This is a genomic window from Actinomadura sp. NPDC049753, from assembly GCF_040674655.1.
Lineage (GTDB): Bacteria > Actinomycetota > Actinomycetes > Streptosporangiales > Streptosporangiaceae > Spirillospora > Spirillospora verrucosospora.
This window is the reverse complement of record NZ_JBFARL010000037.1, coordinates 1-50,270: the sequence shown is the minus strand read 5'-3', so window position 1 is coordinate 50,270 and position 50,270 is coordinate 1. Positions and strand designations below refer to the sequence as shown.

The window sequence follows — 50,270 nt, the reverse complement described above, 5'->3', positions numbered from 1 at the left end:
GACAGGAACTGGTGCAGCCGGAACGCGAACAGGGGCCGTTCGGTCACCGAGTGCTGGGCCTCCGAGCCGGCCTCCAGAGTGCGGCGGATCGCCTGCGCGCACACATCCTCCGGGACTCCGGAATCCCCGGCGAGGTCGGCGGCGGCCTCCTCGATTCTCGCGGGCGTCTGGCGGACGAGGCGTCCCGTGGGGTCCTCGGCGAGGCCGAACCGGGTCTCGATCCAGCGGGCCAGCGGATCCTTCACCAGGTCGTCGTAAGCGCGGGGGGCGGCGGACGCCCGCAGCCGCTGCGCCGGCACGGTGTCCGGGGGCTCCTCGGTGGCGCGCACCAGCGTCTCGCCGATGACGTCGTCCTTGTCGACCTCGGTCCCGAAGAGTGTGGTGGCGACGCGGGCCACCTCCTTCTTCTGGTCCTCGAAGGTTCCCTCGCTCGACATCGTCGCCGACGTGCCGATGCACTGCAGGTTCTCGGCCTGGCACGCCTCGCGCACCCGCCGGATGAGCAGGGCAACGTCCGCGCCCTGGCGGCCCCGGTAGGTGTGCAGCTCGTCGAAGACCAGGAACTCCAGGCCCTTCGCCATCCGGATCAGCGAACCGCGGTCCCTCGGCCGGGTGAGCATCAGCTCCAGCATCACGTAGTTGGTGAGAAGGATGTCCGGCGGATTGTCGCGGATCTCCCTGCGGCGCTCGTCGTCCTCCTGCCCGGTGTAGCGGGCGAAGGTGACCGGCTCACGGCCCACGCCGTAACCGTCCCGCAGGTACTTCTCCAACTCGTTGAGCTGGCTGTTGACCAGGGCGTTCATCGGATACACGATGATCGCCCGGACGCGCTTGCCGGGCGTGGTCTCACGCTCGCGGAGCACCCGGTCGACGATGGGCACGATGTAGGACAGCGACTTTCCGGAGCCGGTGCCCGTCGTCAGGACGTAGGACCGCCTGCGGTTGGCGGCTTTGATCGCCTCGAGCTGGTGCTGGTGCAGGGTGAGCGGACGCCCGTCGCACTTGGTGCCCCCTCGGGTCTTGCCCGCCTGGAAGATGCGGGCGCACTCCTCGTGGAGGAGCTTGCCGGCGCCGCTCAACTCCGAAACGGTGCCGCCGGACGCGAAGAACGGATTCAGCGACACCCACGGGTCCGGCCACTGGGACTTCTCGTCCAGGGTGCTCTCGACGTATGCGGCGATGCGGCCGTCACGGATGACCGTCCCGCCCTCGGTGAACTCCCGGTAGTTCTCGATGAGCTGCCGGTGCAGCCCGAACACGTCCATCACCGAACCCACTGCGGGGCGCGGCTTCTCCGTCGCGGGGGCCGGTTCGGGCGCGGGTGCCCGCCCGGTCGATGCGAGGTAGCGGACCGGGTCGTAGCCCGCCCAGTCCTCGACCGCAGCCTCGCCCTCGGCGAGCGGAAGGAGCGCCTCGCGGACCGCCACGGCGTCGGCCGGCCGGTCCTCCGGCTGCTTGCTGAGGAGCCGCTCGACCAGCCGGGCCATGTCCTCGGGGACGTCCGAACGCAGCAGCCGCAGTGGAGCCGGCGCCTCCGTCCGGTGCTTGTCCCCCAGCTCGTGCGCGTTCTCGCTCACGAACGGCGGGACCCCCACCAGCAGCTCGTACAGCATGCAGCCGAGCGCGTACAGGTCGGCGGCCTGCGTCACCGCCGCGTCGAGGAACTGCTCAGGGGCCATGTAGCGGGCGGTGCCCACCGTGACCCCCGTACTCGTCACCCTGCCGGCCTCGCCGTCGTCGATGATCCGGCCCATGCCGAAGTCGAGGACCTTGACCTGGCCTCCGGGGAGCAGCATCACATTCGCGGGCTTGAGGTCTCGGTGGACGATGTCGGCGCGATGCGCGACCGACAGGCCGTCAGCGATCTGTGCGCCGAGAGCAGCGGCCCAGGCCACCGGAAGCTGGGCGTGCTCCCCAGTGAGCACCTGCAAGGTGTGGCCCTTGAGCAGCTCCATTGCGATGAACGGCAGGCCATCGCCCTGGTCGAGGCCGCCCGCGATGATTCGAGGCAGGTTCGGGTGCTCGTTGAGGCGCTGCATGATGACGACTTCACGCTCGAACCGCTGAATGGCCTTCATATCGGCCCGCGAGTCGATGACCGCACCCGTCCGGCTGCGCAGGATTACCTTTACCGCGACCTCGCGGTCCCGGTCGGCGCCGTCCGCCTGAAGATCGATGGCGCGGTGGACCTCGCCCATGTTGCCCTTGCCGAGAGCGCCTGTCACGCGGAACCGGTTCGCGATGCGATCGGCAGTCACAGCCACACCCTCATCCCCCCGGGCGTCTCTATGGAGACGGGCCTCGGACATTTGTTGGCCACCACACGCCTATTAACGTGCAGACCGTTGTTAAACGGATCGTAGGGGCCCGCATGTCCGGGAAGTTCCGGGTTTCCCCGTTACTCGGCTTCATAAGGAAGCAGCGCACCGCTGCCGAGGGTGGCGGCCCAAAGGTCCGCCGTCTCGTTTGCGCAGGCAGCGGCCTTTCGTGCGCTGATTCGGAGTTCGTGGATCCTCCGGAACGCGTGACCATAAGCGGTCTGCTCCTCAAGTGTGAGCAGCGGGACACGTAGCCGAGGCGGCACGAGCTGGTATGTGGAGGAGCCGGTGGTCGCCTGGTTGACGTTGTCGGGTGCGCTGGCGAACCCGGCGAGGAACCACGGATCGAGACGTGCCGGGTCGGGCCGGAGCAGGAACACGCCGCTGCCGAGCAGGCATCCGGCGTCGTCGTCTCCGGCCACCCGTGTCGCGACGCCTTGGGGACCGACGACCTGGGTGACCAGGACGTCTCCCGCCTCGATGACGAACGGGTCGGCCAGGGGCGTCTCGTGTGCATCGCCGCTGGCCCGCGTGCCGTCGAGCAGGTCACGGGCCCGGAGCACGGGACGGGCCGCGAGGTCTGTGGGCGGGGTGTCGGCCGAGGAGGCCCGCACTCCCCGATGGACGGCGAGCGCGCCACCGCGGGCGAGGTCGGCGATCGTGGCGCTGCGCCAGGTGCGGCTCGCTTCCCCGGCCGAGGCCAGCGGCCCGATCTCGCTCGCCTCGGCCAGCGCGCCCACGTCCGCCTTGAGGCGCTCGGCGAGCCTGAGGACGTCGCGCAGGGCGGCTTCCGGAGTGACCAGCGGTGCCGTGCGGACGTGCCGTGCCGGTGAGAGATCGACGAGGTCGTCCAGGAGGTCGATCGTCGCCACTGCGCGGGCGGTCCCCGGGATCTCGGTGAACTTGGTCGGCGCGATGAACGCCTCCCACGTGCTGAGGATCGTCTTGCGGAGTTTGCCCGTGTCCGGTGCCTTGCCTTGGATGGACGGCTCCTCCGGGGTGGCGGCCTCGTCGGAGGCATCCATCAGCAGGACCTGGTCCGGGCCGGAGCGGCCGGCTTCGGGGCGTCGCAGTATCCACAGGTGAAGCCCGATGTGGTGCGGTACGGCGAGGCCCGGCGGGAGCGCGATGATCCCGCACAGTGCCCCCTGCCGCAGCAGTTCGACCCGGATGCGGCGGCCCGACGAGCGTGACGCGGTCGCCGGCGGGAGCAGCAGCACGGCGCGGCCGCCCTCGGCCAGATGCGCCAATGCGTGCTGGACCCAGGCGAGTTCCGGTTCCGAGCGCGGTGGCACGCCGTAGGCCCATCGCGTGTCGAGCGCGAGTTCGTCGTGCCCCCAGTCGCGGTCGCCGTAGGGCGGGTTGCACACCACGGCGTCCACAAGCAGGTCGGGGAAGGCGTCGTTGCGCAGGCTGTCCCCGGTCCTGACGGCCACGGAAGCCTTGGGCACCGTCTCGGCCAGCCGGGTCTTCGCTTGGGCCGCTGTGACAGGGCGGTACTCCTGGCCGTTCACGCTCGCGCCGGGCTTGAGGGCGGCCGCGGCCGCGGCGAGGAGGCGCCCGCCCCCGCAGGCCGGGTCGAGAACGTTGCGGACACGCTGGCCTTCGGACGTCGCCAGCCCGGCCATCAGGTCGGCGAGCGCCTCCGACGTCGGATGCGTCCCGCGGATGCCGACCGGTCCTTCGGTCTGATCGTCGAGGACGTCGAAGACGGCAAGCGGGCCTTCCTCGTGCGCCACCTTCGCCGCCGAGCGCAGGAGCTGCGCGGGGACCTCCGCAAGGCCCGATTGACCGGCTCCGGTCGACGAGAGCGTTTCCGCGTACAGCGCGATCAGTGCGTTGTCGTCCAGGGCCGCGGCTTCAGCGCGCTTCTTGGTGTCCAGCCCGGCCAAGTGCGCCGTGAACAGGGCCACGGCCTCGGCCTCGCGCGGCGCGCGGCCGTGCAGGTGCGCCCGCAGATCGTCCCTGGACGAGCGCGCGGGAAGGCGGCCCCGCGCGTCGAGCCACGCCTCGATCTGCGCCCGGTCGTAGCTGGGGCTGGCCTCCGTCCCCCCGCTGGGTTGCGGAAAGTCGGGGTGGCGCCGGCGCCAGTTGCTCACGGTCGCCCGTGTCACCCCGGCGAGCCGGGAGATCTCGGCGGCGGTCAGTTGCTCGCTCTGCGATGCCATCAGAACTTCCTCGTCAGCTTTCGGGAGCAGCGCCACTGTACACCATCCAATGATGCAAAGCTGTTTGACAGTGCTTTCACGCCATGCTCTCATGGTCATGCTTTCAACGGCTCGGCGCTAGGAGCGAGGATGACGAGTTGGGTGGCGATCGACTTCGAGACGGCGAACGCCCGGCGGGCAAGCCCGTGCTCGGTCGGACTGGTCAAGGTGAAGGGAGGGCGGATCGTCGAGGAGTGGTCATCGCTGATCAGACCCCCGGACGGGCACGACCACTTCGACGCCTTCAACGTGGGAATCCACGGCATCACGGCGGACCGCGTCAGAGACGCCCCCGGCTGGCCGGAGACACTGGAGCACATCGTCCGGTTCGCCGGCGAAACCCCCTTCGTGGCGCACAACGCGGCCTTCGACATCGGCGTCCTCGCCGACACGAGCCAGGCGAGCGGCCTCCGCGTCCCGGACCTCCGGTTCGCCTGCACGCTCGTGGTCGCAAGACGGACCTGGACCGGCCTCCTCGCCTACAAGCTCCCGGTACTCGCCGACGCCCTGGGCATCGAACTGCCGCACCACCACGACGCCGACGACGACGCGCGGGCGGCGGCTCAGGTAATGCTCGCAGCGCTGAGACGGCAGGGAACGGCCACCCTTGACGACCTACTCGCCGTCCACAGGATTCAGATGGGCTCCTACCGCGGCGGCGTCCGCCAGGGGTGCAGGTACCGGGGCGCCGCGCGGCGCGAGCCGTACCCGGACGCCGAGCCCAACGCCGACCCGGACAACCCGTTCTACGGGCTCACCGTCTGCTTCACCGGATCACTGCCGGACATGACGAGGACGGCGGCCGCCGAACGGATCGCCGCCTTCGGAGCCTGGACCGCCCCCCATGTCACCAAGTTCGTCGACCTGCTGGTGGTCGGCGGCGTCGAGCCTCGCCAGCTCGCCCCCGGGGCGAAGAAGACCGGCAAGCTCGCCAAGGCCGAGCGGCTCCGCGATGCCGGTCACGACATCACGGTCATCGACGCGGAGGAGTTCCACGAGCTCCTCGCGGTCGCCGAGGGCTGACCAGCTATGCGGAGGTCCGCCGCGGCCCCGCCCCCCAAGACGCGCCGCCGTCCGCTTGACCAGCCCTACCCCCAGCGGGCGGCGGCGCCCCTCCATCACGAAACCCATCCCAGGGCGCCATGCAGAACGCGTCCGGACACAAAGGAGCACCCCATGCGAAAGCTCATCATCAGCCTCGTCGCTGTCACCGTCCTCACCGCCGGCTGCAACCTCGAAGAGGACCCGGTCGCCGTCCAGTCGGCCGACCCGGGCAAGTCGGCGGGCAAGAGCGGCGCGGCGTCCAAGGGCAAGGCCTTCCCGATCAAGCTCACCGCCAAGCGGGCGCGCGCGAGCAAGAGCGTCCTGAGCGACGGCGGTGCCCTGTCCTGCGTCAAGGTCACCGTCACCAACCAGACCAAGAAGCAGCTCGAAGTCAACCCGCTCTACTTCTCGATCACCGACACCAAGAACACCAAGCACGACAGCAGCTCAGCCCTCGGCGAGTACGAGGGCCAGATCGACACCACCGAGCTCGCCCCCGGCGAGAAGGCCACCGGCCTGATCTGCGCGAAGGGAAACTTCCGCCCCAAGATCGTCGCCATGACCAACCCGCTCTTCTCCGAGGCTGCGCGAGCCCAAGTCGCCTGATCAGGGACGGGGCCAAAGGAAAAGGCGGTTCGTGATGCGAGACGCCGCTTCTTGACCCAACCCGGTCACCACATGGCGCTGTTTCGCCTCTTTAAGCAGATAAGTCGCAACACGCGGCTACCGTTTCGCAGGTCACTGGAGTTCCAGGGCCATCCCCGCATCGGTCGCCGACCCCACCTGAAAAGGGAGAGCATGAAGATCCTGCATGCCGCCGATCTTCACATCGACAGTCCACTGCGGGGCCTGTCCCGCTACGAGGGAGCTCCGGAGGACGACCTGAGGCTGGCGACTCGGAGAGCCCTCGACAACCTCGTCCGGCTCGCGACCGACCTGTCAGTGGACGCCGTGCTGCTGGCCGGCGACGTGTACGACGGGGAGTGGAAGGACTACCAGACCGGCCTCTACTTCAGTCGGCAGATGGCACTCCTCGGGCAGGCCGGCATCCCCGTCTACATGGTCTCCGGCAATCACGACGCGCAGAACCGCACGATGCGCACGCTCAAGCTCCCCGACAATGTGCACGTCTTCGCGACAGGGAAGCCCGAGACCGTCCGGAACGAACAGGCGGGGCTTGCAGTTCACGGCCAAGGCTTCGCCCGATGGGACCTGAGCGACAACCTCGCCGCCGGATATCCAGCGCGTGACGGTGGCCTGTTCAACGTCGGCTTGCTGCACACTGGGCTCGACGGCAGCTATTCCGATCACAAGCGGTACGCGCCCTGCAGTGTCGCAGACCTCGAAGCGAGGGACTACGACTACTGGGCGCTCGGCCACGTCCACAAGCAGCAGATCGTCCGGGACGAGCCGTGGATCGTCTATCCCGGAAACATCCAGGGACGGCACGCCCGCGAGACGGGACCGAAGGGCTGCATCGTCGTCACCGTGGACAGCGATCTCCTGGTCGAATCGGTCGAGCATCATGACCTGGACACCGCCCGCTGGGAGAGCCTTGACGTCGACGTCACGGGCCGCGACGACATCGACCAGGTGCTCAGCCTCGTCGCGCAGCGCTTCCAGGAGATTCCGGAGGAGAGGCTGACCGCCGTCCGCGTCACCCTTACCGGTGCGACGTCCGCGCACACCGCACTGTGGCGGGACCGCGAACGGATCCTCAACGAGCTTCGGGCGGCGGCCGGCCACCACCCGAACCTGTGGCTGGAGAAGGTCAAGGTACGCACGTCCAGCGAGGACGGCGGCGATTGCGGCGGGGGTGCCTCCGGGATCCTGACCGACCTCCACCGCGCCCTCACCGTGCTTGGCACCAACCCGGACGGTCTCATGGCCAAGCTCGCCGACCACCCGCTCATCGGAAGGATTCCGCCCGAGCTCAGGGGCCCGGAGGGTATCGCCCCGAACGATCCGGCGTGGATCGGCAGCCTGGCCGATGACGCCTACCAGGTCGTGGAGTCCCTGCTACAGGAAGCGCGGTGACCGGAATGCGCATCGAACGCCTCGACCTCATCGCCTACGGTGCTTTCGACGGCCACAGCCTGGACGGGCTGGGCCAAGCGGGCGTCCACCTGGTCTACGGCCCCAACGAAGCCGGCAAATCCACGGCACTGAGCGCCCTCGACCAGCTGCTGTACGGCATCCACCACAACTCCCGGTACGCCTTCCGGCACAGCAACCGGACGCGGCTGGGGGCCCGGCTCTCGGCGGCCGACGGGGTGGCCCTGGAGATCGTCCGCCGGAAGAGGCGCAAGGACGACCTCGTGGACGGCGACGGGGATCCGCTCAGCGAGGAGGCACTCGCCCCCTTCCTCGGTGGCGTCGACCGCAAGACGTTCATCACCGAGTTCGCCCTCAACAGCAACGAACTCCGCAAAGGCGGGGAACTGCTCGCCTCCGGTGAGGGCGACACGGCCCAACTGCTCGCCGCCGCTCGGTCGGGCATGCGCCTCAAAGCCGTCCTGGACAAGATAAAGGCCCGGCAACGCGAGCTGTTCCTGCCGACGGGGAGGAAGCCCGCGATCAATGCTTCGCTGGACCGGCTGAAGGACGTCCGGCAGCGGTCCCGCGCGGCGACCCTCCGCCCCGAACAGTACCGGGACGCCGAACAGTCCGCGGCCGAGGCGGAGCGGCGCCTCACCAAGACCGAGGCGGAGTTGCGGGCCGCGCGGCGGCAGCGGGAAGCCAAGCATCGACTCAAGGAGATCCTGCCCGCGCTGGCTCAGTGCCGCGATCTCGAAAAGCAGGTCGAGGAGATCAGCGCCCAAGGGCCGGCGGCCCCCGACGACATCCGCGCGGAACTCCCCGAGCTGCTCAAGCGGCGAAGCGAGCACATCGCGGTGCGTTCGACGAACGCCGGACACCTCGAGCGAGCCGAGCGGCAGCTCTCCGAAATAGGACAGGACGACTCCCTCATCCCGCACGCCGCCGCGATCGGACGGCTGGCCAGGGACATCACGGCGATCCTCGACGAACTGGACCGGCAGAACTCGGCGGCCGACGAGGTCTCCAGCAAGTGCGTCGAGGCCGAATCGCGGCTGCGTACCGTCCACGCGCAGGCGACCCTCGCCGACGAAGAGCTCTACCGGATCCCGGAAACCCTTCGCGGGGAGGGACAGAGGCTCCGGGACCAGGGCCGCACCCTCCGCGAAGGCCTCGATCACGCGCGGGACGCGGTGAAGCGATGCCAGGACAAGCACGAGCGACTCGGCAAGGAACTCAGCGCCCTCCCAGCAGGCGAGGACGTCTCGCAGTTGCAGAACGCGTACGCGTCCATCCCCGCCGGCCTGCCAGAGAAGCTGACCGACACCGAGGCCGACGAGAAGAAGCTGGACCACCGGTTCCGGCAGGCACGGAACCGGCTCGAACTGCCCGAGCTGCCGCCCGACGGCGTCCTCGACCTCCGGCTGCCTGACCAGGAGCAGGTCACCGGAGCCGTGCGGGCCTTTCAGGACCTCGCGGAGCGTTTCCGCGACCGTGCCGGAGAACTCGACGGCGCGCAGCAGCAGCTGGCGAAGTGCCGGCGCGCCCTCCAACGCCTCGTGACCGACGACGCGCCGCCGACACACGACGAACTTCACGCGCGGCGCGCTGAGCGTGACGACCTCATTGCGGGATTCCCCGACGATCCGAGTGGCTTGGTCTCGCTCAGATATGCCGTCCGGCGAGCAGACGACACCGCCGACCTGATGCTGCGGCATGCGGAGAGCGTCAACAAGCGGGCCGACCTCTCGCGCGAGATCACCGACCTGGAGGCCGCCATCCCCGGTCATCAGGCGGCCGTGGAGGAGGTGCTCGCCGAGCAGGCGCTGGAGCGCCGGCACTGGGAATCGCTGTGGGAGAGGTACCCGGCCCCGACACCCGGCATCGAAAAGGCGTCGAAGGTCTTGGACGACTTCGGCCGGCTCCAGACCAACGCGCGGGAACTACAGGACGCCCGCATCGAGGTGGAAGGTCGCCGTGAACGCCTCTACGCTCACACGGCCAGGCTCCAGTACCTGCTGCGCCTCGGCGAGGACTCGCCGGCCGTCGACGGGACGGCCCAGGCGGCCGCGATGTTCGCGGAGACGATGGAGACGGCACGGAGGCGCCTTCAGGAGCATGAGCAGACCGCCCAGGAAAGGGCAGCTGCAGAGCGCGAGCTGGCGAGCGCGGAAACCGACCTCGAAGAAGCGGAATCCGCGAAGGCCGATGCCGAGAAGGCTCTGACCGTCCACGACGGGCAATGGCAGCGGTTCCTGAGCGGGGCGGGTCTCGCCGCCGACCGGGACTTCGACGCCGCTCTCACCGATCTGGAAACCCTGTTCCACGTGACGGCGGAGGTCGATGCGGCGGAGACGACGGAGCACAAGCTCCGCCAGGGCGAGCAGCGGATCTCCGAGTTCGAGGATCTGGTGAAGGGCACGCTCGTTGCCTGCGGCCGGAGCGTTCCGGCATCCGCCACCGGCTGGCAGCAGGCCATCGAGACGCTGGAACACGACCTGCAGAGGCAACGGGACGGCGCGCAGCAACGCAAGAACCTGCTCGAACAAAAGGCCGACTTCGCCGAGCGGGTAGACGAAGCCAAGGCCGAACTGAGCGGGCTGGAAAGCCGCTTGCAGGACTTCTCCGCACGCCTCGATCTGGCTTCGATCGCCGAGCTGGAGGCCGCCGCCCAGCGCGCCGCCGCCTTGCGAGAGAAGTCCACCGCCCTCGCGAACATCCGGCAGACCCTTCCCGAAGGGCAGGAACTGGTCGTGCTCCGCGAACAGGCGGAGGAGACGTCCGCGGAGGAACTCGCCGACGAACTGGCCGAACTCGACCGTGAGATCGAAGAACTGGAGACGGCCAACGCCACCTGGCTCGAACAGCGCTTGGAGAGACGGCAGGTACTCGACGGCCTCGACGGGGGCGGCGACGCCGCCCGCGCCGAGGCCGACATCGCCCAGATCTGCGCCGAACTGGGCGAGGACGCCGAAGAGTTCCTGCGCCTGGAGGCCGCAAAGATCGCCATCTATGCCTGCATGGAGGAGTATCGGACCAATGACCAGGAACCCGTGCTCGCGCTGGCCTCCGACATGTTCGCCCAGCTGACTCGCGGGTCCTACACAGGGCTTGAAATGTCCGACGAGGAGCCTCCGAGCATCCGCGCCAAGTCGTCCTCGGGACCCCTGCTGGCGCCCGCCGCACTCAGTGAGGGGACGCGCGACCAGCTCTACCTGGCACTGCGCCTGGCCACGCTCGAACGCCATGCCGCAGCCGGCAACGCCCTCCCGATCGCCGTCGACGACATCTTCATGACATTCGACGAGCGGCGCACGGAGGCGGCCCTGCGAGTCCTGGACGGCCTGGCTGACCGGTTTCAGGTCATCATCTTCACGCACCACGAGCACGTCATCCGCAGTGCTGCCAAGGAACTGCCTGAGGGGCGGTGCCACGTACACCAGCTGCCCAATTAGCCCGAACGACACGAGAGGGACGGCACGCCGTGCCGTCGTCTTCCGCCAGCGAACGCTGGTCTCCCCGACGCGCCGCGTAAGGAGAAACGCATGCAGGACCCTTCGGGTTCGATGGATGACTCCGAGTCCGATGAGAACGGCCAGAGCGATACCGCCATCTCACCGGACGCGGACGAATCGACACCCGACTCGGACAGCGAGTCGACAGCGGCATCGACGGTCCTGGCGGAGGTGCTACCAGGGGTTGTCTTCGCCTTCGGTGAAGTCTCTGAGAAGCTCAAGCTCGACCTGAGGCTCGATCCGATCGACTTCAGGCTAGTGCCGGTCACCGACCACGAGAAGATCTCCGCATTCCTCGCCTCGACCGGAAACGCGGCGAACGTGGGCGGCAACCTCGCGAACGCATTCGCCAGTGTCGAGGGGGTCTACCGGCTCAGCGATGCGACACAGGCCATTCTGAAGGCCGGCGGAACGCTTGCCGTCAAGGATGGCGCGAACATCGGGGCGGTGTTCCTCAACGGCAAGGTCGTTCACCAGGCTCGCCTTATCCCGGTGACCAAGCTCAGCGCGGCGCAGAAGATGGCCGCCATCGGGCCGGCGCTGGCCATGGCCGCCCTTCAGTTGCAGCTGAGTGAGGTCGCGGGCCTCGTCAGGACCAACGTCGCGCTGACGAGCCAGGTGCTCACGACCGTGAACCACGAGCAGTGGTCCGCGCTGACGGGGCTCGTCGAAGCCGTCGATGCCGCATTCGGCGAGGCCCAAGAACTCGAATCGGTCACGCCGCACGTGTGGGAGACCGTCGCGACCAAGAGAGCAGAGCTGCTCAAGGCTCGTGACCAGTACCGACAGAACGTCGAAGGGCATGTCCGGAAGATCAGACAACTTGCCCCACACGGGCGCCGCGAGTACCTCGAAACGAACGCCGAGGCCATCGTCTTCGACGCCTATGCCCTCCGGTCCTCCCTCGAGGCATGGACCAAGTATCAGGTGCTCCGCGCCGCGAAGGTGAGCGCCGCCGGACGCGAGGACGAGGCGGGCCTCGTCGAAGTCATCGAGCGCGACACCCGTGCGGACCGCGACTCTGCTCTTACCAAGATGAGGAGCCTTGTCTGCTCGCTGACGCGGGAACTGCGAGTCATCACCGAGCTGCCCGGCCGCGCGACGATGCCGCTGACCCGGAACCGGAGGGACTCGAAGGCCGCCCGCCTGACCTGCGCTCAACTTCTCAAGGCGATCGAGCCTCTTGCCGATGCTCTCCACCCACCAGTCCCGCCGCTTGGGGCTCCGGACGTCCTATGCGAACCAGCGTCGCTGGAGACCGCTCCGTACCTTCGCACCTTGCGATGGTTCCTCGAGGACGGCGAGGCCCTTCGTGCCCTCGCCTTCCCCGAGCAGCTCGATGTCCTCGGTTCTTTCGGTGCGACCTCGGGCGGAGCGAGAGAGATGGTGGCGGCTGCGAAGGGCATGGCGGCGGCAGCGATCGACAAGGCGGCGAAGAACCTGGTCGCCGTCACGGATCGCCGCATCATCATGGCGAGGACCAATGCTTTCCGTAAGCAGGGCCAGATCGGGCAGGAGATCCCGATCAGCCAGGTGCGATACGTCCGATCGGCCGCACAGGACGGAAACGGGCGCTCGGCGATCGACGTCATCACGCCCGATGAGAACATTCGGTTGATCTTCTCGGCCGACATCGAGAACGCACAGGTCGACGCGCTAGCGGCCGTGCTCGCCGAGTCAATGACGATCCCGGACGCGGAGCGCTACGAGCTCCAACGGCGCCGCCACGCCGCCCTCGAAGCGGGCGAACAGAGCGAGAGCACTGGGACAAGGGCCACTGAACCGAATGAATCCGAGGCCGAGACCGGCGACTCCGAGTAAGGCGCGAGTCGGAGAAGTGGGGCCGCGACCGACGCACGCACTGGACCAGGCCGCGTGCGTCGGTCGGCGCGGTTCCAGGTGAGAGCCACGGACCGCTCTCCTGACGGCCTACGAACGGGCAATTTCGACTCCTGGAGCATGGGGGTTGCCGGGGTGTGATCGGCGAGCGGACTGACCACCGACGGTGCGGCTTGCGGTGACGTCTCCGAGGACGGCGCCTCGGGATACATCTCCAAAGGGACAAAAGTGGCCATATTTGAGGAAGCAGAACCAACTAGAAGCTGAGCGACCGTGGTGCATACTGCCTGTACGTGGCGGAATTGGACGGGGCGATGATCGTGGCGGTGCGCCAGGCCTGGGAGCTGGTTCGACACTTCTGTTGTGATGAGAGAACTGCGAAATATGGCCCTTATGTCCCACTGACTCCGGGCGAGGAACCGCAGCCCCACGTCCTGCTCGACGACCGCCTGTACAGCTTCGCGCTGATGGAGGGCGACGACCCCGATCTCACTGGAAAGCCTGTCAACGTCGAGGTCTACCTCGGGCTCTCCAAGCTGGGCGGGCTGCTGTGGGACCAAGAGATCCGGGCGCTGCTGCGCCTCTCGGGCCTCGACCACCCCGCCCTCCCGCAGCTGCGGGCCGGCGGCTACCAGGACGCGGAGACCGTGGCGAAGGCCGGGATGTCCGGCCCGGGCGTCGACGGTGCCGCGTTCGTGGTCACCGAGGGCGCCGACCGCACGCTCGCCCAGGTCGGCCCCGAACACTATGGCAAGGACCCGCTGGAGGCCCTGCTGCAATTCGAGCATTTGGCGGACGGCCTGGCCGTCCTGCACGACCTCGGGCTCTCGCACCGGAACCTGTGGCCGGGGGCCGTCGACCACGTGCGCGACGAAGCCGGCGGCCATCGGCTGCGGTTGGCCCGGTTCGAGCTAAGCGCCTTCGTGTCGAATCTGCTCACCGGCACGGCCGTCGACTCGGTGGCCGCCCGGGACGACGTCCGCCGACTCATCCTGGGGCAGGGGGCCGGGCCGCTGCCGTACCTGCCGCCAGAACGCTTGCGTTTTCTGCTGCCGCTGGACGACGAGACGCAGGCAGCCACCGAGAGCGCCAGAGCGGACGTCTACGGACTGGCCGCGATCGTCGGCGAATGGTTCCTCGGGCCGTTCCCCGCCGACCTGGTGCCTCGAGCGATCCCCGAAGAGGCGGACGGTCCGGGGACCGTCCGCGCGGTGCGGGACCGGTTGGACGCACTCGGCGAGCACCTGCGCGGTGCCTTGCTCAAGGCCGATCTGCCCACCGGGTTGCGCACGCTGCTGCGGCGCATGCTTGACAGGAATCCGGACGACCGTCCCACGGCCCAGGAGGTCGTCAACGAACTCAGCGAGACTCACGAGACCAACGTGGTGGAGCTCGGCGAGGCTGTCGAGGACCGGCCCTATCTCGTGGCGTTCATGCCGGACAAGTGCGACGAGACCATCGGCAGATGGGGCTGGCTCGAGTTCGACGCCGACACCCCCGACGGCATCCGGGAGACCGCGGCGCTACTGACCCAGGACCTGCGACATGCCCAGGTGCTGTATTCCAAGGAAGGCGCCGAACCGTACGTCGACGGCGGTGAGGCGGAGGCCAAGCGCCAGGCCACGACCGCGGTTCTCGGGGAGCGGGCCGTCTGGTTCTGCCAGATCTTCCGCCGCGGCCTCGCGTATGGCCGCGGTGAGCAGCTCCCCGACGTGCTGCTCATCAAGTACGTGGCCCGGCGTGATGCGCACAAGCTGCAGACCAGGCTCGACGACCTCAGGGCCGGCTCCCGCGCACGGCACCTGCCCGAGGTCAAGGTCTTCGATTACCGGCTGGCGGAAGGGCGGCTCGACGCGCTGCGCCGGGGGCGCCCCTCCTGGGTCCACTTCCTGGAGGCGGTCGCCCCGGTGAGCCGGGCCTCGGAACGGGAGCTCGACTACCAGAGAGCGATCGACTGGCTCCTGCAGTACCAGGGCGTCGAGCTGCAGGCGCGCCGCTACCCCTACAAGCTGGATCCGGACTACGTGAGCGCCGACGGCAGCGTGCTTGTCTACTGGGACCAGGCCCGCGACAAGGACCGAATCTACAAGCAGGCCCTGTTCACCAAGTACGCCCGCTACCCGGACCTGCGGCCGGACTTCGGCGACTTCTTCGGACGGCTGGAGAGCGAGGAGGGCGGCAGCGCCGACGTCGAGCTCTATCCGGGCGACACCGACCGCAAGAGCCCGGACGTCCAGGGAATCGCGGCGGAGGTGGTGCGCCGCGACGGGCGCGATCGCATCATCCTGCGCCGCCGGCCGGACCAGCCGAAGATCCCAGCCGCCGGCTGGATACGGCCGGTCGACGACATCGGCTCCGAATCGGTCCTCGCCCGCCAGGCCGACGCCCGCTGGGAGCTGTTCGCGCTGAAGCCGCTCACCCGGCAGCTGCGCAGGCCCTCTGGGGTCCGCACATTGCCGCACCGGTGGGCGAGGGCGGGGGACCGCCTGCTGGAGGGCGGCAAGAAGGCCGTCCAGAACATCCTCACCCATGAGCCGTTCTTCGCTCTGCAGGGCCCGCCCGGTACCGGCAAGACCACGGTGACGTCGCGGGCCATCGCCGCCTACCTGCGGGAGTGGCCGACCCACCGCGTCCTGGTGTCCGCCCAGTCCAACTTCACCCTCGACAACCTCGCCGCCCGCATCCTCAAGGACATCGGCGCCCGCGACGACAACGGCCCGACCGACCGGCTCGCCGACGTGCCGATCGCGCTGCGCATCGTCTCTCAGCGCGGCAACCCGGACCAGGCGATCAGGCCCTGGCTGCGGGACGATCTCGTCGTCCGGAGGTTCCGCCAGATGCGCACGCATGTGGACAAGATGTTCGCCGCCGGTGTGGACGACGAGCTCCGCCCGGTCCTCACCTACTGGCGCGCGCTGCTCAACGAGGAGGGGCGCGAGTCGATCCTGCCGGAGCTGGCCGACCGCCTGCAGCGCGGCGCGAACATCGTCTTCGCGACCTGCGCCACCGCGACCGTCCGGAACATCGGTGCGACGGGCGGAGACGTCTCCTTCGACTGGGTGGTGGTCGAAGAAGCGGCCAAGGCGTGGCCGACCGAGCTGGCCATTCCCCTGGTGCGCGGCACACGGTGGACGCTCATCGGGGACCACCATCAGCTGCCCGCCCACCGCCGAGACGAGGTCGTCCGGTTCCTTGAGGCCTGCGTCGGCGATCCCAACGCCGGGATCTCCATTGTCGGAGACAAGAAGCAGACCTACATCGACGCGTTCGACCTGTTCCGGAACCTCTTCGACACGGCGCCGCACCCGGGGGCCGCGGAGCGGCCGACGGCGATGCTCTCCACCCAGTTTCGGATGCGCAGACCCATCGCCGAGGTCATCAGCCGCGTCTTCTATCCCCGCGAGCGCGGCTCTGACGAGCCACTGCCCGACGACGGGCTGCCGCCGGGCGGGCTGGCGACCCACCACGACGAGGAGCCGTCACCGCTGCGGGCACCGCACTGGTTGCGGGAGCGCGCCCTCGTCTGGGTGGACACCGAGAGCCTGCCGTATTGCGAGGAGCGCCCCTACTGGAAGAACGAGGGAGAGGCGGAGCTCGTCAACGCCATCGTGTCGGCGATGGACCCGCGCCCCATGCCTGGCCGGGACGGGTACAGCGCCGAGCCGCTCGCCGTGCTGACCCCATACCGGCAGCAGGCGGATGTGCTCCGCCGCTACGGCGCGCTCACCGACCACGTTCAGACGATCCACGCGTTCCAGGGCCGCGAGGCCGACATCGTGGTCGTGTCGCTGGTCCGCAACAAGACGCGCGGCGGGGGCGGCGCCGCCGAGAGCTACGGCCATCTGAGCCGCCGAGACCTGGTCAACGTGATGTTCTCCCGGGCCCGCCGACTGCTGGTGATCGTCGGCGATTACGAGCACTTCGCCCGGTACGAGGACGGCGACGACGTCTTCTGGCAGCAGGTCTGCCAGGCCGTTGACCACTACGGCCACATCTACAACGCCTCTCAGGTGCTTCCGGCGGAGGGGCTGTGAGCGGCGTCGTCACCGTTTACGTCCCGTGCGACGTCGTGACCATCGTGGTCCGCATGGGCTACGGCGATTCCCTGTCGGCGATGGAGGAGCTGACGCTGCGCGCGGTGCACGCCGGGCTCTCCGAGCCCGACCAACTCGCGGAGCGGCTCGGGCTCGGCATCCGGCTCGTCCACGACCTCGTCTATGACCTGTGGCGGCAGGGTCACCTCGCTATCAACACCGAAACCACTCCCCTCACACTCGCGGTCTCCGACAAGGTGGCCCGCTGCCTGGACGCGGACCGGACGGAGGAGCTGCGCGGCGCCGAGAGCGTCTTCGAGCCTCGCGAGCTGATGATCGACAAGCTGACCATGCGGGTGCTGCCCGCCATGGGGCGGTTGAAGCCGTCCCGGGCCAGGCTCGCGGTACCGGTCGAGAGCCGGAAGGTGAGCCTCGCGGACGTCCCGCAGAGCGCGGTGATGAAAGCGCTGCACGACTCGCTGCACAAGGAACAGAAGGCCCAGCCCGTGGTGGTCGACCGTACGCGCGGACCCGTCGTCGGGCACCGGGCCCGCCGCGCGCTGTCCTACCGGCTGCCGCCGCCCGACCTCCGCAAACCTGCTGGCCGCCGCTGGATCGAACTGAAGGTCGCACCGCACTGGGACGAGGAGCTCCAACACCTGAGCGTGACCGTCATTGACGACCGGCTGTCCGCCGAGCTGCGCCAGGAGGCGTCCGAGCGGCTGACGCAGCTGATCGCCGACTCCCCGACCTCCGCCCTCGCCACCGAGCTGCGCGAACACGCCCAGGGCACGATGGTCGACCCGCCGTCGCCGGCATCCGCACTGCAACGCCTCGAACGCCGGATCAGCGGCGCCGCCGACATCCCGGCAGGCCAGCGCCGCAACTGGCATCTGGAGCTAGCCGGCGACGCCCGGCAGCTCGAAGGGCTGCTTCAAGCGCAAGTCCAGCGGGAGACCCCGGCTCACATCATCGCCGGGGAGGAGCAGGAACGCCTGTTGCCGCTGCTCATCGGCCGGGCCGAGACTCAGCTTGTGATCGTGTCGCCCTGGATCCGGTACCGGGCGCTGAAGCCCCTCCTGGATCCGCTGGCAGACCGGATCCGGCGCGGTGTCCGCGTCGTGTTCGCCTGGGGCGTCAACCCCGACACCGAGTTCAGCGAGGCATTCGACGACCAGACACGCAACGCGCTGGAGGACCTCGCCCGCGCGGCTCCGGGCGAGCACGTCCAGCAGGTCCTCCTACCGATGACGAGCGCGCGCACGCATGCCAAGCTCCTGGTGGTCGACGACCATACGGCCCTGGTGACCAGCCGCAACCTGCTGTCGTCCACGGGCTCGCTCTCCGAGCTCGGGGTCGTCCTGGAGGCCGGGGAAGGCGGATCTCCGGTCATCACCGACCTGCTGGGCTGGGTCCGCGCCGCAATCCCGTCGTACGAGCAAAGCCGCAGAGTCTATGTCCGCCCTGCCGAGTTCGCCGCCGCCCGCAACGTGTCCGGCGCGGCACGGCCGGGTGAGGCCGGCCCGGGCCCAGATGCGTCCGGCTACACATCCGTGTCGGAGGGCGCGCGGCCAGACGCCCCGCCGAGCGCCGCCGACATCGAAGCCCCCCGCGAGGACGTCACGGACGCCGCCGTCGAGGTCACTTCGCTGCGGCTCTGGACCAAGGCGTGGAGCGACCACGTCCAACGGAGCCGCGCTTTCCTGGAGAGCCGCACCTTGCCCTCCGTCCGCACGGTCACGGACGCGGCGCACCGCGGGCTCCTGCGCACCGCCCTCGTCAAGGCGGCGCGACGGGTGGTCATCGCCTCCCACGGGCTGTCCGCCGACGCCGTCGACACCGGGCTCATCGGCGCGCTGCGGTCCTGCCTGGACCGCGGAGTCGAGGTGACTCTCGTGTACGGCGACGGACGGCGGCTCACCGGGACGGACCGCCCCAGATGGGAGATCGCCAACGCGCATCTGGAGAACCTGAGGCGGGAGTATCCGGGGACGCTGAGACTGATCAGCGGCGGCAACCACGCGAAGGTCCTCGTCTGGGACGATGAGGCGCTCGTCGGGAGCTTCAACTACCTGTCGTTCGAGGGCCGGTACGGGCGGCAGCGGCTGGCGTCGGAGCTCAGCGTGCGGCTGACCGGCGAGGACATCGCCGACGCGGTGGCTGGCGCGGTAGGGGCGGCTCCGCTGGTGCGGAGCACGCAGAGCCCGCCGCGGCCCGCGGCGCCCGCCTCCGCGGGTGTGGCCTTCAACGCCGCGCAGCAGTTGCTCAAGTCCCACCAGGACGGTGACGCGGACGCAGCTGTGCTCGTCCGGAGCGTCCTCGCCAGCGCCGAAGACCCCTGGCAGGTCCTCGAAGCTCTCGGCGAGGAGCCCGATGCACCGCCCGCGCTCGTCACGCTGGTTGCGGCGCGCTGCCTCACCGACCACGCCGGCTCCGGGGAGCCGAGCATCCGCTGGCGCCGGTGGCTGATCGACCGCCTCTGGCGGAACGGGGACTTCGTGGAGGCCGCGGTGCTCCGGCAGACGCTCCCCGATCCGCGCCTGCGGCCGCGTCCCGCGCTCGCCATGCTCGCCGCGGCCCGCCACACGCCCGCCTTCGTCCCGGCCCTGGAAGACCTGGCCATGGACGACCCGGACGCCGGGGAATGCGTGGTCGGCGTCATCGCCGCCGCCGGTGCGGTCATTCTGGAAGGGAGCTCCTCCGCCGCCGATGTTCTGGACATTCTCGAGCCAGAGGTCAAGGACATGGGCATCTGGAAGGAACTCGTGGCGCGCACCGCAGAGTACCGGGCGGTGCCCGGAAGCCAGCCGATCACCCGGTCGACGCTCCGCGCCGCCCTGCAGGAATCCGAGCTCGACCAGGAGCGGGGGGACGCATGGGCGACCCTGGAGCGCCTCGTCGAACACGCGCAGTCGACCACGTTCGAAAACACCATCAGCACCCGGACGCACCGCGCCCTGTTCGACAGCGCGTCCGGAGTGTTCGCCGTGCTGGCGAAGCGCGTTCGGGAGCGCTCTCCCGAGGTGCTGCGCGCCTGGTCAGCAGAGCTGCCGACCAGGAACATGGCGCAGCTGGTCCAGAATGTCGGGGCGTCGGTGGCGCCCGGGAAGCCGCCGATGCACGGCAGCCACCTCAAACGGTACGTGAAACGGCTCGACCCGATCCTCGGCCAGGTCGACACCGTCCTGCGGCTGTGCCGGGACGGCAAGGAGCCGGGTGCGGGCGCGGCGCTGCCCGAGGAAGCGCTGAAGCTGTCGCAGTGGCTCGTGGACTCCTGGTCCTCCTTCACCGAGCGCGTCGGCGAATTGCCCGCACCGGAGGGGCGGCTCGCTCGCGCGTTCCTCGACGACCTGGAAGAGCTCGCCCGATGGGGGACGACCCGATGACGACCGAGCCGCTGATGGAGATCCTGGCGGGCTGGCCCGGACGCTGGCGCTACCCGGAGCTCGCCACGGCCCTGGCCGGCGGGCACCCGCTGGACGGGCTCGGCGCCGCGATGCGCGTGCTCTCCGGGCTCGCCGATCCGGTGACGGCGGCCGGCGGCATCGAACGGCTGATCGCTGTGGGCGAGTTCCAGCTCGTCGATGAGGTCCTCACCGGCGAGGACGCGTCCGCAGGTGGAGAGATCACCCCCGAGGGACTGCGCAAGCTGCACGAGAAGCTGGCGGAGGCCAGGCGAGCGGCCCGCGCGGACATCGAACTCCGGCAGGCGACGCTCGCCGAACGGGCTCGCCGTGCCGAGGTCCGCCCAGCTCCGTTGCCCGATCTCATGGAACTGGCCCAGTCCCGCCTCGCCGACGCGCAGGAGTTGCTCGACGGTGAGCTCGAGTGGATCGTCGCGGAGGAAGAGAGGGTCGCCGAGGAACTGACCGGAAGGCTGAGCACCGCGGCCGCGAGCGAAGCGCACCGCAGCGCCGTCCAGGCATGCATCGACGCCGGCGAGTTCCCTACCGCCCGGCGGCTCCTCGAAGCGGGGCGGGTCGACATGGACAGCGGCGGACCCTCCTCCGTGCCCCGCCCCCCGCACTGGGACTCCTCGTTGGGCACCACCCTGGAGGAGATCCTGCTTCGCTACACGCCGGATTCCGCGCAGCCGCAACGCTCGAACCATGCCCGGTTCATCGATGTCGGAGACTCTGGGCAGGAGGTCGTGGAGGCGCTGCGCCACCTGTCCGCCCATATGGACGAGCCCAACGTCGGTACGTTCGCCACGGTCCTCGGCCGGATGCTGGGCGAGGACGTCCGCCCACTGGTCGCCACCCACGATGGTGGTTTCCAGACGACGCTGCTCGGCCTTGACGACGCCCGGCTTCCGGGTCTGCAGGTGACCCGCCGCACCGGCATCCCTCTCTGGGTCGCCGAAGCGGACGCCCCGCCGCCCGCAGACCTGTCGCGGCCCCTCGTGTGGTTCGTCCCCGCGGCCCTGCGCACGGAGGCGCACCGTCCGCCCGGAACGGCCGTGCTCACCGCGCCGGACCTGCTGTGCCTGCTGGCCCGCCCCCCGCAGGGCGCTCAGTCCGGACCGGCGAGCCGCCGCGTCAATCTGCTGCGTGCGATCGTTCCGCAACTGATCGCCCCTCCGACCGGACTCGCCGGCATCACCGACGCCTCCCTCGGCATAGATCTGAACTCGGGCGCGTCGCCGCGCGAGACCCTCGCGTGGTTGCTCGATCTGTGCGGCGTCGCCGCCGACGCCGTCGTCGTCGACACCCTGGAGTACGAGACGGGCGCGCATCCGCTCGCCGCCTGGGTGCTCCTGGACCGGCTGCTGTCGGAGCCGCCCGCCGACCGCCGCCTCACGCCGGCCGAACTCGACGCCGTCCGGAGCAACGAGACACGCGGTCTTATCCGGGGCAGGGTCACCGCGAGGCTCGGCGCCCCGGAACGCGCGGTTCTCGGCATCGCCTACACACTGCACCGGGATGCATCGTTCAGCGCCGCCGACGTGCTCACTGACGTGTCGCTCATGGGGCTCGACGAGGAGGAGACCGACCAAGCCGTCCAGCACCTTGCCCCGGAGACCGTCCTGCCGCGCCTGGCGGGCGAAGCACTCCTCAGAGAACACCCGGACGGCTACGCGACTCTAGGCTCCGGCCTCGGGGAGGTGATCGCCGAGGGCGCCGAGAACATGGCGGGCCGAGCGCTGCGGGAGCTCGTCGCGCAAGCCGACGACGCCGAGGCCGCCATGATGGCGATGCTCGCAGGTCAGGCCCTCGTCCAGGTCGGCCACCGCAGCGACAACATCGTCATGGGCACCCAGGAGCTCCTAGACGCGCTCGCGGACGAGCCGGATCCCGACGCGCGCGCCCGGCTCCTCGCACGTATTCGCGAGAACGTCGCCCGGCTCAGCGGCGGCCAGTACCGCAGGGCGTTCGAGGAGCTCCAGCGTCCGCCGGAGGAGTGCGACCTCACCGACCTCGTCCGCAAGCTGGGCCGCAGAGTGGAGTGGCAGGAGGGCATCGAGATCTCGCTCCGTGGCGACGGCGCGGGCGGGGCTGCCGTCCACGCCGTCCGCGCGCTGCTCGAACTCGCCCTGGAGAACCTGCTCGTCAACGCGGTCCAGGCGATGCGGAAGGCTGAGATCCCGGCGGAACGGCAGGAGGTCAGCCTTTCGGTGCGCGGCACGGAACGGGACGGCCCCGAGGACCGCCCCGGACCGTGGAACATCGTGGACATCGAGGACGCCGGGCCGGGCCTGACGCGAGAGGACCGGGCAAGGCTCCTGCGTGGCGACACCTTCTCCAAGCACGGCAGCGGCGGGACGGGGGTCAGGGAGGCGCGGGAGATCGTCCGCAGGTTCGGGGGCGCGATCGAGATCCTGCCGGGCTCGGAGCTGCTCGGCGGCGCGCACCTGCGGGTCTGGCTACCGCGAACCGCTACCGACCCGGCACGCACAAGGTCCTGACGCGGGCCGCGGTCGAGGGCCGCCGGCTCAGCCCCGGCCCCAGGTGTCGACGAATGCCCGTACGGCCTGCTCGGCCTCGTGCAACGGACTCGAAGCCAACGTCCGTCGCACGGCGTCCGCCGACCGTTCGCATTCCCTCACCCGCTTCTCGCCGTCCCTGGTCCGGATGCGTCGCAGACGCCGGTCCGCGTGGAAATACGCCGACTCCAGCCAGGTTGACAGCCGCGCGCACACGTCCTCCTCCTCGTCGGAGGTGAGCGCCTTGGCGATAGCGCGGATGGCCGACAGGTTCAGCCGCCGCCCCTTCTGCTTGTTGACGATCCTGACAAGCCGGTAGCGGTTGCGGTGCAGCGGTGGTTGCAGGTCCAGGTCGTCCCACGGCGGCGCCACCGTCATCAGCGCGGTCGGAATCTCGGTGTTGTCCCGGAGCCACTCGACGATGTCGAACCCCTGCTCGTCGTTCAGCGCCTCCGTCAGATGCAGGTCGACCAGCGCGCCGTGGCAGCGCAGAATCCGGTCGCGGTCGCTCTTCAGCAGCCGGTGCCAGTCGTCTAGACCGCCGACCGGCAGGCAGTCGTAGCCGTCCGCCTCCAGGCAGCCGACGATCTGGTCCAGCACGTCGTCCTCGACGACGAGCAGGCGCTTGCGTTCGCGCCTGGCCAGCCGGTCGCGCAGCGGCGCGCACTCCGGATCCGACGGGAACAGCCCGACGAACTCCTCCAGCCCCGCCATGCCCTCCAGACCCGCCGACTCGATCCGAGCGACCAAGGTCGCGCGCGCCTGGAAGACAGCCTTCCAGCGGTTCCGGCGCGCCCGCGGATGGGCGGCCCGCGGGTCTTCACGCCAGTAGCCGATCAGCTTCGCGACCTGCGCCTCGGTGGGCTCGGCCGGCAGCGCGCGGACGCCGTCGACGAACTCCGCCGCGTCCACGCGCACCCGGTCTACCTCGAGCGCGTATCCATCGGTGACCAGGGAACCGAAACGCGGAATGGGCAGCTCCAGTTTGTGCAGAGTCTCGAAATGCTTGTGCAGTGCACTCTTGGACGCGATGGCCCGGCCGCCGTTCGGATGGACCACCGCGTCCAGCAGTTCCGGGGTCTTCATTCCCTTGCGCCCGGCGAGCGCGAGACAGGTCAGCACGGCCGCGGGCAGCGGGGACAGCGGCGGCAGCAGTTCCCCGTCCTTCCTGACCACGAGAGCTCCCAGGACATCGATCGTCCACAAAGGCCTCGTCCGCTCCATAAACCAACGATAACCGGGCCACTGAGATTTCTCTGAGTAATGCGCCGCCATAGCCCCAAAACTCAGCGGCCGCACGCGCGGCGCCGGGGATTCCCCCGGGCATCTTCGTGGCTAGGCGAGACGAGAACGTCTCCAGTTGCAGAAAGGCCACACCACCATGCACGAGGTCCGCCTCACCCGCGACGAGCAGCCCATCCCCAACCGCGTCGTGGTCATCATGCCGTTCGGCAAGAAGGTCCTGGAGGACGAGACGACCTTCGACTTCGACTGGTACTACGAGGACGTCGTCCGGACGACGATCCAGGAGGCGGGGTTCGTCCCCGTCCGCGCCGACGGCGTCTACGGCCCGGCCTCCGTCCAGGGGGTCGTGTGGCGCGCCATCCAGCAGGCCGAGCTGGTCGTCGTCGACTTCTCCGGCCGCAACCCCAACGTCGCCATGGAGTACATGGCGGCGCGGCTCATCGGCAAGCGCATGATCTACCTCGCGCAGCACCCCGACGACATCCCCAGCGACGTGCGCGGACTGCGCTACATCCCGTACGCCTACGGGTACGCCGAGATGGCCGCCATGCAGAAGGAACTGCGGGTCCAGCTCGAGGCCGTCCGCAAGGAACCCGCCCAGGAAATGGCCCTGATCCCGATGGCAACCGGTGGCACCGTCCCCACCCGCGCCCGGGTCGTGTCGGTCAGCCGTGAGTTCGCGGTCGTCCGGGCCGAGGACGGCCGCCCCGGCGTCCTCGGCTCCGAGGACGTCGACTGGGGCCGGATCATCCCCGACATGACCCGGCACTACTCGGTCGGCGACCAGGTCGACGGGGCGTTCGAGATGCTGCCGACCGGCGGGATGAAGTACACGCTGCTCGCCGGTCGGCCGAACCCGTGGAACGAACTGGCCGCCGAGCACCCCGTCGGGCACGCCTTCACCGGCACCGTGCACAGCGTCCGCGACCCCGGGGTGTTCGTCCGCGTCCACGGCCCCATCAACGGCCTGATCCCGCGCGGCAGCCTGCCGGCGGGCGCCTTCCTCGCCCCCGGCGACGAGGTGGAGGTGACCACGGTCGACATCGACCCCCGGCGCCGCCGTGTGACCCTCAACCTGATCCGGAGCACCGCGGCCCGGCCGGCGACGGGGCCGCGGGTCGGCGACCGGCTGGAAGGGGAGGTCCACCGGATCCGCCCCGAGGGCGAGGGCGGCTTCGTCCTGCTGAGGGTGGAGGGCCGCCACCGCCCCGTCTTCCTGCACTGCACGCAGATGACCCCCGACCTGCGCCAGGACCTCAACTCGGGCGGGATCGAGATCGGCGAGGTCATCGACCTGGAGGTCACGCGCGTCGACGACGTCGGCGACAAGGTGTACGTCCGCGACATCCCGGAGGACGCCACCGAGAGCTCAGTGGCGTGCGTGCCCGAGCAGCCCCCGCTGGCGGAAGCCGCCTGACCACACCGGGGAGGGGCCGCGGCCACCGCTGTGGCCCCTCCCCGGGCCTCCCTTTCCCCGAAGGAGAGCCCTGTGCCAACCGACCGCGACACCATCGTCGAGCTCTACAAACTGGCCATCGAGACCGCCGACCGGACCTCCGCCCGCCGCGCGACCGCCAACGCCTTCTTCCTCACCGTCCAGACCGCGCTCGCGGGCTTGGCCGCGGCGCTCCCCGCGGAGAGCGCCTTCGCCGGGACCGCCGTCTACCTGGCGGCCCTCACCCTTTGCGTGACCTGGTGGATCCAGCTGGGCACCTACCGCGCGCTCAACCGTGCCCGGTTCGCCGCTATCAGCGAGCTGGAGGCCGACTTGCCGGTCGCCCTCTTCACCGACGAGTGGGCCGGCCGCCCCCGCGCCTACATAGAACTCGGCGTCGTCGAACGGACGATCCCCTACGTCTTCGCCGCCATCCACACCCTGACGTTCGCCTCGATGCTCAACGCCTGACCGTCGCCGCGCCTGTCCGGTACGCACCCCGTACCGGACAGGCGACGGCGCGGGTCGTCGGCGGGGTCTAGTATTTGTCGGCCTACTGATGTCGCCAAGCCGCAGCGCATACCCTATCCAGGTCGCAAGGTCGGGCACATTATTGATCGTGAGCAATGAGTATGGCGGGGAACCGTCCAGTGGCGTGACATCCTCGAACGCGTGGTCTGGTGCGAAAAGAAGGAGCCGACCATCGTCCCGATGCGCCAGTGTGAGGTTCCCGTTGGCCTCTACGGCGACGGCGTAGTACTCAACTGGGTTGATGGAGACCTTCAGGCCATCGCCTTCCCAGAGCCACGCGTAGTCGGCCAGGACGTCTGAGACTCGTACACGTGTCGCCTGGTCCGTGAGCACTTGGTTCTGGTTGCACCACCAGGTGCTGGGTTCACCGAATCTCTCGACGATTCCGCCGCAGAGCTTCCAGAAGCTCATGTGCGCCTTCGGAAAAGACCCGCCGGCCACATCCTGGGGCGGGTGGCAGAGCCATCCCCGTCGACCGTCCGGTGGTCCCCACGCCAGCAACTCGTACGCCGTGTCTCCGACGAGGATCGGGGTGAGAGTCGTCGAGTCGAGCAGTGCGGACAGTTCAGGCAGGTCTTCGGCTGATCCGCGGGTCCACGGCTGCGTCTCGCCCACTAAGACGTTCTCGCCGGGTTGGAGGTGAAACCTCCTGGAGGAACAGCTCCCAGTCGCTCATGCTCCGATGATGGCAGGCCCGCTCTTGCCCACACCGACCAGGAAGCCCGCGAGGTCGCTCATCGGCTCCTTGGGACGCCGGACGGGTCTCAGGTGAGCAACTTCAGCCTGCTGCCTCCTTGTAAGCATTGGTGAGGATCTCCAAGAGGTCGTCGGAGACCTCGTGGGTGACGTTGCCCTGCTTCAGCGTGGCCTGTAGAGCCGTTTCAACGAGTGGGATCGAATGGGGTGCCCGTCGCTCGAACACGCCCCGCCAGAACTGCAGGTAGACCGATTTGGTGTCCTTATAGATGGTCACCAGGCCCGCATCGCCAGGTAGGCGAGGGAGCAGCGTGGTGATCCCTGCCTTTCCCTGGTAGGTGGCCAGGTCTACCAGCCGGTCTCGCTGCAGTGCCTCTGCCCACCGGGTGAGCCTTTCGAGCAGCTCCCGTTTGTCGGCTGACGCGTCCGCGATGACCGCGCGGAACTCCTCGGAGCCTAAAACCGTACGCTGTCGCTCGGTCACCTCGGCCGTGGACAGCTCCCGGTCCCGCCGTGCGGGTTCAACGCGCTGGGGCACGAGGACCTGTCCGCCGTTCACGTCGTAGACCGAGACGGTGACGAGGTCGATGACGATCCCTTGGGTCACCGATTCCAGATAGCCGACGATCTGCGCCAACTCATCCGGAACGCTGTCGAGGACGACGACCAGTCGGAAACTGCCTTCCGCCAGGCTTTGCGCGAGCCCTTCGGCGAACGCCTGCGGATCAACGGAGTGCTCCTGATCATCTGCCTCGACAGCGCTCACTACCGTTTTGAATCCGCGCTTGTTCAGGTGGGACGCCAGGACCTGCGACTCAAGTTGGCCCGCATCAAGACCCTGGAGGTATGCCGCGTATGAGAGAACCTGAGCCACCACCGCGCGGCGAGCCTCGGAGTTCCCGGCCAGCTTCACCTCCACGATCACCATCTGCCCGGAGGGCTCCACGGCCACAAGATCGGCATATCCGCCGCCCAGCCGTACTTCGCGCCCCAGCACCGTGATCCGCGGAGAGCCGGCCAGCGGCAGAATCTGTGGAGTCTGCTCGACGAGGTCGTGCAACGCTGCCTCAGCTGGATAGCCGCTCGGTGTGAGAAGGCGCCACTTTCCGCTTTGATCGGTGCTCCAGATAGCCGTCACAACCTGAACATAACGCCCGAAGGTGCGACCAGCCCAGCTTTTCCAACAGCCGCAGGCGACGTTGACGATCGCCGCACTGATCGGCACACGGTCGCAAATCGTTATCCCAGAGTGGGCACACCGAATCGGATCTCAGCCCTGTGTGCCGTACCGCCCCGACCGGCGGGCTGTACGCATCCGCCTCTCGGCTTGTTGTTTTTCAGTGACAGGGTGACACGCCGATGCTTAAAGTAGTCAACCCGCGGGCGATGAGAGAAGCTGGGCGCCAACGCTTGCCCTGCGCTCCGCTGGCGCAGGGCGCAGGGCAAGAAATGGAAAACGCAAGCGTTATCGGCTGCGGACCGGGCGCGGTCCGCAATGGGGGCGAGATCGAGCGCGATCCCAGGTCAGGAGGCTGATGGTCGAAGAGGGGTGCGGCGAGCCCTCGTCGGGCATGGCGAGGCGACGCAACCGCCGAGCTCATGGCGAGACGAGGCGGCGGGTGTTGTACGTCCTGTTGTCGGAGGACGAGCACGCGGCGGTGTCGAGGGCGGCCGAGCGTGAGCGACTGGCGACCGCGGCCTGGGCGGCGCTGACGCTGCTGGCAGCGGCGAGCGGGACGCCGCGAGCAGAGCACAACGAGATGCGCGAGGTACTGCAGGCCGTCATGCAGGCGCGTGGTCAAGCGCAGCGGATCGGCGTCAATCTCAACCAGGCGGTCGCCGCGCTGAATTCGGGGGAGGTGTCGTCGACGATCCAGTGGTACGCCCGTGCCGCCGCGCAGACGGTCCGCAAGCTGGACGACCTGGCCGAGGAGTTGAGAAGGCGGGTGCCGTGATCGTGAAGGCATTGGCCCCGAGCGTTGCGTCGTGATCGGGAAGGTCTTGCGGGGCGTCCGGGTCGAGGGGTTGCTGCGCTACCTCTACGGCCCGGGCACCAACGGCGAGCATCACAACCCGCACATCGTGGCGGGCTTCGAGGACGCGGCCGATCTGGAGCCGGGGGTAGGGCCTGATGGTCGCCGCGACTTTCGTCATTTGGAGGGCCTGCTGACACAGCCGCTGGCGTTGCTCGGTGAACGGAACTACCGCAAGCCCGTCTGGCACTGCGCGGTGCGGGCCGCGCCTGAGGACCCGGTTCTTACCCATGGGCAGTGGGCGCAGATCGTGGCCGAGATCATGAGCCGGACCGGCTTGGCGCCGACGGGGGACGTGGACGCCGTTCGCTGGATCGCCGTCCGCCACGCCGACGACCACGTCCACATCGTGGCCACGCTGGCGCGGCCGGACGGCGTCCGTCCAGAGGTGTGGAACGACGGGTACCGGGTGCGCGATGCGTGCCGGGCGGTGGAGGAGCGGTTCGGGCTGCGGTCCACGGCGCCGGCGGACCGGACGGCGGCCCGCCGTCCCAAACGCGGCGAGACCGAGAAGGCCGTCCGCCATGGTCAGCCAGTGCCAGCCCGTACCCTCCTGCGTCGCAAGGTCCAGACGGCGGCCGCCGGCGCCTGCAGCGAGAGCGAGTTCTTCGAACGCCTCCAGGCCGATGGTGTCCTGGTGAAGCGGCGGTTCAGCCAGCGGACGACCGGCGAACTGACTGGATATGCGGTGGCTGCGCCTGGTGATGTGAACGCGGACGGGCAGCCGGTCTGGTACGGGGGAGGCAAGCTCGCCTCCGACCTGACACTCCCCAAACTTCGCCACCGCTGGACAGGTGCGGACGGCTCGGTCCTCAGCTCGTCCGCCGTCCGTCCGCTGGACGGACGGCACCTGTCCGAGCGGACGAAGCGAGCCTTGCTGCGGACGACCGTCCGCCGCGCTGCGGACGAAGCCCGGACAACCGCCGAGTTCCTTGACCGACTTCAGAATTCCGGCCTCCTGGTCAAGGCGCGCTACAGCCAGTACTTGCCTGCTCAGATCACCGGCTACGCCGTCGCGTTCCCCACCGACCACGGTGACGAAGAACCGACCTGGCACGCGGGAAGCCGCCTTGCAGATGACCTCTCACTGACGCGCCTCCAGCAACGCTGGACCTCGCCCGCCACTGGCCCCGCGCCAACGATCGACGACGACCTCACTGTCGAGGAACGGCAGGCCTTCTACGACGACGCCGCCCGTGCCGCCGCCCACGCCACCGCTCATCTCCGGCGCGATCTGGCCACCAATCCACACGCAGGCCAGGACGCCTGCTGGGCTGCGTCCGACGCCCTTCACGCGGCTGCCCAAGCAACCGGCAACCACCACCTCCGCCGCGCAGCCGACACTTACGACCGCGCCGCTCGCGCACCCTACGGGCGTCTTCCTCGCCCCACTGCTGCTGGCAACGCCTTGCGGACCACAGCCCGGCTCCTCGCGCTAACCGGGGCCATGGACCGGACGGTGGTGTCGGCGATGCTGCTGATTCCCAACCTCATCAACCTGCTCGACACCATCGCTGAGCTCCGCCGACTCCAGCACCGCCAAGCCCAAGCCGACGCCGCCCGAAAAGCCACCGCCCAGGTCCGCGCAGCAAAACCGGCCGACCCCCACAACGCGCCACGTCAATCCGCACAGGCAGCCATGCCCTCACAAGCGCGTCTCGCCATGGCCGCGTTTCCCAACCCGTGGGCTCCGCTGCCACCCACGGCCCCCCCGTCGCCCCGCACCGGCCGGCCCCACGGCACCAACTCACCCAAGCCGCAAGCGCCGCTAACAAGTTCGCCATGGCGAAGCATCACTCCACCTCCACATACCAAGACACGGAGGCATCCGAATGCAGACCATGCAGCACAAAGACCTCGACACGCTCCCCACGGTCGTCAGCATCATGACCGCTGCTCGCGCACTTGGCCTGTCCCGCACGTACGCCTACGAGCTGGCAAAGCGTGGCGACTTCCCCTGTCGCATCATCCGAGTCGGCACCACCTACCGCGTGCCGACCGCGGAACTTCGCAAGTTGCTCGGCGTCACGTAGTACCTCAGGAGCCGGCTTGCTCGCCGATTCCGAGTGGACCACGGGCGGCTGGCATGTCGGAGAGAGACGCCCGGCACCGGGATGGCGAGGGAGCTCGGCATGCCGGTGCAGGGCGTCTGACCTCGGTGTTCAACCTTCAAGGCTCTACTTGAAAAGATCTACCCGGCTGTAGTTGACTCAACGTGAGCGAGCGGCTGCAGATCGCCACTATCTCGTTTCCGTGCCCTGGGACCTCCCGCCGCCCTCTGCCCGTGAGGCGATCGAGGGCCTCGCTGTCCGGCACGAAGCGTTCTGTGAAGCCCCTGACGTCGGCCTGACGCTCACCGAGATCGACGAGGAGCTCGACGCAATTCGAGTGGTGTCCGACTAGGAAACGGCCTCACAAGTAGAGCAACCCCGCAGAGCCGTCTCGCAACCCCCGACACCACGAAAGGGATCGTTCCCGGAGGAGGAAACATGCGAGGCACGACCTACAAGCGCTGCGGTTGCCGCAATCCCGAGACCGGCGAGAAATATCCCGCGGGCAAGTGCCCGAAGCTGGTCAACCGCGACCACGGAGCATGGTGGGCGCGCTACGACGCACCCGCAGGAAGCAGCGGTCGACGAAGACAGCCGACCGTCGGGCCGTTCAAGACCAAGAAGGCCGCGCGGCAAGCACTCACGGAAGAACTGGCCAAGTTCGAGATCCATGGACGCCAGCTCGATCGGAGTCTGAAGACGGGCGCATACCTGGAGACGATCTGGCTTCCGGCCAAGAAGGAGAGCCTGTCCACCTCGACGTTCGCGGACTATACGGAGATCGTCCAGCTCTACCTGGTGCCCGGCCTGGGACACCTCAAGCTGGTCGACCTGAGGGACAAGCATGTGATCGCCCTGTATGAGGCGATCCTGCAGATCAACCGTCCTCTCCCCGAGGGGGCGAAGCCGAGCGAGATGCTCCGGCGCTTGCTTGAGGTCCGCGCGTACTCAACGCGACAGCTCAAGGTCGGAGAGGCTCTCCGCCGCAAACAGACCAAACCCATCTCCCCGGCGCGGGTGAGGAAGATCCATGCGGTTCTGCACTCCGCTCTCAACTGGGCGGTGAAGTCCAAGCGCCTGAGGGAGAACCCGATCGCGCACGTCGAAACACCTCGAATCAGGGGGAGGCGGGTGAACCGCTTGTCTGGACGACCGAACGCGTCCAGCGGTGGCAGGAGACCGGAAAGGTGCCCGGCCCGGTGATGGTCTGGACGCCCGCCCAGACGGGCGCCTTCCTCGACTTCATCGCGGACGAGCGGTTGTACGCCCTCTTCCACCTGGTCGCCTTCCGCGGGCTGCGTCGAGCCGAGGTCGCGGGACTGGCCTGGGCGGACACCGACCTCCAAGGGCACGGGCACGCTGACCGTCCGCGAGACTCGCCCTGGCTCCGAGAGCCAGGGCGACGAATACGACGACACCAAATCCGAGGCCAGCGAGCGCACTGTGGCGCTGGACGAAGCGACCATCTCGGTACTGCTGGACTGGCGGGCCGTTCAGGAACGTGAAAGGTCCGCCGCCGGCTCCGAGGTGTGGGTGGACTCCGGGCGGGTCTTCACCCGGGAGGACGGGGCACGCCTGCGTCCCCAGTGGATCTCCACACGGTTCGAGGAACTGATCAAGAAGTACGGACTCGTCCAGGACAAGCACTCCGTCGAGGGCTGGTCCATCGACAGGATCACCCGTCACCACCGGATCTCCGTTCGCACCGTCGAGGTGGCGACCGGAGGTGAGCGGCTGCCGCCGATCCGCTTCCACGACCTCCGGCACGGAGCCGCGACGCTCGCCCTGCTCGGCAACGTCAACATGAAAGTGATCAGCGAAACGCTCGGCCACGCCCGCCACTCGTTCACGGCTGACACCTACACCTCGGTACTTCCAGAGGTGTCCCGGGCAGCGGCCGAAGCGGTGGCGGCGGTCGTCCCTCGCCGGTCGCAGCCGAGACCATCCGACGACACCAACGTGATCTCATTCGCGGACCACCGCAACCGGCGCGGCCGACACGCAGGATGATCAAAGCCGAGACGGCCAGCACCCGCATCGTCAGGCGACGAAAGCACTCCGCCGACCTCCCGTGCACACCATGTGCACACCAGGCCAGGAGAAACGGACATCTGGAACGCGACAGGGACTCCGTTCAAGATCGTAATCTTGGACGAAGTCCCTGGTCGGAGTGGCGGAGGATCGGGGATTTGAACCCCGGATGGGCTTGCACCCAAACCGCATTAGCAGTGCGGCGCCATAGACCGGACTAGGCGAATCCTCCAGGAGCCGTCAGGCCCAGGTTAGGTTACCGGTTCGGCGAGCCAACCGGCAAAGCCTGACCCTTGGCTCCGACAGCATAGTCGGAAACACGTCCGAGCGCCGCGCTCCCGGGGCCGCGGGAGCGGATCGCGCCGGGCGTCAGCCGCCGAGCCGGAACCCGGTGAACCCGCAGGCCTCGGCGAGGTCGTTGCCGTGCTGCCGCATGCCCGCGAGGTCGGGCTGGCGCGGGGTCGTGCTGCCGGACTGCACCTGCCGCAGCATCGAGGCGGTCTCGTCCAGGTCGCCCGCGAACGCGGTCGCGGCGGTCTCGACGTCGCCGCCGGCGCTCTGTCCCTCGGACCGGACCTTGGAGGCCGTGTCCGCGAACTTCTGCGCGGTGGCCGAGGCGCCGCCCGGCGTCGTCATCGACATGCCGCCGGTGGAGAAGCTCCGCAGCTCGGTCTCGATGTTCTTGCAGGCAGTCCTCTTCTTCCCGCCGGCGATGGCGTCGACCGCGCCACAGCCCGTGGAACCGAGCATCAGTCCACCGACGGCGAGGACGCCGACCAGCTTGGTGGCGGACATGCGCATGGGGAATCTCCTTCAGGGGGTTTGGGCTTGCGAACGGGCTACACCCTCCCAGGTCACACCCGCCCTAATCACCCCTTTGGCGTAGCTACCCCACCAAGGGTTCCGTGACTCAAGTCACACTGCAGGCTCCATGCATCCGTCAACCGATTCGCGGTCAGGTCCCCGGAGCCGGTACAGTACTTCCGGCAGGCACCCGTAGCTCAACGGATAGAGCATCTGACTACGGATCAGAAGGTTAGGGGTTCGAATCCCTTCGGGTGCACCAGCTCAGAGGCTCCTTCCAATCATGGAAGGGGCCTCTTGCGTGCGTCACGGGAGCCGCGGGATCCCGTGTGGTCTGAAAGGCCGACGTCGTGCTCCCGGCCGACGGGCGCAGGGCACTGCCGAGGTGAGGCCAGGTACCCGGGTTGCCGCAACCGTGCCATGGGAGCTACCAGCGCGAACGCCCCCACCAGAGGACAGATGTGGGGGCGTTCGTCAGGCGAAGGCTCAGTGGTCGTTGACGAAGGACTTGTTCGGGTAGTGAGGCTTGACGCCATCGCCCCAAATCGTGAGGCGTACCGAAACGTTCTCCGGCAGGTTGTAGTTGCCGCCCCAGGAGGCTCTGGCGAAGGCGATGTCACCGTACTTGCCGGCGCGAAGGGTGTACCCCTTGTCGCCTGCCTGGACGATGACGTAAGCCGCGTGGCCGTTCGCCTTGGTGTCCTTCAGCCTGACGATGTCTCCGTGCTCGGCTACGGAGACCACTACGCCGTCCCTTTGCCACACGTGGTCGTACGCCACTGAGCCCTTGGTGGACCACGACTGCTCCACGGGGGCAGCGGAGGCGTTGCCGGTGGTCGTCATGACAGCCGCGGAAGCGAGAGCCACTGCTCCCGCGACGACACGACCGATGCGAATCCGCAAAAGTGGTTTCCCTTCGGTGAAGAAGCCGCTGCAGCTCGCCTCAGTGACCACCGGCTCCGGTACTGCGCCTTCGTTCGCGGAATCGTCCGTACCGGCGGTCCACCCTCAAGCTGTTGATCATCACTGTCCGACCGGGGGCGTTCGCTGCAACCGGTCAGGTTGAGAGCCTGGTCCGCTCGCCCGCGGACGCCGCCGCGTTCGGGTGAACGCGATCGTGCCGCGCCGATCGACACCGAGGGGCTGCGCGGCTTGGCACCCGACGCCGCCTCGGCCGACGGGCTCGTCCGGCAGTTGGGCAGTGCTCTTCCGCTCGGCCGGGCCGGTCGTCCCGAGGAGGTCGCCGGTGCCGTGCTCTTCCTCGCCTCTGGCCAGGGCAGTTTCGTCACCGGCAGCGAGCTGTTCGTCGATGGCGGTGACGGGCAACAGTAGTCCGCGCGCAACCGGCCCGAAGCGGGCTACGGCGCTCACCGGGCCAAGGCGGTCAGCGGCCTAGTGCTCGCCGGAGGGTGAGGTTGTGGCGGGTTCTGAGGCGGCGGAGTTCCCAGAGGCTCACCATCGTGACCGACAGCGGGCCGCCGAAGATCACCGCGAGCCGCACCGGTACCGGGAGGCTGTCGTAGTCGTGGGAGAACAGGTCCATGATCGCGAGTTCCCAGACCAGCACGGTCGCGATGATCGGCGGCAGGACCTCGTGGATGTCGGCGGTCCGGAACACGTGCACCAGTGCGACGGCGGCGCCGCAGAACACGAACACGATCGCCCAGAGCGCCACGAGGGCGATGATGATCATGACGAGGAGCTTCGCGTAGACGGCCGGGGACGGCTGCTCGTCGTCCCCGATGAGGCCGCCTTCCGGCATCACGGAGGTGAGCACGACGAAGAACAGCACCGTGCCGCCCAGAGCCAGCAGCGACCCGAGCGGCTTCAGCGTCCGCCGCAGGTAGAGGGCCCGGATGTGCGGACGGCTTCCGAGGATGAACGCGCCGACGACGACCGGGAACGTGGCGGGCAGCAGGGTCGCGGACATCACGATCTGGTCGGCCCGCTGGTAGGCCAGGGACTGGGCGTCCGAGGCGACGCGGTACGACACGGTGATCCACGCCACCGCGATGAGGCCGACCACCGCGCGCAGGACCTGGACCTTCCGCACCGCCGGATCGTCCACCCGGTCCGGCCGCGTCGGCCTGGCCACCTGGCGTCCGGCGATGACCGGGTTGAGCAGGCGGAACAGCCGACGCCTGCGCGACGGCGGCCGGGGCGGTCCGGGCGGCGGTCCCCAGCCCGGTTGGGGGCCGCCCCCGTACTGCCAGGGGCCCGGCGGCACCCCGCGGCCCGGCGGTTGCGGCGGCCACGCGGGGGGTTGCGGTCCACCGCCGTACGGTCCCCAGGGGCCTTGTCCAGCACTCATCGACGTCCCCGCATTGGTGAGGATACGGCCGGACGCTCATCGTCATCGGGTGAGAACACATAGCAAGGCCTGAAATGTACCCATTTGCGATGGCTTTGTCCGGAGGTGCGGGATCGGCTGCTGCGGCGCCCCCCGCCCCTCAGCCCATGTGACACCGCCGGAGAGGAAAATGTTCGCGCGACTGCTCTTGCTGATCCTGACCGTGAGGGACCCGTCGATGCCGTTCCGCCAGCGCCGTTATTAATCGGCGGCCGGCAGGGTTCCGTCGACCGCGCGATCGGCGAGACGGAGAACTCGACCAGGGATAGTTTCGGAGCCGACGCCAAGGGCGGCAGGTTGCCGCCGCCTGTGCCGGAGCCGGGCGTGACGCTGTGCTGGGAGCGATTCGTGGAGCTGCGCGACGAGATCGAGACGGTCTTGCGAGGCTGGCACGCCTACGAGGCAGACCGCGGGACGGTGGCCGTCATCGACTTCGATTGCGCGCCCACCTCCGCGCCTGTCGAGCCTGCGACCAGCCGTCTTGCGGTCTACCGGGCTCTGGCCGACCTGCGTGCCCGCGCCATCGAGGCCGGTGCCGACCGGCTCACCGCACGACTGACCGCCGATCTCGCCTATCTCGGCGCCCTGCTGGGGGAGCATCCGCCGCTGAGCGACTATGTGCGGGCCACTCAAGGGTGCGTTGCCGCCGGGTGGCGGGACGACTACGTCGCCTACCGCGGTGACCAGGCCCGCCAGGCACTCGACGCCGTCGGGGTCGGGTGGGGCTCGGAAACCGTCCGGGAGTTGAGGGCGGTCGAGGGGCCGATCGAGGCCGGCGAGGCGCCGGACGCGATCAGGCAGGCCGCCGCGGACTACGAGACCGCCGTCCGCCGGGCCACCGGTAGCCTGGCGCCGTTCAACCTCACCATCGAGACCGCCGAGGTGGACGCCTACTGGGCGTACTGGCTGGACGGTTCCGGGGACGACGTCCGGCTGCGCCTCAACCTCCGCCGCGCCGGCTTCACCAAGGTCGCCGCCCGCCAGTTCGCTCTGCACGAGGTCCTCGGCCACGGCCTCCAGAGCGCGAGTTGGACGGCCCGAGCCGCTGCCCAGGAAGTCCCTTGGGTGCGTCTGATGTCAGTGCACGCGCCGCAACAGGTGCTGCTCGAAGGGCTCGCGCAAGCGCTCCCCCTGTTCATCGCCCCCGACGACGAGCTGATGGTCGCCCGCACCAAGTTCGACCACTACAACCAGCTTGTACGCGCCGAGCTGCACCTTGCCCTCAACCGGGGTGCCGGCATCGGCGAACTGGCCGAGCGCGCCCGTTCGCGCATGCCCTGGACGACCGAGGCCGCGATCGCCGACGTCCTTGCTGACAGGGGAGCCAACCCCCAACTCCGCTCATACCTGTGGGCCTATCCCGCCGGAATCGACTGGTTCGTCAACCTCGCCCAGGCAGACCAGGCCATCGGAACGGACGTCCTCCACGCCGCCTATCGAGACCCGTTGACGCCCACGGAGCTCGCAGCGCTCTGGCCGGCAGGCCCCACCATCGGCGGCCAGGGCACCTGACTCTGGCGGCCGACTCGGTGCGCTGACGCTTAGCAGACGGTTCTGAACCGGCCCGGGGTCCTAGCCTGAGGGCATGCCGGGCGAATGGCGTGTGCGCGAGGTCAGGTTCGGAGCCGAGGGCGTCACATTGGCCGGCCTGCTCGGGGTTCCGGGCGGGGAAGCAGTGGCGGGCGTGGTCCTTGTCGGGGGTTCGGGGCCGTCCGACCGGGACAACGACGGCTACTTTCGCTCGATCCGCCAGTATCTGCTGGAGGCCGGGGTCGCGGTCCTGAGCTACGACAAGCGCGGGGTGGGGCGGTCGTCGGGCCGGTGGTGCGCGGCGACGATGGACGACCTGGCGTCCGACGCGCTGGCGGCGCTGGGCTTTCTGCGCGCCCAGCCGGAGGTGCCGGACGAGGCCGCCGGGTTGTTCGGTCATAGTGAGGGCGGCTGGGTGGCCTTGCGCGCGGCCGCCCGGGGCGCGCCGTCCTGGGTCATCACCAACAGCTGCCCTGGCGTCACCCCGGCTGAACAGGAACGTTATGCGCTGACCACCGCTGCCAGAGCGTCCGGCTCGCATGAGCGTGACGTGGACTCCGTCGTGGCGCTCTACGACCGGCTGGTGGAAGCGGGCCGGCGTGGTGTCGGCTTCGCCGAGGCCACTCGGATCGTCACCGAGGCAGGGCCCCCGGGGGCCCTGGCCGCCTTCTGGTCCGATGTCGACGCCGATGGCTGGGAGTTCCTCAAGCGGAAGCAGGATCACGATCCCCTGCCCGACGCGCTTCGGTTGCGCTGCCCGCACCTGGCGATCTTCGGCGGTGCCGACGAGCTCGTTCCCGTCGCCGACAGCATCCGGCTGTTCAGCGACGCCGCGTGTGACCTCGACCGCGATCATCGGGCGTCGCTGACCGTGCAGGTCTTCCCAGGAGCCGACCATCGGGTGCGGCGGGACGGTGTGCTCGCCCCGGGCTACCTTCCGACCCTCACGAAGTGGATCCACGCCCTGGGCTAGCTCGGGGTCCTTGCCCGCATCGGTGAGCGCGTACGGGCGGCGTCTGCCCGACGGGGCGTCGACCTGGGCGAGAAGGTCGTGGGCGGTGAGCTTGCGGAGCCGGTCGCTGAGGATGTTGCGGGCGATGCGGTGCGCTGCTGGAAGTCGGTGAACGAGCGGGCGCGGACGGTCGCGAGGTCGCAGACGCGCTAGCGGCGAGCGTGGCGGATCTTCAGGCGGCCGAGGCCCATGGTGCCGGTGATCCGGATCTGGGGGCCGCCGGGCCGGGTGGGACGGCGGGGCGTGTAGCGCGCGTCCTTCAGCCCGGTGTGCAGACCCTCGATGTCGACGACCGCGTCGCGGGGGACGATGATCTTGGCCTGGCCGGTGCCGACCTGCAGTTCGATGGCGACGACCGGATGCTCGATGATCGCCTTGGACAGGTCCAGCCGCACCCTTCCGAAGGCCGACTCGACCTTGAGGGAGCGCGGTACGCGCCAGGCGCCGCGGCGCTTGATCCGCCCGGTGGCGGCGCCGATCGTGGACATGGTGCCCGTGTCCTCGTCCGGGAGCGCGGCCAGGGGCGCCGCGAGGTCGCCGTGGGTCCTGGCGGTGAGGACTTGGTCCAGGCGCTCGTCCATCTCCTCGTGCGTGAGGTGCCCCGTGGCGTAGGCGTCTCGCAGGCGCTGCGCGGCGGTGTCGCGGTCATCGTCGCCGACGAGGCGCGCGAGGTCGTCCGGACGGGGGGTCACGAACCCCACTCTAGCGCCGTCCTCCGGCGGGGGCTTGAAGGGCGAGGCACACCCCGCCGGGAGTCAGCGCGGGTAGGGCCCGGAGCGGGAGGTCAGGGCCGTGAGGGGCTTGCCCACGCCGAGGAGGACGTGGCCCGTCATGCCGTTGATGATCCCCGCGGCGGAGGCGTACCAGGCGCAGACGGCGGTGAGGACGCCGAGGTAGCCGCCGATCTTGATCGTGGTCTCGCTGGTGGAGAAGTTCCCGATGAACAGGATGATCTCCGTGGCCTCCAGGGCGACGAACACCGCCAGGACGGCCTGGTTGACCTGGGTCGCCCAGAGCATCATGTAGGTATTGAAGATTGCGAAGGCGAGAAAGATCCAGCCGAGGTCGTTGGCCTCCTGGGCGGGGGTCGCCTCACCGGCGATCAGGACGACGTACAGGCCCAGGCCGAGCCAGAAGCCGCCGTAGGACGAGAAGGCCGTCGAGCCGAACACGTTGCGATTGCGGAACTCCCACATGCCGGCCAGGATCTGGACGACGCCGCCGTAGGCGAGGGCGTAGCCCAGCCAGGCGTCGGTGCCGTCGGTCCATCCGGCGTTCTTCACGGAAAAAAGGAACGTGGTCAGGGCGAAGGCCGCCAGCCCCAGGGGCGCCGGATCGGCGATCGCGGGCGGGGTCTGCGGGGTGGACTCTTGCTCGACGTGGGTCATGGTGCCTCCTCGCTGGAGTCCCATCGCCTGGTCTCGCGCGGTCTCGGCCGGACAGGGATGGACGAAGGAATGCGGACAACGGACGTCCGGACGTCCCGGATGGGACCGTTATCTCCTCGGCCCTGTTTCGGATCATAACTCCGCTTGCGCGCCAGGTCAGGTGCCCATTCGCGGGGCATTCCCGGCGTATCCGCATTAATCGCCACCACCGCGCGAAAGGGAGCGTCGCGGCGTCCCGCGATATGAAGAATGCTTTGCCTCTCGCGAGAGGCCGGCGAGCCGAATCGGAAAAGTCTCTTGAATCGCCGATTCGGCAGGGGGCGAGCCTTGGCGAAGGCGTTGCCGACTACTTGACGACGGCGGGGCTGAAGGTGGGCGGGTCGCCGAGGTGCCCGCGGTGGGAGCGGGGGCTGCTCCCGTCGACGTCCACCACGCCCAGTTCGGCGCCGAGCTCGGCCCCGATGTGGACCTGCCCGCTCCAGCGCATGAACTCGGGGTGCCGGGCGAGCGCGTCGATCACCCGTCCGCTGAACTCGGGGGACTCCGCCCCCGCGGCGAACGACTTGTACCGGTCGGGGACGCCCTCGAAAAGCGCCCTGTTCCGTTCGGTCTTCAGCAGACCCATCCACAGCGAGATGACGGCGACGTTGTAGGGCTGGAAGTCGACCGCCATATCGTGCGCCATCTTGTCGACGGCGGCCTTTCCGGCCCCGTAGGCCGGGCCGTGCATGTAACAGCGTCCTCCGAAGGAGGAAGTGTTGACGACGAGACCCGCGTTGTTCCTGACCAGCAGTGGGGCGGCGTAGTAACCGGCCACGTAGGCGGAGCGCATCCCCACGTCGAACATGCTTTGAAGCGCCAGCGGCTTCTCCCAGAACGGCCCTTCCCGGGTGAGGCCGTCCGGGATCGTGAAGGCGTTGTTGACGAGGATGTCCAGCCTGCCGCGCTCGCGCTCCACCCGCTTGAACAGATCCGCGACCTGCGCGTCGTCGGAGTGGTCGCAGATGACGGGCACGCCGGTGCCGCCTCGGGCGTCGATCTCCTCGGCCGTGGCGGCGACCGTGCCGGGGAGGTCGGCGTCGCCTTCGGAACGCGTCCGGCCCGTCACGTACACCGTCGCGCCGGTCGCGCCGAGGGCGAGCGCGATGCCCTTCCCGGCCCCGCGGCTGGCGCCGGTGACCACGACGACCCGGTCTTCGGTAAGGCTCACCTGTCGCTCCCCGCGAGGAATCCGAGCATCGCCGCCGTGGTCTCGGCGGGCCTCTCCATCTGCATCATGTGGCCGGCCTGCTTGATCATCTGGACACCGCGGACGTCGGCGTGGTGGTCGCCGAGCCTGCCCAGGGGATCGTCGCCGTGCCAGCCCTCAAGGTCGGCGTCCTGCTCGCTGCCGATGAAGTAGTACGGGACGAGGTTCTTCCGGTCGCCGTACGACTTGCGGTACTCCCAGGAAAGGTCCATGGCCCGGTACCAGTTGAGCCCGCCGGTGAAGCCGCTGCGGCTGTAGGCGTCGACGTAGAACTCCAGTTCCGGCTCGGTCAGCCACGTCCACGGGAGCGGCGGTGTCTCGGGGAGGGCGTCGATATAGGACGTGCCCGGAGGCTGCCGCCAGACGTCGAGGTAGTGGTAGTCGCTGGAGAGCGCGTAGAAGACCTTGCGCAGGAACTCGCGGGGCGCGGCGGCGAGGTCGCGGTCGGCGACGCCCGGCTCGGCGAAGTAGTGGATGTGGTTGAAGTGCCGCTCGGCCTGGCGGGCGGCGAGCGTCAGGGGCGACTCGCGGCTCGGGGTGAAGAACGGGTTCTCCAGGGCGATGATCGCGGCGACGCGGTCCGGGTGGTGGTGGGCGAGGTCGTAGGCGGCGAAGAGGCCGAAGTCCAGGCCGCTGAACACGGCCTTCTCCTCCCCGAGGTGGTCGAGGAGGCCGGTGAGGTCGCCGACGATCCGGTCGACGCCGTACTCGCGGTGGTCCCGGGGGCCGCTGGTGTGCCCCATACCGCGCATGTCGGGCGCGACGACGCGGAACCCCGCGTCGGCGATCGGCCCGATCTGGTGGCGCCAGCTGAACCAGAGGTGCGGGAAGCCGTGCAGGAGGACGACGAGCGGCCCCTCGCCCTGCTCCACGTAGTGGACGTCCAGGCCGTTGATTCGCGCGTACCGATGACTCCAGCCCGCCATGCCGCGGTTCCTTCGCTTCGGGGAGCCGACCTTCGGACTGTGCAGGACGACGCTCCCGGCGGCACCGGAATGTCCCGCTCAGTGGGAATCGAGCGTGATGCGGACGATCGTCCCCTTGGACGGTTCGGACAGCAGCTCGGCCCGTCCGCCGTGGGCGGCGGCGATGGCGGCGACGATGGGAAGGCCGAGGCCGGTGCCGCCCTGCGTGCCCCGGTGGAAGCGTTCGAAGGCACGGGCGGCGTCCTCCGGGGCCATGCCCGGCCCCTCGTCCGCCACCTCGATCAGGCCCGGCGCCAGACGGACGGTCGCGGGCGTTCCGGGGGGCGTGTGGGCCCGCACGTTGGCCAGGAGGTTGGCGAAGACCTGGCGGATGCGGGCCTCGTCGACGGTCGCGGTCAGAGTGTCGGGGGCGTCCAGCACGATGGGACGGTCGGGGGAGGCCGCGGTCGCGTCGGCCACGGCGTCCCGGGCGAGGGCGACGAGATCGGTGCGGACGGGGTGCAGGGACGCCTCGCGGTCGAGGCGGGCGAGTTCGAGGAGGTCGGTGACGAGGCTGTTCATCCGGCGGGCCTCCTCCTCGATGCGGCGCATCGCGTCGGGCAGCTCGTCCGGCCCGAGCGCGCCGTGCCGGTAGAGCTCCGCGTAGCCCTGGACGGTCGTGAGCGGCGTGCGCAGCTCGTGGGACGCGTCCGCGGCGAACTCGCGGACGCGGGCCTCCGAGCGGCTGCGCGCCCAGAACGCCTGCTCGATCCGCTCCAGCATCACGTTGATGGCGGACGCGAGGCGGGCCGCCTCGGTGCGCTGCCCGGGGCCGGGCATGCGGGCGCGCAGGTCGCCGCCCGCGGTGATGGCGTGCGCCGTGGCGGCCATCCGGTCCAGCGGCAGCAGGCCGCGCCGGATGAGCCACCGGCCGAGCACGAGCAGGGCGGCGAGCAGCAGGGCGGCCGTCGCGACCTCGGACAGCACGAGGTTGCGGACGGCCGCGTGGATCTCGGTGAGGGGGGCCGCCACGACGACGACGCCCTTCCCCCACGGGCGCGCCACCGCGCGCAGCCCGGGAAGGGAGAACGCTTCCATGTCGCGCGCGCGGGCGGCCAGCTCGTCCCGTCCCAGCCGCCCCACCTCGCGGACGGCCTGCTCGGGCGCGGGGGCGTCGCCGCTGAGGACGCGGACCCGCCCCGCCGGGCCGACGGCCAGCACCACGAACTGCGCGGGCGCGACGCCCTGCTCGGGCAGGCCGGGGCGCAGGAGCCGGGCCACGGCGCGGTCGCGGGTGGCCTGGAGCTGGCCGTCCACGCGGTGCATCAGGTACCCGTTCAGGACGAGCGCGCTGACCAGGCCCATGATCGCTAGCCCGGCGGAGGTGACCGCGAGCAGGCCGGTGAGGAGCCGGGCGTTGAGCGTCATGGCCGCAGCGCGTAACCCACCCCGCGCTGGGTGTGGATGAGCGGGGTGCCGAGCGGGTCCAGCTTGCGGCGCAGGTAGCTGATGTAGGTCTCGACGACCTGCGGGTTGCCGTGGTCCCAGCCCCACACGCCGTCGAGGAGCTGGGCGCGAGAGAGCACCATGCCCGCGTTGCGCATCAGGTAGGCGAGCAGCCGGAACTCGGTCGGGGACAGCTCGACGGGGACGCCGCCGCGCCGCACCGTCCAGTGCGCCTCGTCGAGTTCGAGGTCGGCGACGCGCAGCACGGGCCCGCTGGACGGCTCCGGTGGGGCCGCCCGGCGCAGGACGGCCCGCACCCGGGCGATCAGCGCATCGATCGAGAAGGGCTTGGTGACATAGTCGTCACCGCCGAGCGTGAGGCCGGTGACGGTGTCGGACGGCGTGTCCCGCGCGGTCAGGAAGATCACCGGGACCTGGTCGCCGTCCGCGCGCAGCCGCCGGCACACCTCGAAGCCGTCGAGGTCGGGCAGCATGACGTCCAGCAGGACGAGGTCGGGCCGCGCCTCGCGGACGGTCCCGAGCGCCTCCTCGCCCGTGCCGGCGGTGGCGGTCGCGAAGCCGTGGAAGCGCAGCGCGACCTCGATGAGGTCACGGATGTTGGCCTCGTCGTCCACGACGAGGACCCGCCGGGTCTCGCTCATCGGCTCCCGCTGCTCGCTCCCTCGCCGGCCTCACGCCCGCACATCGGACTCACCCGCCCGAAACTACCCGCGCCGGTGGACTAGCGGTGCTGGGGGACGCGGATCAGGCGCGCCGTCCGGGTGCCGCCGGAGCGCTCTCCCGCGACGAGCACCTGGTCGCCGCCGGTCAGGCCCTTGAGGGACGACTTCCCGCCGTTCTTGCGCACGTGGGTCTTGCCGTCGGCCGTCCACGTCCAGGAGACGCCGTCGTCGCTGCGGACGGTCACCCCCGTCGCCGAGACGGCTGTGATCTTGCCGCGCTGCCAGGTGGCGAGGTGGAATCCGTCCTTGCGCTTGACGGTGGCCTCACCGTGGACGCCGCGCAGCGCACGCGCCCGGCGCAGCGGGTGCTCCTTTCCGGGGTGGCCCTGGCCCGCGTGGGCCGTGGGCGAGGGCGCGGGGTCGTCGGCGAAGGCGGGGACGGAGAAGTAGAGCCCGAGCCCGAGGAGCCCGGCGGCCCCGGCCCCGGCCCCGGCCCCGGCCGCGATCGTCTTCCGGTTGTTTCCCATGCCGGACATGTAAGCGGGCGCGTCTGGCAGAAGCCCACACGGAACCCTGGGAGAACCCTGAGAGTTCCCCGAACCCCCGCCCAGCCGCGAGGCGTATCGGGAGCCCCGCTCCGAGCCTTCACCGAACGGGTCGGCCCGTCCACCCCAAGGACCAACGTCAGCTGATGCCGAGACGAGTCCAGCTAGTGCCGGGACCGCTCCAGTTGGTACAGGTACAGGTCCAACTGGTGCCGGGACAGGTCTGCCTCGCCCCGAGACTGCTCGATCTGGTGGTGGGACGAGTCCCGCTGGTGGCAACCCGGGTCCAGCTTGTGCCAGGGCCACTCCGTCTGGTCTCGATACAGGTCCAGCTTGTGCCGGGACCGGTCCATCTGGCTGTGGGACGAGTTCCGCTGGCGGCGGCCCGGGTCCAGCTTGTGCCGGGACGGCTCGAGCTGGTGGCGGCACAGGTCCAGCTTGTGCCGGGGCGGGTCTGGCTTGGGGCGGGACTGGTCCAGCTTGTGCTGGTGGGTGAGGGGGACGAGCTGTGGTGGGTGGGGTGGGTCAATTCGGCGGGTTCTTGGCCGTTGGTGCGGGTCGGCTGAGCGGGGGGCGGTGTCTTGTGGCCTTGGGGGCTTTGGTGGACGCCCTGGGTGCCCCTTCGTGAGTGAAGGTGCCGGGCGGTCGGGTCAGCGGGTGGCACGGGCTTGGACCGTGGTGGTGTGTGCGGGGCGTCCGGCTTCTAGGCGGAAGCGGACGATGCCGGCGCGCCTGAACGTGAGGGAGGCGGTGGAATGCCAGTGCCAGTCGCACGGCCGGACGCCGGTGTCGCGGAGGATCTGCCCGTTCTCCCTGATGATCTGCAGCCGCATCGTGCCGCCGTCCCTGTTGTTCCAGCAGATGAATCGGCCCTGGAGCCGTCCCCTGGCGATGAAGGGCTGGGACACCCATCGGTGTGCGTGGGCGTTGAAGTAGCTCGCAGAGATCTTGGCCCGCCACTTCACGCTCCATGCGGCGGGCGCGGCTTGTTCCGTGGAGGCGGCCCTGTCGGGGGACGCCGCCGGAGCGGCGGCGTGCGCCGTGGTCGGTAGGCCGGGGGAGAGCGACGCGACGGCGAGCGCACCGCCGAAGGCGATCTTGGTTATTCGTGGCATGTGCATATGGTAATTGAATGGTAACGCAGAGTAAAGGCGAGTCGATTGCCTCGGCGGCGACACGGCAGTGTGGCCGCTGTGCCGCCTGGTGCCCTCTGGGGGCTACTCGGTGGCGAGGGTTTCGAGGACCTGGTCGCCGTACTTGGCGAGTTTGTTCTCGCCCACGCCGTTGACGCGGCCCAGCTCGGCCAGGGAGGTGGGGCGGGCGGTGGCGATCTCGCGGAGGGTCGCGTCGTGGAAGATGACGTAGGCGGGGACGCCCTGCTCCTTGGCCGTCGCGCCGCGCCAGGCGCGGAGGCGCTCGAAGATCGGCATCGCCTCGGCGGGGAGCTCGACCTGCGCCTTGGCCGTCTTCGCGGTCTTCGCGGCCTTGGCGACGGGGCGTTCGGCCTCGCGGCGCATCATCACCTTGCGCTCGCCGCGCAGCACGCCGGCGCTCTCGTCGGTCAGGACGAGCGTGCCGTGGTTGCTCTCCACCGCGATCAGGCCCTGCGCGAGGAGCTGGCGGACGACACCGCGCCACTCGACATCGCGCAGCTCGGTCCCGATGCCGAAGACCTTCAGCGAGTCGTGGTCGAACTGGATGACCTTCGCGTTCTTCTTGCCGAGGAGGATGTCGACGATGTGGCCGGCGCCGAACTTCTGGCGCCGCTCGCGGTCGAGCCGGACCACGGTCGACAGGACCTTCTGGGCGGGGACGGTCGCGTCCCACGTCTCGGGCGGCGTGAGGCAGGTGTCGCAGTTGCCGCAGGGCTCGCCGGACTGGCCGAAGTAGTTCAGCAGCTGGACGCGGCGGCATTCGACCGTCTCGCAGAGGGCGAGCATGGAGTCGAGGTGCATGCCCTGGCGGCGGCGGTGCGCGGCGTCGCCCTCGCCACCGTCGATCATCTTGCGGAGGTTGACGACGTCCTGGAGGCCGTAGGCGAGCCAGGCGGTGGACGGGAGGCCGTCGCGTCCGGCGCGGCCCGTCTCCTGGTAGTAGCCCTCGACGGACTTGGGGAGGTCGAGGTGCGCGACGAAGCGGACGTCGGGCTTGTCGATGCCCATGCCGAACGCGATGGTCGCGACCATGACGAGGCCGTCCTCGCGGAGGAAGCGCGCCTGGTTCGCGGCGCGGATCTCGGCGTCGAGGCCGGCGTGGTAGGGGAGGGCCTCGATGCCGTTCTCGGTCAGGAACGCCGCGTGCTTCTCGACCGAGTTGCGGGACAGGCAGTAGACGATGCCCGCGTCGCCCTTGTGCTCGTTCTGGAGGAGGCGCAGCAGCTGGCGTTTGGCGTCGGTCTTCGGCTCGATCCGGTACTGGATGTTGGGACGGTCGAAGCTCGCCACGAAATGGCGGGCCTGCTCGAGCCGGAGGCGGGAGGCGATCTCGCCGCGGGTGGCCTCGGTGGCGGTCGCGGTCAGCGCGATGCGGGGGATGTCGGGCCAGCGTTCGTGCAGGCCGGACAGCGTCAGGTAGTCGGGGCGGAAGTCGTGCCCCCACTGCGACACGCAGTGCGCCTCGTCGATCGCGAACAGGGAGACGTCGCCCCGGTCGAGCAGGTCGACGGTCGCGGCGAGCTTCAGCCGCTCGGGCGCCAGGTAGAGCAGGTCGAGCTCGCCCGCAACGAACTGGGCCTCGACCACGCGGCGCTCGTCGAAGTCCTGGGTGGAGTTGAGGAAGCCGGCGCGGACGCCGAGGGCGCGCAGCGCGTCGACCTGGTCCTGCATGAGGGCGATGAGGGGGGAGACGACGACGCCGGTGCCCTTCCGGACGAGCGCCGGGATCTGGTAGCACAGCGATTTGCCGCCGCCCGTCGGCATCAGGACGAGGGCGTCCCCGCCGGCGACCACATGCTCGATGATCTCCCGCTGGCCGTCCCGGAACGCGTCGTAGCCGAACACGCGCCGCAGGGTGTCGAGGGTCTCCGGGGTCTCAGGGGAAGTCACCGGGCCATACTATGAACCGCCGCGGACACCCGTCCCCCGAACCTTCACCTGTGGACGACGGCCTCGGCGAGCTCAGGAGTCAGCTCGTCCAGACCGCCCGCGACGTGCGCGGCCAGGGCCAGCGCGTCGGCCGCCGGCGGGTGCGCCGGACGCGGAATCGCGATCACGGCCATCCCCGCCGCGTGCGCCGACCTCAGCCCGTTGCTGGAGTCCTCGACCGCGACGCAGTTCCGCGCCGTGACCTCCATCCGCGCCGCGACGGTGAGGTAGCCGTCCGGCGCGGGCTTGCCGTTCTCGACCTCCTCGGTCGACACGGTGGCGCGGAACAGGCCGTCCACCCCGAGGTGCCCGAGCACGAGGTCGATCAGGGCGCGCGGGGACGAGCTCGCGAGCCCCAGCGGGCGGTACCCGGCCATCCGGCGGACGGCGTCCTCGGCGCCGGGCAGCAGCGGCGGCCCGTCCGCGTACCGCTGCGACATCCGGTCGACCACCTCGTAGGCGACCTCCTCGGCCGTGACGCCGTCGACGAGGTCGGTGGCGATGTAGTCGGCCCACTCCTCGGTGCTCATGCCCATGAGCCGGTCCTGGGTGTCGGGCAGCCACCGCCCGCCGCGCTCGGCGACGTAGCCGCGCCGCACCTCCTCCCACACCGGCTCGGAGTCGATCAGGACGCCGTCCAGGTCGAAGACGATGGCCTGCACGGACATGGCCCCTCCACGGATCTCGTCGCGACGTCCCCTCACTACCCGCCGCGATCACATCGGAACCCGGCGCGATCGGTTCGGACGAATGCCTCTGACCAGGATTTATCCGGCGAAACCGACATGATCGACTTCGCGTCTGGCATGGTGGGGGGCCTCCGTCCCCCTCCGGAGTCACTGCAGAGGAGATCTGCCCATGGTGTTCCTCGGTTTTCTCCTGGTCGCGGCCGCCATCACGGTCGGCGCCGGTGTCGTCATGGACAACACCGGCCCGGCGGACCTCGTCGTCTTCGGCCAGGCCGTCCCGGGCCTGGAGAGCGAATGGCAGGTGTTCCTCTCCGGCGCGGGCGTCGCCCTCGTCTTCCTCAGCGGCATGGCGTTCGCCTTCAAGGGCGCCGCCCGCCGCATCCGCACCCGCCGCGATCTGCGCGACCTGCGTGAGGAGCACGAGGAGTCGCTGACCACGCTGGAGATGGAGAAGCGCCGCCTGGAGCGCGAACTGGCCCGCGTCCGGCAGAGCGCGCCCCGCCGGGACGCCGCGCCCCGCGAGCCCGCCGTGCAGGGCGCCCGCGTGGCGGGCCGGCGGTCCGACGCCCGCTCGCAGGCCGCCGCCACCTCCCCGTTCTTCGACCGCGCCGAGTAGGACGGCGCCGGACGGGTCATCCCCGGTGATGACCGGGGAATCCGACCGGGTGGTCTCGCAGTGGGATGACATCGCCGGGTCCCGGCCAGCATGATGCGTGGCGTGCGAATACTTCTCAAGGTCGGCGCCACCGCGGTCGCCCTGTGGGTCGCCACGGTCCTGATCGACGGCATCACGCTCGGCGACCAGACCACCTCCCGGCGGATCCTCACGCTGGTCGCGGTCGCCGTCATCTTCGGGCTGGTCAACGCCGTCCTCAAGCCGCTCATCAAGACCCTCGGCTGCGCCTTCTACGTCGTCACGCTGGGGCTCATCGGGCTCGTCGTGAACGCGCTGCTGCTCTGGCTGACGAGCGAGCTGGCGGAGGGCCTCGACCTGCCGTTCCACGTGACCGGGTTCTGGCCGGCCTTCTGGGGCGCGATCGTCGTCGGCGTCGTCGGCTGGCTGCTCCACCTGTTCCTCCCCGACGACGACGAGGAGGACTAGCCCGCCAGGCCGGGAGCGGCCGTCGAGGCACGCTCGAACGGGCTCAGCTCCAGCCGCCCGGCCGGCGAGCCCGCGTACTCGCGGTAGCCCGGCGGGCGCGTCCCGGCCGTCCCCACGAGGATCCAGCGGCGCGCCCGGACGGCCCCGATGAGGAACTCGCCGTCGGTCACCGTCCCCGCGTCGGCGACGATCAGCGCGTCGAACTCCTCGTCGCGGACGGTCAGCCCGGCGCCCGCCGGCGTCCCGACGACGAGGTCGGCGGTGCGGAGCAGGACCTCGCTCCCCGCCGCCCGGCCGCCCTCCAGGAAGCCGGTGAGCTCCTCGATCCGGGCCATCGCGCGGCGCTGGTGCGCGGGGACGGCGTCCGGGTCGTCGGCGGGGTCGGCGCCGCAGATCTCCAGGACGCTCTCCCGCGACCGCTTCTCGGCCGCCGCCACCGTCTCCAGCTCGGCCTCCCGCGCGGCGGTCTCCGCCGCGGCCTCCTCGGTGCGGCGCGCCAGCTCGGACGCGGTCTGCGCCGCGCGCGCCGTGGCGGCCTCCGCGTC

The 50,270-nt window shown here is 69.7% G+C and carries 40 protein-coding genes and 2 tRNA genes; 21 read left to right on the top strand and 21 right to left on the bottom strand.

The genetic code is table 11. The annotated features are described in order from the left end of the window. Positions 1 to 2,258, bottom strand: a 2,258-nt coding sequence (locus AB0K37_RS13175) for a protein kinase (protein ID WP_363979333.1), incomplete at its 3' end; no start/stop codon positions are given. A 140-nt stretch (positions 2,259 to 2,398) separates the two neighbouring features. Next, entirely contained in the window at positions 2,399 to 4,486 is a 2,088-nt protein-coding gene (locus AB0K37_RS13170) for an N-6 DNA methylase (protein WP_363979330.1), read from the bottom strand. A 129-nt stretch (positions 4,487 to 4,615) separates the two neighbouring features. On the opposite strand from AB0K37_RS13170, the gene AB0K37_RS13165 reads away from it, so the two are divergent. The 8 genes from AB0K37_RS13165 (at position 4,616) to AB0K37_RS13130 (ending at position 22,899) form a co-directional block, all read left to right on the top strand. After that, positions 4,616 to 5,548 (top strand): exonuclease domain-containing protein, encoded by a 933-nt coding sequence (locus AB0K37_RS13165; protein ID WP_363979327.1) that lies wholly within the window; start codon positions 4,616 to 4,618, stop codon positions 5,546 to 5,548. Between the two features lie 153 nt (positions 5,549 to 5,701). After that, entirely contained in the window at positions 5,702 to 6,175 is a 474-nt protein-coding gene (locus AB0K37_RS13160) for a DUF4352 domain-containing protein (protein ID WP_363979323.1), read from the top strand. A gap of 72 nt (positions 6,176 to 6,247) precedes the next feature. Beyond that, positions 6,248 to 7,606: a DNA repair exonuclease gene (locus tag AB0K37_RS13155; protein WP_363979318.1), complete on the top strand. Its 1,359-nt coding sequence runs from the start codon at positions 6,248 to 6,250 to the stop codon at positions 7,604 to 7,606. Positions 7,607 to 7,611: 5 nt separating this feature from the next. Beyond that, positions 7,612 to 11,061 carry an AAA family ATPase gene (locus tag AB0K37_RS13150; protein ID WP_363979336.1) on the top strand — a complete coding sequence of 1,150 codons (3,450 nt, stop codon included), beginning with the start codon at positions 7,612 to 7,614 and terminating at the stop codon, positions 11,059 to 11,061. A gap of 90 nt (positions 11,062 to 11,151) precedes the next feature. Then, on the top strand, positions 11,152 to 12,942 hold the full coding sequence (locus AB0K37_RS13145) for a hypothetical protein (protein ID WP_363979315.1): 1,791 nt from the start codon (positions 11,152 to 11,154) through the stop codon (positions 12,940 to 12,942). A 311-nt stretch (positions 12,943 to 13,253) separates the two neighbouring features. Continuing rightward, positions 13,254 to 16,994, top strand: coding sequence for an AAA domain-containing protein (locus AB0K37_RS13140; RefSeq protein WP_363979312.1), 3,741 nt, complete (start codon positions 13,254 to 13,256; stop codon positions 16,992 to 16,994). Then, positions 16,991 to 20,380 (top strand): hypothetical protein, encoded by a 3,390-nt coding sequence (locus tag AB0K37_RS13135; RefSeq protein WP_363979309.1) that lies wholly within the window; start codon positions 16,991 to 16,993, stop codon positions 20,378 to 20,380. The genes AB0K37_RS13140 and AB0K37_RS13135 overlap by 4 nt, the downstream gene beginning before the upstream one ends. Further along, on the top strand, positions 20,362 to 22,899 hold the full coding sequence (locus tag AB0K37_RS13130) for an ATP-binding protein (RefSeq protein WP_363979307.1): 2,538 nt from the start codon (positions 20,362 to 20,364) through the stop codon (positions 22,897 to 22,899). Before AB0K37_RS13135 ends, AB0K37_RS13130 begins: the two co-directional genes overlap by 19 nt. Positions 22,900 to 22,926: 27 nt before the next feature. Here AB0K37_RS13130 and AB0K37_RS13125 read toward each other — a convergent pair whose 3' ends face one another. Further along, a complete protein-coding gene (locus AB0K37_RS13125; protein WP_363979304.1) occupies positions 22,927 to 24,192 on the bottom strand; it encodes a hypothetical protein in 1,266 nt (421 codons plus the stop codon). 85 nt (positions 24,193 to 24,277) lie between these two features. Between AB0K37_RS13125 and AB0K37_RS13120 the strand changes: the two genes are divergently transcribed. Continuing rightward, on the top strand, positions 24,278 to 25,579 hold the full coding sequence (locus AB0K37_RS13120) for a S1 RNA-binding domain-containing protein (RefSeq protein ID WP_363979301.1): 1,302 nt from the start codon (positions 24,278 to 24,280) through the stop codon (positions 25,577 to 25,579). Positions 25,580 to 25,651: 72 nt separating this feature from the next. Further along, complete coding sequence (locus AB0K37_RS13115; RefSeq protein WP_363979298.1) at positions 25,652 to 26,068, top strand: hypothetical protein; 417 nt, start codon at positions 25,652 to 25,654, stop codon at positions 26,066 to 26,068. Between the two features lie 838 nt (positions 26,069 to 26,906). Here the strand turns inward: AB0K37_RS13115 and AB0K37_RS13110 are convergent. Beyond that, complete coding sequence (locus tag AB0K37_RS13110) at positions 26,907 to 28,049, bottom strand: hypothetical protein (RefSeq protein ID WP_363979296.1); 1,143 nt, start codon at positions 28,047 to 28,049, stop codon at positions 26,907 to 26,909. A 394-nt stretch (positions 28,050 to 28,443) separates the two neighbouring features. On the opposite strand from AB0K37_RS13110, the gene AB0K37_RS13105 reads away from it, so the two are divergent. Next, positions 28,444 to 28,779, top strand: a complete 336-nt coding sequence (locus AB0K37_RS13105) for a hypothetical protein (protein WP_363979294.1) — start codon at positions 28,444 to 28,446, stop codon at positions 28,777 to 28,779. A gap of 1,162 nt (positions 28,780 to 29,941) precedes the next feature. Here the strand turns inward: AB0K37_RS13105 and AB0K37_RS13100 are convergent. Next, a complete protein-coding gene (locus AB0K37_RS13100) occupies positions 29,942 to 30,163 on the bottom strand; it encodes a hypothetical protein (RefSeq protein ID WP_363979292.1) in 222 nt (73 codons plus the stop codon). Positions 30,164 to 30,689: 526 nt separating this feature from the next. Between AB0K37_RS13100 and AB0K37_RS13095 the strand changes: the two genes are divergently transcribed. The 4 genes from AB0K37_RS13095 (at position 30,690) to AB0K37_RS13080 (ending at position 32,918) form a co-directional block, all read left to right on the top strand. After that, positions 30,690 to 30,890 carry a helix-turn-helix domain-containing protein gene (locus tag AB0K37_RS13095; RefSeq protein WP_363979289.1) on the top strand — a complete coding sequence of 67 codons (201 nt, stop codon included), beginning with the start codon at positions 30,690 to 30,692 and terminating at the stop codon, positions 30,888 to 30,890. A 220-nt stretch (positions 30,891 to 31,110) separates the two neighbouring features. Then, positions 31,111 to 31,260 carry a hypothetical protein gene (locus AB0K37_RS13090; RefSeq protein WP_363979287.1) on the top strand — a complete coding sequence of 50 codons (150 nt, stop codon included), beginning with the start codon at positions 31,111 to 31,113 and terminating at the stop codon, positions 31,258 to 31,260. An 86-nt stretch (positions 31,261 to 31,346) separates the two neighbouring features. After that, positions 31,347 to 32,111, top strand: coding sequence for a hypothetical protein (locus AB0K37_RS13085; protein WP_363979284.1), 765 nt, complete (start codon positions 31,347 to 31,349; stop codon positions 32,109 to 32,111). 240 nt (positions 32,112 to 32,351) lie between these two features. After that, entirely contained in the window at positions 32,352 to 32,918 is a 567-nt protein-coding gene (locus tag AB0K37_RS13080; RefSeq protein WP_363979281.1) for a tyrosine-type recombinase/integrase, read from the top strand. A gap of 161 nt (positions 32,919 to 33,079) precedes the next feature. Here AB0K37_RS13080 and AB0K37_RS13075 read toward each other — a convergent pair. Together AB0K37_RS13075 and AB0K37_RS13070 are read right to left on the bottom strand one after the other, a co-directional pair. Further along, positions 33,080 to 33,171: transfer RNA gene (locus AB0K37_RS13075), tRNA-Ser, on the bottom strand. A 137-nt stretch (positions 33,172 to 33,308) separates the two neighbouring features. Further along, a complete protein-coding gene (locus tag AB0K37_RS13070) occupies positions 33,309 to 33,740 on the bottom strand; it encodes a hypothetical protein (RefSeq protein WP_363979278.1) in 432 nt (143 codons plus the stop codon). Positions 33,741 to 33,929: 189 nt separating this feature from the next. Between AB0K37_RS13070 and AB0K37_RS13065 the strand changes: the two genes are divergently transcribed. Then, positions 33,930 to 34,005: transfer RNA gene (locus AB0K37_RS13065), tRNA-Arg, on the top strand. 224 nt (positions 34,006 to 34,229) lie between these two features. Here AB0K37_RS13065 and AB0K37_RS13060 read toward each other — a convergent pair. After that, positions 34,230 to 34,697, bottom strand: a complete 468-nt coding sequence (locus tag AB0K37_RS13060) for a hypothetical protein (RefSeq protein WP_363979275.1) — start codon at positions 34,695 to 34,697, stop codon at positions 34,230 to 34,232. Between the two features lie 108 nt (positions 34,698 to 34,805). On the opposite strand from AB0K37_RS13060, the gene AB0K37_RS13055 reads away from it, so the two are divergent. Beyond that, positions 34,806 to 35,075 carry an SDR family oxidoreductase gene (locus tag AB0K37_RS13055; protein WP_363979272.1) on the top strand — a complete coding sequence of 90 codons (270 nt, stop codon included), beginning with the start codon at positions 34,806 to 34,808 and terminating at the stop codon, positions 35,073 to 35,075. A gap of 52 nt (positions 35,076 to 35,127) precedes the next feature. Here AB0K37_RS13055 and AB0K37_RS13050 read toward each other — a convergent pair whose 3' ends face one another. Then, complete coding sequence (locus AB0K37_RS13050) at positions 35,128 to 35,838, bottom strand: hypothetical protein (protein WP_363979269.1); 711 nt, start codon at positions 35,836 to 35,838, stop codon at positions 35,128 to 35,130. Between the two features lie 603 nt (positions 35,839 to 36,441). On the opposite strand from AB0K37_RS13050, the gene AB0K37_RS13045 reads away from it, so the two are divergent. Then, positions 36,442 to 37,605, top strand: coding sequence for a hypothetical protein (locus AB0K37_RS13045; RefSeq protein ID WP_363979266.1), 1,164 nt, complete (start codon positions 36,442 to 36,444; stop codon positions 37,603 to 37,605). A 73-nt stretch (positions 37,606 to 37,678) separates the two neighbouring features. After that, on the top strand, positions 37,679 to 38,596 hold the full coding sequence (locus AB0K37_RS13040; protein ID WP_363979263.1) for an alpha/beta hydrolase: 918 nt from the start codon (positions 37,679 to 37,681) through the stop codon (positions 38,594 to 38,596). 188 nt (positions 38,597 to 38,784) lie between these two features. Here AB0K37_RS13040 and AB0K37_RS13035 read toward each other — a convergent pair whose 3' ends face one another. From AB0K37_RS13035 to AB0K37_RS12985, 11 genes are all read right to left on the bottom strand, one after another. Further along, positions 38,785 to 39,327 (bottom strand): DUF1707 domain-containing protein, encoded by a 543-nt coding sequence (locus AB0K37_RS13035; protein ID WP_363979260.1) that lies wholly within the window; start codon positions 39,325 to 39,327, stop codon positions 38,785 to 38,787. Between the two features lie 63 nt (positions 39,328 to 39,390). Continuing rightward, positions 39,391 to 40,023, bottom strand: coding sequence for an acetate uptake transporter (locus AB0K37_RS13030; RefSeq protein WP_363979257.1), 633 nt, complete (start codon positions 40,021 to 40,023; stop codon positions 39,391 to 39,393). A 346-nt stretch (positions 40,024 to 40,369) separates the two neighbouring features. After that, on the bottom strand, positions 40,370 to 41,233 hold the full coding sequence (locus tag AB0K37_RS13025; RefSeq protein ID WP_363979254.1) for an SDR family NAD(P)-dependent oxidoreductase: 864 nt from the start codon (positions 41,231 to 41,233) through the stop codon (positions 40,370 to 40,372). Next, complete coding sequence (locus AB0K37_RS13020) at positions 41,230 to 42,198, bottom strand: alpha/beta hydrolase (RefSeq protein ID WP_363979251.1); 969 nt, start codon at positions 42,196 to 42,198, stop codon at positions 41,230 to 41,232. Before AB0K37_RS13020 ends, AB0K37_RS13025 begins: the two co-directional genes overlap by 4 nt. A gap of 78 nt (positions 42,199 to 42,276) precedes the next feature. Further along, positions 42,277 to 43,605 (bottom strand): HAMP domain-containing sensor histidine kinase, encoded by a 1,329-nt coding sequence (locus AB0K37_RS13015; protein ID WP_363979248.1) that lies wholly within the window; start codon positions 43,603 to 43,605, stop codon positions 42,277 to 42,279. Beyond that, complete coding sequence (locus AB0K37_RS13010) at positions 43,602 to 44,285, bottom strand: response regulator transcription factor (protein ID WP_363979245.1); 684 nt, start codon at positions 44,283 to 44,285, stop codon at positions 43,602 to 43,604. Before AB0K37_RS13010 ends, AB0K37_RS13015 begins: the two co-directional genes overlap by 4 nt. 80 nt (positions 44,286 to 44,365) lie before the next feature. Next, positions 44,366 to 44,833 (bottom strand): DUF5666 domain-containing protein, encoded by a 468-nt coding sequence (locus tag AB0K37_RS13005; protein ID WP_363979242.1) that lies wholly within the window; start codon positions 44,831 to 44,833, stop codon positions 44,366 to 44,368. 182 nt (positions 44,834 to 45,015) lie between these two features. Next, positions 45,016 to 45,204, bottom strand: coding sequence for a hypothetical protein (locus AB0K37_RS13000; protein WP_363979239.1), 189 nt, complete (start codon positions 45,202 to 45,204; stop codon positions 45,016 to 45,018). A 297-nt stretch (positions 45,205 to 45,501) separates the two neighbouring features. Beyond that, a complete protein-coding gene (locus AB0K37_RS12995) occupies positions 45,502 to 45,966 on the bottom strand; it encodes a hypothetical protein (protein WP_363979236.1) in 465 nt (154 codons plus the stop codon). A gap of 102 nt (positions 45,967 to 46,068) precedes the next feature. Then, complete coding sequence (gene recQ / locus AB0K37_RS12990; RefSeq protein ID WP_363979233.1) at positions 46,069 to 47,895, bottom strand: DNA helicase RecQ; 1,827 nt, start codon at positions 47,893 to 47,895, stop codon at positions 46,069 to 46,071. Positions 47,896 to 47,939: 44 nt separating this feature from the next. After that, the gene (locus AB0K37_RS12985; RefSeq protein WP_363979230.1) at positions 47,940 to 48,602 is read right to left on the bottom strand and encodes an HAD family phosphatase; all 663 of its coding nucleotides are present in this window, start codon (positions 48,600 to 48,602) and stop codon (positions 47,940 to 47,942) included. A 190-nt stretch (positions 48,603 to 48,792) separates the two neighbouring features. Between AB0K37_RS12985 and AB0K37_RS12980 the strand changes: the two genes are divergently transcribed. Both AB0K37_RS12980 and AB0K37_RS12975 read left to right on the top strand, forming a co-directional pair. Continuing rightward, a complete protein-coding gene (locus tag AB0K37_RS12980; protein WP_363979228.1) occupies positions 48,793 to 49,239 on the top strand; it encodes a hypothetical protein in 447 nt (148 codons plus the stop codon). A gap of 102 nt (positions 49,240 to 49,341) precedes the next feature. Beyond that, complete coding sequence (locus AB0K37_RS12975; protein WP_363979225.1) at positions 49,342 to 49,725, top strand: phage holin family protein; 384 nt, start codon at positions 49,342 to 49,344, stop codon at positions 49,723 to 49,725. On the opposite strand, the gene AB0K37_RS12970 is transcribed toward AB0K37_RS12975, so the two are convergent. Beyond that, on the bottom strand, positions 49,722 to 50,270 hold a 549-nt coding region (locus AB0K37_RS12970; RefSeq protein ID WP_363979222.1), incomplete at its 5' end, for a hypothetical protein. The two genes, AB0K37_RS12975 and AB0K37_RS12970, sit on opposite strands and share 4 nt — an antisense overlap.

Coding starts and splice junctions, on each gene's coding strand:
- AB0K37_RS13170 (WP_363979330.1), bottom strand. CDS start 4,486: ATGGCATCGCAGAGCGAGCAACTGACCGCCGCCGAGATCTCCCGGCTC.
- AB0K37_RS13165 (WP_363979327.1), top strand. CDS start 4,616: ATGACGAGTTGGGTGGCGATCGACTTCGAGACGGCGAACGCCCGGCGG.
- AB0K37_RS13160 (WP_363979323.1), top strand. CDS start 5,702: ATGCGAAAGCTCATCATCAGCCTCGTCGCTGTCACCGTCCTCACCGCC.
- AB0K37_RS13155 (WP_363979318.1), top strand. CDS start 6,248: ATGGCGCTGTTTCGCCTCTTTAAGCAGATAAGTCGCAACACGCGGCTA.
- AB0K37_RS13150 (WP_363979336.1), top strand. CDS start 7,612: ATGCGCATCGAACGCCTCGACCTCATCGCCTACGGTGCTTTCGACGGC.
- AB0K37_RS13145 (WP_363979315.1), top strand. CDS start 11,152: ATGCAGGACCCTTCGGGTTCGATGGATGACTCCGAGTCCGATGAGAAC.
- AB0K37_RS13130 (WP_363979307.1), top strand. CDS start 20,362: ATGGGGGACGACCCGATGACGACCGAGCCGCTGATGGAGATCCTGGCG.
- AB0K37_RS13125 (WP_363979304.1), bottom strand. CDS start 24,192: ATGGCGGCGCATTACTCAGAGAAATCTCAGTGGCCCGGTTATCGTTGG.
- AB0K37_RS13095 (WP_363979289.1), top strand. CDS start 30,690: ATGCAGACCATGCAGCACAAAGACCTCGACACGCTCCCCACGGTCGTC.
- AB0K37_RS13085 (WP_363979284.1), top strand. CDS start 31,347: ATGCGAGGCACGACCTACAAGCGCTGCGGTTGCCGCAATCCCGAGACC.
- AB0K37_RS13070 (WP_363979278.1), bottom strand. CDS start 33,740: ATGCGCATGTCCGCCACCAAGCTGGTCGGCGTCCTCGCCGTCGGTGGA.
- AB0K37_RS13040 (WP_363979263.1), top strand. CDS start 37,679: ATGCCGGGCGAATGGCGTGTGCGCGAGGTCAGGTTCGGAGCCGAGGGC.
- AB0K37_RS13030 (WP_363979257.1), bottom strand. CDS start 40,023: ATGACCCACGTCGAGCAAGAGTCCACCCCGCAGACCCCGCCCGCGATC.
- AB0K37_RS13020 (WP_363979251.1), bottom strand. CDS start 42,198: ATGGCGGGCTGGAGTCATCGGTACGCGCGAATCAACGGCCTGGACGTC.
- AB0K37_RS13015 (WP_363979248.1), bottom strand. CDS start 43,605: ATGACGCTCAACGCCCGGCTCCTCACCGGCCTGCTCGCGGTCACCTCC.
- AB0K37_RS13010 (WP_363979245.1), bottom strand. CDS start 44,285: ATGAGCGAGACCCGGCGGGTCCTCGTCGTGGACGACGAGGCCAACATC.
- AB0K37_RS13005 (WP_363979242.1), bottom strand. CDS start 44,833: ATGGGAAACAACCGGAAGACGATCGCGGCCGGGGCCGGGGCCGGGGCC.
- AB0K37_RS13000 (WP_363979239.1), bottom strand. CDS start 45,204: ATGGACCGGTCCCGGCACAAGCTGGACCTGTATCGAGACCAGACGGAG.
- AB0K37_RS12995 (WP_363979236.1), bottom strand. CDS start 45,966: ATGCCACGAATAACCAAGATCGCCTTCGGCGGTGCGCTCGCCGTCGCG.
- AB0K37_RS12985 (WP_363979230.1), bottom strand. CDS start 48,602: ATGTCCGTGCAGGCCATCGTCTTCGACCTGGACGGCGTCCTGATCGAC.
- AB0K37_RS12980 (WP_363979228.1), top strand. CDS start 48,793: ATGGTGTTCCTCGGTTTTCTCCTGGTCGCGGCCGCCATCACGGTCGGC.